Annotated in this window: 41 protein-coding genes and 1 pseudogene; 24 read left to right on the top strand and 18 right to left on the bottom strand. The window is 54.8% G+C overall.

Annotation, left to right across the window (positions count from 1 at the left end; genetic code table 11):
- Window positions 1-180 precede the first annotated feature (180 nt).
- The 3 genes from Q1A52_RS22745 to mddA are packed head-to-tail and all read right to left on the bottom strand — an operon-like array spanning window position 181 to window position 1,530.
- Entirely contained in the window at window positions 181-387 is a 207-nt protein-coding gene (locus Q1A52_RS22745) for a hypothetical protein (RefSeq protein ID WP_300020134.1), read from the bottom strand.
- The gene (locus tag Q1A52_RS22740; RefSeq protein ID WP_300020132.1) at window positions 374-790 is read right to left on the bottom strand and encodes an OsmC family protein; all 417 of its coding nucleotides are present in this window, start codon (window positions 788-790) and stop codon (window positions 374-376) included. Before Q1A52_RS22740 ends, Q1A52_RS22745 begins: the two co-directional genes overlap by 14 nt.
- The gene (gene mddA / locus Q1A52_RS22735) at window positions 787-1,530 is read right to left on the bottom strand and encodes a methanethiol S-methyltransferase (protein WP_300020130.1); all 744 of its coding nucleotides are present in this window, start codon (window positions 1,528-1,530) and stop codon (window positions 787-789) included. Before mddA ends, Q1A52_RS22740 begins: the two co-directional genes overlap by 4 nt.
- A gap of 151 nt (window positions 1,531-1,681) precedes the next feature.
- Here mddA and Q1A52_RS22730 point away from each other — a divergent pair, with 151 nt between their 5' ends.
- The gene (locus Q1A52_RS22730) at window positions 1,682-2,386 is read left to right on the top strand and encodes a helix-turn-helix domain-containing protein (protein ID WP_300020128.1); all 705 of its coding nucleotides are present in this window, start codon (window positions 1,682-1,684) and stop codon (window positions 2,384-2,386) included.
- A 427-nt stretch (window positions 2,387-2,813) separates the two neighbouring features.
- Here Q1A52_RS22730 and Q1A52_RS22725 read toward each other — a convergent pair whose 3' ends face one another.
- The 8 genes from Q1A52_RS22725 to Q1A52_RS22695 form a co-directional block, all read right to left on the bottom strand.
- On the bottom strand, window positions 2,814-3,302 hold the full coding sequence (locus tag Q1A52_RS22725) for a nuclear transport factor 2 family protein (RefSeq protein WP_300020126.1): 489 nt from the start codon (window positions 3,300-3,302) through the stop codon (window positions 2,814-2,816).
- A gap of 37 nt (window positions 3,303-3,339) precedes the next feature.
- Entirely contained in the window at window positions 3,340-3,651 is a 312-nt protein-coding gene (locus Q1A52_RS22720; RefSeq protein ID WP_300020124.1) for an NIPSNAP family protein, read from the bottom strand.
- Between the two features lie 109 nt (window positions 3,652-3,760).
- On the bottom strand, window positions 3,761-4,096 hold the full coding sequence (locus Q1A52_RS22910; RefSeq protein ID WP_367278088.1) for a GFA family protein: 336 nt from the start codon (window positions 4,094-4,096) through the stop codon (window positions 3,761-3,763).
- A gap of 114 nt (window positions 4,097-4,210) precedes the next feature.
- Window positions 4,211-5,056 carry an alpha/beta hydrolase gene (locus Q1A52_RS22715; RefSeq protein ID WP_300020122.1) on the bottom strand — a complete coding sequence of 282 codons (846 nt, stop codon included), beginning with the start codon at window positions 5,054-5,056 and terminating at the stop codon, window positions 4,211-4,213.
- A 4-nt stretch (window positions 5,057-5,060) separates the two neighbouring features.
- Complete coding sequence (locus Q1A52_RS22710) at window positions 5,061-6,038, bottom strand: nitronate monooxygenase (protein ID WP_300020121.1); 978 nt, start codon at window positions 6,036-6,038, stop codon at window positions 5,061-5,063.
- 5 nt (window positions 6,039-6,043) lie between these two features.
- On the bottom strand, window positions 6,044-6,250 hold the full coding sequence (locus tag Q1A52_RS22705; RefSeq protein ID WP_300020119.1) for a 4-oxalocrotonate tautomerase family protein: 207 nt from the start codon (window positions 6,248-6,250) through the stop codon (window positions 6,044-6,046).
- An 11-nt stretch (window positions 6,251-6,261) separates the two neighbouring features.
- Window positions 6,262-6,636: a nuclear transport factor 2 family protein gene (locus tag Q1A52_RS22700; RefSeq protein WP_300020117.1), complete on the bottom strand. Its 375-nt coding sequence runs from the start codon at window positions 6,634-6,636 to the stop codon at window positions 6,262-6,264.
- Window positions 6,633-7,256, bottom strand: coding sequence for a glutathione S-transferase C-terminal domain-containing protein (locus Q1A52_RS22695; protein WP_300020115.1), 624 nt, complete (start codon window positions 7,254-7,256; stop codon window positions 6,633-6,635). Before Q1A52_RS22695 ends, Q1A52_RS22700 begins: the two co-directional genes overlap by 4 nt.
- Before the next feature lie 190 nt (window positions 7,257-7,446).
- On the opposite strand from Q1A52_RS22695, the gene Q1A52_RS22690 reads away from it, so the two are divergent.
- Window positions 7,447-7,731 (top strand): helix-turn-helix domain-containing protein, encoded by a 285-nt coding sequence (locus Q1A52_RS22690; protein ID WP_300020113.1) that lies wholly within the window; start codon window positions 7,447-7,449, stop codon window positions 7,729-7,731.
- Between the two features lie 127 nt (window positions 7,732-7,858).
- On the opposite strand, the gene Q1A52_RS22685 is transcribed toward Q1A52_RS22690, so the two are convergent.
- The 4 genes from Q1A52_RS22685 to Q1A52_RS22670 form a co-directional block, all read right to left on the bottom strand.
- Complete coding sequence (locus tag Q1A52_RS22685) at window positions 7,859-8,659, bottom strand: MBL fold metallo-hydrolase (protein ID WP_300020111.1); 801 nt, start codon at window positions 8,657-8,659, stop codon at window positions 7,859-7,861.
- Between the two features lie 206 nt (window positions 8,660-8,865).
- The gene (gene gloA, locus Q1A52_RS22680; protein ID WP_300020135.1) at window positions 8,866-9,243 is read right to left on the bottom strand and encodes a lactoylglutathione lyase; all 378 of its coding nucleotides are present in this window, start codon (window positions 9,241-9,243) and stop codon (window positions 8,866-8,868) included.
- Window positions 9,244-9,357: 114 nt separating this feature from the next.
- The gene (locus Q1A52_RS22675) at window positions 9,358-9,828 is read right to left on the bottom strand and encodes a hypothetical protein (RefSeq protein ID WP_300020109.1); all 471 of its coding nucleotides are present in this window, start codon (window positions 9,826-9,828) and stop codon (window positions 9,358-9,360) included.
- 24 nt (window positions 9,829-9,852) lie between these two features.
- Window positions 9,853-10,485, bottom strand: a complete 633-nt coding sequence (locus Q1A52_RS22670; RefSeq protein ID WP_300020107.1) for a YdhR family protein — start codon at window positions 10,483-10,485, stop codon at window positions 9,853-9,855.
- A gap of 341 nt (window positions 10,486-10,826) precedes the next feature.
- On the opposite strand from Q1A52_RS22670, the gene Q1A52_RS22665 reads away from it, so the two are divergent.
- Window positions 10,827-11,381: a TetR/AcrR family transcriptional regulator gene (locus Q1A52_RS22665; RefSeq protein ID WP_300020105.1), complete on the top strand. Its 555-nt coding sequence runs from the start codon at window positions 10,827-10,829 to the stop codon at window positions 11,379-11,381.
- Between the two features lie 5 nt (window positions 11,382-11,386).
- On the opposite strand, the gene Q1A52_RS22905 is transcribed toward Q1A52_RS22665, so the two are convergent.
- Window positions 11,387-11,569: a hypothetical protein gene (locus tag Q1A52_RS22905; RefSeq protein WP_367278087.1), complete on the bottom strand. Its 183-nt coding sequence runs from the start codon at window positions 11,567-11,569 to the stop codon at window positions 11,387-11,389.
- A gap of 304 nt (window positions 11,570-11,873) precedes the next feature.
- Between Q1A52_RS22905 and Q1A52_RS22660 the strand changes: the two genes are divergently transcribed.
- Window positions 11,874-12,440, top strand: coding sequence for an MAPEG family protein (locus tag Q1A52_RS22660; protein ID WP_300020104.1), 567 nt, complete (start codon window positions 11,874-11,876; stop codon window positions 12,438-12,440).
- Between the two features lie 249 nt (window positions 12,441-12,689).
- Here Q1A52_RS22660 and Q1A52_RS22655 read toward each other — a convergent pair whose 3' ends face one another.
- On the bottom strand, window positions 12,690-13,481 hold the full coding sequence (locus Q1A52_RS22655; protein ID WP_300020102.1) for a prephenate dehydrogenase: 792 nt from the start codon (window positions 13,479-13,481) through the stop codon (window positions 12,690-12,692).
- 2,115 nt (window positions 13,482-15,596) lie between these two features.
- Here Q1A52_RS22655 and Q1A52_RS22650 point away from each other — a divergent pair.
- The 13 genes and pseudogenes from Q1A52_RS22650 to Q1A52_RS22590 all read left to right on the top strand — a co-directional run.
- Window positions 15,597-15,770 (top strand): annotated as a pseudogene (locus tag Q1A52_RS22650) (IS3 family transposase); the annotation flags it as partial.
- A gap of 341 nt (window positions 15,771-16,111) precedes the next feature.
- Window positions 16,112-17,365 carry an alginate export family protein gene (locus Q1A52_RS22645; protein ID WP_300020100.1) on the top strand — a complete coding sequence of 418 codons (1,254 nt, stop codon included), beginning with the start codon at window positions 16,112-16,114 and terminating at the stop codon, window positions 17,363-17,365.
- A gap of 22 nt (window positions 17,366-17,387) precedes the next feature.
- Complete coding sequence (locus Q1A52_RS22640) at window positions 17,388-17,981, top strand: alginate O-acetyltransferase AlgF (protein WP_300020099.1); 594 nt, start codon at window positions 17,388-17,390, stop codon at window positions 17,979-17,981.
- Window positions 17,982-18,003: 22 nt separating this feature from the next.
- Window positions 18,004-19,401: an MBOAT family protein gene (locus Q1A52_RS22635; protein WP_300020097.1), complete on the top strand. Its 1,398-nt coding sequence runs from the start codon at window positions 18,004-18,006 to the stop codon at window positions 19,399-19,401.
- 10 nt (window positions 19,402-19,411) lie between these two features.
- Entirely contained in the window at window positions 19,412-20,458 is a 1,047-nt protein-coding gene (locus tag Q1A52_RS22630; RefSeq protein WP_300020095.1) for a hypothetical protein, read from the top strand.
- Window positions 20,455-21,765, top strand: coding sequence for a hypothetical protein (locus Q1A52_RS22625; protein ID WP_300020093.1), 1,311 nt, complete (start codon window positions 20,455-20,457; stop codon window positions 21,763-21,765). The genes Q1A52_RS22630 and Q1A52_RS22625 overlap by 4 nt, the downstream gene beginning before the upstream one ends.
- A 122-nt stretch (window positions 21,766-21,887) precedes the next feature.
- On the top strand, window positions 21,888-22,400 hold the full coding sequence (locus Q1A52_RS22620; RefSeq protein WP_300020091.1) for a molybdopterin-dependent oxidoreductase: 513 nt from the start codon (window positions 21,888-21,890) through the stop codon (window positions 22,398-22,400).
- A 21-nt stretch (window positions 22,401-22,421) separates the two neighbouring features.
- On the top strand, window positions 22,422-24,992 hold the full coding sequence (locus Q1A52_RS22615; RefSeq protein ID WP_300020089.1) for a PAS domain-containing hybrid sensor histidine kinase/response regulator: 2,571 nt from the start codon (window positions 22,422-22,424) through the stop codon (window positions 24,990-24,992).
- Between the two features lie 159 nt (window positions 24,993-25,151).
- Entirely contained in the window at window positions 25,152-26,546 is a 1,395-nt protein-coding gene (locus Q1A52_RS22610; RefSeq protein WP_300020087.1) for an HlyD family efflux transporter periplasmic adaptor subunit, read from the top strand.
- On the top strand, window positions 26,533-28,116 hold the full coding sequence (locus Q1A52_RS22605) for a glycosyltransferase (protein ID WP_300020085.1): 1,584 nt from the start codon (window positions 26,533-26,535) through the stop codon (window positions 28,114-28,116). Before Q1A52_RS22610 ends, Q1A52_RS22605 begins: the two co-directional genes overlap by 14 nt.
- Window positions 28,117-28,254: 138 nt before the next feature.
- Window positions 28,255-29,679: a mannose-1-phosphate guanylyltransferase/mannose-6-phosphate isomerase gene (locus Q1A52_RS22600; RefSeq protein ID WP_300020083.1), complete on the top strand. Its 1,425-nt coding sequence runs from the start codon at window positions 28,255-28,257 to the stop codon at window positions 29,677-29,679.
- 192 nt (window positions 29,680-29,871) lie between these two features.
- Window positions 29,872-31,272 (top strand): nucleotide sugar dehydrogenase, encoded by a 1,401-nt coding sequence (locus Q1A52_RS22595; RefSeq protein WP_300020082.1) that lies wholly within the window; start codon window positions 29,872-29,874, stop codon window positions 31,270-31,272.
- Window positions 31,273-31,320: 48 nt separating this feature from the next.
- Window positions 31,321-34,026: a type I secretion protein gene (locus tag Q1A52_RS22590; protein ID WP_300020080.1), complete on the top strand. Its 2,706-nt coding sequence runs from the start codon at window positions 31,321-31,323 to the stop codon at window positions 34,024-34,026.
- 15 nt (window positions 34,027-34,041) lie between these two features.
- Here Q1A52_RS22590 and Q1A52_RS22585 read toward each other — a convergent pair whose 3' ends face one another.
- Window positions 34,042-34,656: a response regulator transcription factor gene (locus tag Q1A52_RS22585; protein WP_300020078.1), complete on the bottom strand. Its 615-nt coding sequence runs from the start codon at window positions 34,654-34,656 to the stop codon at window positions 34,042-34,044.
- Between the two features lie 302 nt (window positions 34,657-34,958).
- On the opposite strand from Q1A52_RS22585, the gene Q1A52_RS22580 reads away from it, so the two are divergent.
- The 7 genes from Q1A52_RS22580 to Q1A52_RS22550 all read left to right on the top strand — a co-directional run bounded on the left by Q1A52_RS22580 (window position 34,959) and on the right by Q1A52_RS22550 (window position 42,322).
- A complete protein-coding gene (locus Q1A52_RS22580) occupies window positions 34,959-35,276 on the top strand; it encodes a hypothetical protein (protein ID WP_300020076.1) in 318 nt (105 codons plus the stop codon).
- Window positions 35,277-35,972: 696 nt separating this feature from the next.
- On the top strand, window positions 35,973-36,314 hold the full coding sequence (locus Q1A52_RS22575; protein ID WP_300020074.1) for a hypothetical protein: 342 nt from the start codon (window positions 35,973-35,975) through the stop codon (window positions 36,312-36,314).
- Window positions 36,315-36,519: 205 nt separating this feature from the next.
- Window positions 36,520-38,712 carry a hypothetical protein gene (locus Q1A52_RS22570; protein WP_300020072.1) on the top strand — a complete coding sequence of 731 codons (2,193 nt, stop codon included), beginning with the start codon at window positions 36,520-36,522 and terminating at the stop codon, window positions 38,710-38,712.
- On the top strand, window positions 38,705-39,721 hold the full coding sequence (locus Q1A52_RS22565) for an ATP-binding protein (RefSeq protein WP_300020070.1): 1,017 nt from the start codon (window positions 38,705-38,707) through the stop codon (window positions 39,719-39,721). The genes Q1A52_RS22570 and Q1A52_RS22565 overlap by 8 nt, the downstream gene beginning before the upstream one ends.
- Window positions 39,718-39,948, top strand: coding sequence for a hypothetical protein (locus Q1A52_RS22560; protein ID WP_300020068.1), 231 nt, complete (start codon window positions 39,718-39,720; stop codon window positions 39,946-39,948). The genes Q1A52_RS22565 and Q1A52_RS22560 overlap by 4 nt, the downstream gene beginning before the upstream one ends.
- Before the next feature lie 24 nt (window positions 39,949-39,972).
- Window positions 39,973-41,307, top strand: coding sequence for a TniQ family protein (locus tag Q1A52_RS22555; protein WP_300020067.1), 1,335 nt, complete (start codon window positions 39,973-39,975; stop codon window positions 41,305-41,307).
- Window positions 41,308-41,569: 262 nt separating this feature from the next.
- Window positions 41,570-42,322: a metallophosphoesterase gene (locus Q1A52_RS22550; RefSeq protein ID WP_300020065.1), complete on the top strand. Its 753-nt coding sequence runs from the start codon at window positions 41,570-41,572 to the stop codon at window positions 42,320-42,322.
- Window position 42,323: the final 1 nt, after the last annotated feature.

Below are 42,323 nucleotides of genomic sequence, written 5' to 3'. Positions count from 1 at the left end.
ACTGCTTCTGACAAACGCGCAAATCAGATCAAAAAGGACTTGCTATGCAGGAGCCATCCACACACGACATTCGCTGCTCAGCAGAAAATCTGCGACCAGGTGAACTCACAGATCGCGGATTTTCCTGACGTTCAACTATCAAATCTAAAGGTCGGATGTTGAGGAATCCATATCCTGTTCTCAGAACGTCCCCAGTTTGCCAAAATCACCTAAGCTGCGTTCAATTTCCACAGTGGGAGGAGCGCTCAGTGTTTGCAGGATGACACAGCTTCGCTCCGCTGCATCGATCAGCGCATTTAGATGCGGCGTTGACATGTCACACTCTGTTTTCATATCAACCTTCATGTGCGCAGTTTGAAATCCGACGGGCACATTATCGCCCGTCATCAACGCTCCGCGAACGTCGGCTCCTTAAGCTGACCTGCACTTCAAGGTGGCTCAGTTCAATACCCTTGAGATTGGCAATCATGCGGATGGCAGTATCAAGGCAGCTGGCCAAGGCTGCTGCCAGAATTTCGCCTGGACATGGAAAGTCACTTTCGCCATCTAAAGCTTTGTGAACGGATATTGGGATGTCCACTGGGATGCCTTTGCCGCAGACCGCATGCCCGTGGAGCGGATGGTTTGCGGGAGCTTGGGCATCAACGGTTTTTGCGTGATCGTACACCCATGCTGCGTCAGGCTTGCCATGATAACACTTTCGCAAGGGGAGTTGCCGGTCGAGAATGCTGAGCGAATTTGTATCTGTAAAAGACTGAATGTGGCGCAGATGTTTGGGGTCCAGTGTCATTTTGCCGCCCCCCGCCCAATACCCGGAATAAACGCGGGAACCTCGTTTTGATAGGTGATGTAGTCATCACCGATCTGGGCAATCAGGTCCTTTTCTTCGAGACGCAGCACAGCGATGACGATGTATCCCGTGGTCGCCAACGTAAACAAAAGATGCCCAACGGTCATGGTCGGCGCGGCCCAAAAGGCGATCAGAAATCCGGTCATGATCGGATGGCGCACCAGTCGATAAAGACCGATTTTCATAAATCCCAGTTGGATGGTTTGGCGCTTTTTCAGATTTGCGTAGATTTGTTTCAGGCCAAAAAGATCAAAGTGATCAATCATGAAGGTTGAGGCTAAAACGACCAGCCAGCCGACCCAAAACAGAACGGTCAATGCTGTGCCGAAGACCGTATTTCTGACGTCCCATACGACCGCCGGAAGCGGCCGCCAGAACACGAAAATCAGGATCAGGGCAACGCATGTCATCAAAATATACGTGCTGCGTTCGGCAGCTTGGGGAATAACTTTGGTCCAGACACGTTTGAATGCTGGACGCGCCATGATGCTATGCTGAAGAGCAAAGACGGACAGCAAAACCAGATTGATCACTAGCGAAGCGACGATCGGTCCTTGCGCGCCGGAATCGATGGATTTGGGCACCAGCACATTCCCGACAAACCCGATGGAATAGAGGAATGTCACCAGAAAAATGACGTAGACGGCGATGCCGTAGATAAATGTAATTGAGCGGCCCATGCCAAACCCCTTTCAATAGGAAATCACCCGAAAGACCGGGCTTGGTCATATGGTGCGCGCGGCGTGTATCGGGGGATACTTCCCAATCCGTACTAAACCACTACGGAATCCGTAGTAGTCACACGGCCCTTGGTCGCTGTAGGCTTGACTGATGGACAGCAACACAAAAAACATATCGGGCAGCTTGTGTCCCGCGATGGCCTCTGCCGACATCTTGGGGGACAAATGGCCTCTGCTACTACTGCGCGAAATGTTTCTGGGCACGACGCGCTTTGGTGGTTTTCAAAAAGCGATCCCGCGCATGTCTCCTTCGATCCTGAGCAAACGGCTCAAAACATTGGAAGCGGCGGAGATCATCATCCGCAAATCCGCGCCGACCAGCCAAACTGCGGACTACAAGCTGACGCGCTCGGGACGAGAGCTTGGACCAATTGTCGAAAACATGGCCATCTCGGGAATGCGGTGGCGCAAACGCAGTATCGCGGCGCAGGATTGCGATGTTGGTGGGTTCATGTGGGATTTCCATCGCACACTGAATACCCAAGGCTTACCGGACGGGGAAACGGTGATCCTTGTGCAAATTTCCGACCGTACCGATCTTAATATTTGGTGGGTAATTGCGAATAGTGAATCCGTTGATCTGTGCTCCAAAGACCCTGGACATGACGTTGACGTGTACCTCACAGCTACGCTTGCAAATCTAGTAGCGCTTTGGTTGGGGGATGTGGGCGTGCGCGAGGCTGTTGAAGCCCAGACAATCTATTTGGATGGGCCAAGGCATCTGACAAATACGGCACAGGACTGGATGGCCCGGTCCCCTTTGGTTGGGGTGAAGCCTGCCTCCTTGGGTAGATGACCTTTGAAGGCAGAACCCTCGTTCATCTTGTCGTTTTTGTTGGCTGGCAGTCCGATTGAAACAACGAACGGTGAATTCGCTGCGGCTGCGCAAATGGCGGCTTTGCGATGCCTTATAACTGCCGGGAAATCAGAAAACGGTTTGGCAGCTACAAGTAAAGAGTCGGATTGTGCCGGACCCCCTCAGCCGAAATCGTAACGATGGGGGAGTGATCAACTCGCCTAGGGTGCGGCGTCGACTCTGCGCGAAGAGGCCATCGACTTCTGCCTCGGCTTCTGCGGGGATCTCGGGATGATAACGTCCGATGCGCTTCGCTTGCTCGGTGTTGGGGACGTCGATGCAGGCATGGCCCGTCAGATTTTCGTTTGCCGCAGGTTCAAGATACGACAGCACGCTTCGATGAACGTCCAGTATCGTGACAGCAAAATCAGAGATTCAACTCGGTCAGCCCCGGATGCTCGTCCGGGCGGCGACCCGAGGGCCAATGAAACAGACGCGACTGTTCCATGATTGGCATATCGTTGATGCTGGCAATACGGCGGCACATCCGCCCCTCTACCGCAAAATCCCAGTTCTCGTTGCCATAGGACCGGAACCAATGCGCGTCGTCATCACACCATTCGTAGGCAAAGCGCACGGCGATCCGGTTTTGTGTCCATGCCCAGAGTTCCTTGATTAGACGATAGTGATGTTCGCGCTGCCATTTGCGCGTCAGGAATGCTTCGATTTCAATATGTCCAGAGAGGAATTCAGACCGGTTTTGCCACTCGCTGTCGTCGGTATAGGCCTGCGTCACACGCTGGGGGTCTCGGCTGTTCCAACCATCCTCGGCGGCGCGCACTTTTTGCGCGGCAGTTGTTTCGGAAAATGGCGGAAGCTGCGGGCGGCTCAAAATGAAGCTCCAGACAGATTTCATGGACTTGCTTGTGCCAAAAATGGCGGATTGCGCCAACCTAGCTGGGCATTTCCAATGGACGCAAAAAGTGACGGTCATAGCGCTTGATACAGTCTGTATCTTCGGCAAATTTGTATGCTTTCTGGCATGCGCTGTCTGTCAGGCTCTTGATGCGATAGGCCTCATAATCCGCCAAAGAGGGGAACGAAAACAGGCAGACGGCCAAGTCATTCGGGCTTTCATGCGGCAAATAGTACCCATGATGCGTCCCCCCGAATTTTTCGACCAAGGGGATCCATACACGGGCATATTCTTCGAATTCGGGAGTTTTAGATGGATTCAGTTCATATTGAACGTAGCAGGTAATCAACGGCGTCTCCTTACATGTTATTTTCTGACCAAGGTTTCGTATTTGTGGGTGCCAAGGTGGTGTTGTTACGGCCGCTTCCCGGTCGATCGCAAAGCAAAAGAACACTACGCTATGGGGGAAGCCCCTCACATGCCTCAACCTGATCAAGACATGAGGACCACGATGGTTGTTCAGAGACGAAAGTCCTAAACTTTTCAGCCACCTTAGGTTCTGCGCATAGAGAACCCGCCGGAACGACCATTCTTGATCCATCGCCGCTTGCCCAGGGAACGCCAGAACCGCAAACGCGGCAGAACGATTTAGATATATTCCGACGAGGCATTTTGTAGGCGGCAATTTCGTTGCTACCAGACAGCCACTCGAACCTCTCGGCCGCTATGAACAGATTTGATGCGAAGGCTGATCCGGTGATCTGCCTGCATTGATCGCAACTGCACAAGAACATCTTGTCGAACGCGTTGACGACCTTGAACGAGACTGCGCCGCACAGGCAGTGTCCTTTGATTTTCTGCATTGTCCTGATCCTTTGTAATTGGCTTTGACTGGTGAACGGGCCGGCTTAGGTTGCGATGTCATCTCGCAGAAACTCCGCAAGGGCTTCGAAAATCTGGCGCGGCGCTTCGAGCTGCGGCATGTGCCCCACGCCGGGAAACGATTGAAACGATGACTGCGGAATGCGTTCATGAAGCGCCTTCCCCCGTTCGAGCGGAATCCACGGATCGTCCGCTCCCCATAGAATGGTCACAGGGCATCGGATTTGACCGAACATCGGTTCGACGTCCGCGGTGAAGCACTCGTCGGCTTGAGAGAATTGACGATAAAAACTTCGGCGATCGTCTTCATCGAGCCACGGTTCGACAAGTTTCGAGAAGTCTTCACTGTCGATCTCGTTGACGAGAGCGCCCCGGATATAGGCTTCAACAACTGCCTTGTGGATGTGCAGTGGCAGACCGGTGAAGGCCTCGACATGCCGCCCGACGTGATCGAAAAAATCCGAACCCCAAGGACGCATTGCGACAACGTTCATCAGGGCAAATTTCCCGAATTCGCAGCCGTGCAGAAGATGCGCGCGCAAAGTTGCCGCGCCGCCGAAATCATGTGCTACCACGCGGGGGCGATCCAGTTTCCAGTGTGCCAACATCTCCGAGAACACGCTGCCCTGTACGTCGAGTGCTGTAGCTTGCTCGGGTCGCTTATCGGATTGCCCGTAGCCCGGCATGTCATACCAGTGGACACGGTAGGTTTCAGCCAGTGCCGGGATGACACGATGCCACGAAAAAGAAGACCAGGGCCATCCATGCGCGAGAACGAGGTCCGGTCCATCACCTGTACTTCCGGCGGCAACCGAACCAGCGCTTGTCAGGACGGTTTCGCCCAACGACCAGCTCCTTTTAAGTTTTTGCATCGGTTCAATCCTTTATGATGGGGTCGACAAGTTGGCCGACGCGGCGCAACCGGTGCTCAGCCTGCGAGATCATTCTGTGAAGCGTCGCTTGCGCAGGTTCGCGGGACCGTATGAGATCAGCTGCCTCGCCGACAATTACGGCGGCAACGTCTGTGTCGTCAGCCGTTTGTGAGGCCTCGAAACGCTCTTTCTCTGCAGCGAGGTTTCGCCTGAGACCGTCGATATCCGCACTCCATTGCCGCGTGAAGGTATTGCGCATCGTCCGCAGGTTCCAATCCGAAGGCCAGTCAAGCCCACGTGCTATGTCAAATACGGAACTGCGTTCCGTATCGTCGCCCGAACCGCGCAGAGCAGCTTGTTTGGCATTATTATTGGCGAGGGATTCGTCGCTGGCAAAGAAGGCGGTTCCACACAAGACGCCGGAAGCGTCAAGCGCCAGAGCCGCAGCCAGACCACGTCCATCAGCGATGCCGCCTGCCGCAATGACTGGTATACCTTGCGCGATATCCACAACCGCCGGGACGAGCGGCAACGTAGCCCTGGTGGCGCCGTGCCCGCCTGCCTCTGTGCCCTGCGCCACGATGGCATCAACGCCAGCATCCACAGCTTCACGCGCCTGTTCGAGCGTCTGCACCTGAACGATCAGCTTTGTCTGCGCGTCCCTGATGTAATGGAGAAACGGCTTGAAATCACCAAACGACAGCATGAGCGCGGCAGGGTTGCGCGTGAGGGCAAGATCGAGCAATTGTGGCTGGCGGGCCAGCGACCAGGTGATAAAGCCCACACCGATCCGTGCATCCCCCGCTGCATTGAATTCGCGTATCAGCCAATCGGCGTCGCCATAGCCGCCGCCGATCAGACCCAAACCACCCACCTTGCTTACGGCCGCAGCGAGCGCCCCGCCGCTGACACCTGCCATGGGTGCCAACAGGACGGGATGTTTGATGTCGAACAGATCACAAAGGGATGTGCGGATGGCCATTCAGGTCACCCCGCCGCTTCGCGTCTGTATTGGTCGACCGGCAGACCTCCGATCCCCCAATCCTCAAGCGCAATTTCGTCGATGACGACAAAGGTTGTCGCCGGAGACTTGTCGAGTATCCGGACCAGCAAGTCGGTCACGCCGCGGATCAAATCAGCCTTTTGATCCGGGGTCACGCCTTCGCGCGTCACCTTGATGTTTACATAGGGCATATCGCCTCCTTTCAGGTCACACGTTCAGTGATTTGGAAAATTTTGGCCATGATCGACCATGCGCCATCGGTTCGCACAAGCGTCAGGAAATCGATGAAATCCTTTGTACCGATGGAACATCGCACACGGGCAAAGGCGGTGTTTTCACCCGCAAACTCTATGGAGTCGATCACATCACGCCGGGGTTCATTGCGCGAAGCTGGGGACACGCGCTTGGCCACCGCCGCGAAGTACTGATCCATCGTGCGATAAAGCAGTGGTGCTTCATCCGCCGTCGCATAGATCGCTTTTGGGTGAAACGTTTTAACCAGCCTGTCCGTATCGGCGTGATAGAGACCATCGAAATAGGTCTCTAACACGTCTGTTACTGCGGCAAATGCAGTCATGCTGCCTGCTCCATCAGGCCCTCGGCAATCATCGCTTTGATCGTGGCCGGACGTGCCGAGATCCGCGCGACGTAAGCTTGGGTTTTCGGATACGCGTCAAGGCTCACTCCGACAAAGCTGGCCCAGTTGAGCACCACATATGCATAGGCGTCGGCAACGGTGAACGTGTCACCCAAGAGAAAGTCACGCCCGTCCGCGAGGCTTCGCTCGACATGAGTGACCCGGCGTTGGACACCTGCATCGACTTTTTTGCGGCGCGCATCATCCAACTCGACGCCCGAGAAAAACGGGCCAAAGGAGGTGTGCAGTTCAGATGACAGGAAGTTGAGGGTCTCCTGAAGGCGGGTGCGCGCCAAAGTTCCGTTCGCGGGTGCAAGGCCAGCATCGGGTGACTGATCAGCCAGATACTGAAGCACGGCAGGATTTTCAGTGATGATATCGCCGTCATTTGTGACAAGGGCTGGAACATAGCCATTCGGGCTGATCCTGAGGAAATCGCCGCCCGCTTCAGTCGTGTTCGTGTCAGTGTCTGTCTTGTCGAGTTCGAATGAGACACCAAGCTCGTTCAGGATGATGTGAGATGCCATCGAGCATGCACCGGGTTTGTAGTAAAGTTTCATCTGTCATTGCTCCAGTCAGTTGGGTTGTTCGGCCAGAGATGGCGCATAGACTAACCGTTGACAACTAGGTTTCCTCTGGTTACTGAATTATCGAGTTACCTAAAGGAAACCTGGTTACCCAAACATGCCGCTCAAAGTCCGCAAAAACCAAAGCCCCGAACCGCCGCAGCCTTGTATGCTGACGCATTGCATGGCCGTTATCTCCGGCGCCTGGGCCGCCAATGTGATTTGGTCGCTGCGTGCTGGCCCGCGCCGCTTTAACGAGTTGCGTACCGACATTCCGCCAATTTCGGCCAAGGTGCTCTCGACACGGCTGACCGAGCTTGAGCAACGCGGAGTGCTGTCCCGAAACGTGCAACCAACCTCGCCGCCATCCGTCGAATATGCCCTTACCGAGCTGGGCGGTGAACTTGTGCCAGCGCTTGAGGCCATTGTGAAAGTTGGCCATCGGTTGAAGATGCGCGACGAAGGGTAAAAGTCAGTCATGCTCTATTCCCGCTGATTGATCATCTCGCGATCAAAATGAAGTATTCACTTAGATGTTCTTCAGTGGGACAATTCCCTATCCAGAGAGCGTTCAAGGCACCTCAAGCAACGCACTGCTAAAGCGCGTCGAACATCAGTCCAGTCCAAATATCCGTTGAGAAAAATCCCCCGGACCATTTGGCATCAAATTGGTCTAGCGGTCTAAGATCGATAACTTGCTGGCGCGTTTTTCCTTCGCCTTTCAGCTTGCTGAGTTCATCGCGGGCATACTGAAGCATTGCGAGGTAATCCAGGAGATCATTGCGGGATCCCAAGGAGCCATGGCCCGGCATGACTTTGGTGTGGTCATCGGTATGATCGCGTAGCATTTCAACGGCACTGATCGTGCCCTGCAAGGTACCGCCATTGTGTGTATCGATCACCGGATAGATGCCGTTGAAGAATACGTCCCCCGCGTGCACGACATTGGCCATCTCAAAGAACACCACCAGGTCTCCGTCCGTATGTGCCCGTGGTGTATGGACGGCGCGTATTCTGTCGTCATTTAGATGGAAGCTCATCGAGTCCTTAAAGGTGATAACGGGCAATCCATCGCTTGCCATCGGCGGAAACGATAAATCGAAAAGAGGAATATCGCTTCCATTAGCAAGACGCGTGCGGGCCATCTCGTGGCTGAAAATCGTTGTACCCGTTCCGCCCAGAAGTTCATTTCCACCAGTATGGTCAAAATGGAAATGGGTGTTGATCAGGAACCGGGGGGGCTCGCCCCCCAATTGGTTTATAAGCGCAAGCAATTCCGGCGAAGCAGGTGCCATCTGATCGTCGATGAGAAACGTGCCATCGTCCCCGATCATGACGCCGATGTTCCCACCATCGCCTGTCAGCATGTACAGGTTTTCGGCGACTTTCGTTGACATCAGGTGGGCCCCATCCGCCAACGCCGGTATTGGAACGGCGATCATCGCAGTTAAGAACGAGGTCAGAGCCAGAGACCTACTGAGTCTGTGAACCTGTTGTTTCTCAGAAGTGCGGTTGCTCGTCATGGTGTGTCTCGTTTCATAGATTGCCGTGCCCAAAGAGTTTGTGATCCACGTCAGCCGTGCCTCATCGCTTGTAGGCACGCCTAGGGTGCTTGGATGAGCTCAATATTGTAACCGTCTGGGTCTTTGATGAAGGCGATGGTTTCGTGTTCGCCGGTTTCATCCGGTGCCGCTTTCATCGGGCCCGGGTTTCGGGTGATTTCAACGCCCAGCCCGGTCAGATGAAGGCAGGTGTGGTGTATGTCGAGAACCTCCAATGCGATGTGTCCATATCCGGTGCCGTGCGAATAGCTATGCTCGCCCCAGTTATAGGTCAGCTCAATCAGTGCGCTGCTGTCGGGATAACCGACAAAGACCAGCGTAAATTCAGCAGCTGTAAAAGTCTCTCGACGCAATTCCTGCATCCCGAGTGCATCGCAATAAAAGCGCAAGGACCGATCGAGGTCTCGGACACGGACCATCGAATAAAGAATGGCGTGCGGGGTGTTTGGGGACGTTGACTGAGTGTTCATAATGATGCGCCTGAAGGATCCAAAGGACCGGGGACAAACACTGTCTGTCCCCGGTAGCTTATTTTAGCGGCAGATTTCACCCTGGTAGCGGACCAGCCCAACAAGGTTGTCATCGTCGCGCAAATCAACGAGGCCATAGCTGTTGAACTGGCCTGAGTAGCCCTTCATCGTGCCGCGTGTGACGTCTGGCTGAATGTCGTAGGTGATTTCGATCATAAAGCGGCCCGGTTTGCCCGGCACGGCGGTCAGAACGCCCAGATCCTTGGTTTGGAACGCACCGCCATCTGCGCGGCCAAAGTAGTGTTCCATGTCCATCTCAAGACCCGTTTCAGTCTCACGGGTGGCCGTGATCTTGCCCGCGGCGTTTTGAACAGCACCGGTCAAAACCGCCGAGATGATTATCGGCTGACCTTCGCCTTCGCCAAAGAAGTTAGGGATGGCGACGCCACCCATTTCAAAGCAATCGGCAGCCATTGCAGCAGTTGACGACATCGCAAGCGCCATGATGGCACCAGAAACAGTGTTCAGTTTCATGTCATTTCCGTTCAGTTGAAGAGGTTAAAGGTAGTAGGGAGAGTTGAGACCGCGGCTTGCGGCCTCGGTCACACGGGCATCGAAGACGCGCGTATAAAAGGCAGCGTTCATCGTGGCTGTCGTTATCGGGAATTCATTGATGGCAAAGTCCAACGCATTTTCGACAGTGTCGAAAGCGTCCAACCCACCCAGCGTGTTTGTGTTGTGACCACTTAGCCAGGTCTTGGACAACAGCCCCTTTTGCCTGCGCAAGACCGGATTTCGGTCCTGCCATGGTGCGTTTTCAAAGGGAACAGCGACCTGCACTTCGGTGTAAACAAATGCGCCCGGCTCGGCTGTGACCTGTCCGCCAAAATGGGGCGCATCCATCGCCGCGCTGGCCTCTGCGGTGGCCTTGTTGTCAAAAACCCGGGTTGTCTGCGCCACGCCAAAGTCACGGGCCAGAGCAGGGAAAAAATCCGTGCAATAAAGCAGAGCATCATCGACGCTCGCAAATCCGTAAAGCCCGCCGACAGAATTGTTGCCGAGCCCGGAAAACCACGTTTTGTCAACAAACCCGGGTTGGACCGCAATAGCATCATTCAGCTTGTCCCAAGGAACATCCGCAAAGGGCAGGGACGCTTGCAATTCTGTGTAAACGAAGGCGTTGGCAGACATAGTTTGGTGTTCCTTTTGATTGGATTGCGCAGTTGCAGCTGATCTGTGAGCAGTCAGCCCTATTGCTGCGAAGGGAATAGCAGCCAGCCCTGTGGTAACTTTGCGCCGTGACATTGGCGCATTTCCACCGGGCGCGTGCCGGGGCACACGTGAAGCCATGTCGTCTTCTCCTTAAGATTGGGGCCACCTACCTTGGTGGTTGTCTTGGGGTGGGTAACGAAATATAACGATCCCTATATATCGCTATTCCGATTGGCGCTCGCCGTCAATCAAATAATATAGTGATCGTTATTTTTTTAGGTAAAGGATGGCTTAGATTGAAAAAATCAGAATCAACCAAGATGAAACTGCTAGAGGCGTCGGGCCGGGCGTTTCGAAAAGAGGGCTATTCAGGGATCGGGGTCGACTCAATAGCGAAAGACGCTGGTGTAACGTCTGGCGCATTCTATGCCCATCTGAAATCCAAGAACGATGCGTTCCGGGCGGCACTTGTCGCCGGCCTGGAAGACGTCCTTGCAGCATTGCCCGAGTATCGCAAGACGCATGGCGCCCAGTGGCCAGAAGCCTTCGCAGACTATTATCTTGGAAAAGGTCACCGGATCGACCTAGAGGGCGGTTGCGCAATGACCAGTCTGACGCCGGACGTGATCAGGACAGATCCAGCTGTGCGAACCGAATACGCGGAACTGATGAGCCGCATCATCAAAGAGATTGCAGACCACCTGCCGAAGGCGGGGTCTGCGACCGAACGCGAAGCAATTGCATGGGCGTTCCTGTCGACACTGATTGGCGGGCTTACCCTCTCGCGGGCTGTGGGATCAGGTCCCGCCGCTGACCAGATCGCGCGCTCCAGCAAGGCGGCGGCACTCGACGCCATCGGCTATTCTGCAGGCTAGGAGCGTCAGGCGACAAAGCTGTCGCGGTGCGACTTGCAATACGGGATCAGGATGTCCCGAAAAGCACTCAATTTTCGCGATGGCCATATATCGGGGTACCCCACCACCCAGATATCTGCATAGGGTTGTGGCGGCAGTAGCGGCACTTGCACCAGACCAGCTGCTGCGCGTCCAAAAAACATGGGCATCCGAACGACACCCAACCCAGCCTGAGCCGCGCCAACCATGGCCAAAATATCATCAGCCGCAGATGGACCCGATAGCGGGGAAAGTCAGTTGCAATCCCCTTCGGCACGTCGGGATAAGGAAGATAGCCGACCTCCACTACGAGGTCTCGATGCTGCGATGCGGCCCGTCAGACCGGCCGTTCGCCGCAACCGCGAAATCAGGGGTTCGGCAATTTCACAGGTTGCGGACAAGGCTGTTATTGCTGTCTTGTGCTATTGCCTTCGCAGCACCACGTAATGCTGAACTCCCTTCAGAAAGTGTACGATGAACCAAGATAGCCCCAACAAGAGAACATTCTTCTGGATCATCTTGGCCTATCCATTCGTCTTGCTACTTCTAGGAGTCTTGGCGAACCTGTTTCTTTTTGGCGTCGAGCCAGTGGTCATCGCATTGCCCGCATTACCGGTGCTTGCGTCACTGGCGACGGCCGCGGTTCTGCTGTTGGTCAATCATGCCTGGTTGATGACCGGCACGGAACTCACACGATTGAAGTACGATATGCATGCAACACCCGAAGAGTGGGCGGCGAGTGGCCGAGCAAAAGAGAAAGTTTCAACGAAGGGGCTGGAAGAGCTTGATAGGCACCACAAAGCGCATAACAACGCGACGGAGAACATCGTATACTTTGTCTTGTTCGCGTTGCTGGTCGGAATAGTCACGCCTGTCGTCTTGGCGGCACAGGTCTGGATTGTCGGATTTGCAGTTGGACGGTTGGGCCACACTTTTTCCTACCTCTCCGGACGCGATGACCTTAGAAGTATTTTCATGAGCGTAAGCCTCGTTTCGTTGGGTGGTTTGGCCAGTTATACTGTGATCGCGTTGTTGATCTGAGGGCGATGACGCGTCCGCTTTGGGCTCTTCGCGACCGTCGGAGGCGGCGCAGCAAGAACGTGTCGCGGCACCCCACGGACGGCCCATTCCCGACCTTGGACATTCGGTCGGGATGCCGCAGTCGCAGCCCGCTTTGCGGTGATTCGCTGCAACTGCGAACTTCGAGCTTCGTCGAACTCACGCATCGCGGACGTTCCTGCCATCCGTCACCAAGCCTGCCAACGCGTGAACAACCTCCCCGTCGGACCATCAAAAACCACCATCCCTATCAGACGCAGTCGTCAGACCTGCCTCCAACTCGGCACTCAAACCAGCAGCCAAATCGAAAAACCTCCTCCGCACAGCTTCCGCGTAAGGGTTGGCCTTTTCAATCGCTTCAAATACTTCCTGCGCATCATGCTGAACCATTGAAACGGCCTCAGACAACAAATCAAAGCTCTTCGTCGTCAAACGCGTTGGCAACGGCTCCATCTTCAGAAGCACTTTGGCGATGAGATGCGTAAGCCCCTGCACAACAGCCGCTTCGCGGTCGTGGTCGTCTGGCGTCGTCATGATGACAGTCAGCCCCAATATCTTGCGCAAGAACGCGCCCAATCGCGCATGCCGTTTTCCCTGAATAGGACAGACCGCAATTTTCAGATCCTCAATTCCGTTCCCAGCGCTCTGCGGTCCAAACAAAGGATGGGTTGCTACGATGTCGACATGCTCCGGCAGCCGCCGCCGCATGATGTTCGAAGGACGTACTTTGACCGAGCCAACATCCACAATCAGTGCGCCCGGTCTACACGTCTTTGCGATTTCGCCGACGACCGCCTCGAACGAGGACACGGGCGCCGCAATGAGAACGACCTCGGCCTGCGAGACGGCGTGCATTGATGTCAGACACACGCCCAGTTGCTTTGCAAGGTTGGCAACCTCTGGGGATGGGTCATAGGCCGTGATGTCGAAATACGGGCCAAGATGACGGGCCGCCAGCTGTCCGAATGCGCCAAACCCCACGATGCCGAGGGATGGTTTTTGATTTATGCCTGTGTTGTCCATGTGTCGACCTTTGACTGTGCCGCCCAGCACAAGGTCGTCTGTCTGTTGACCGCTGTTTGGGGCAGCGGAAAACCAATGATGAAAGACCCGCAGCTATGAAAGCTGAGAGTAATAGCTCTGCGATGCGAAGAACGAATTCAACATGGAACCAGCGTTAAGGTACTCGCTAGAGGGAAGTCAACGATATAGCTAACAGACGGCCCTTGGCTGTGCGCAGAAACCAAGAGGTAAGGGCTCGCTGCCGACCTCGGGGCGGGCGCAGCATCGGTTCGAAACTATCCTTCACGACCCGATACCGACGGCCCATTGCGGACCTTCGTTGAGAATGTCGAATGCTTCGGTCGTGTTCCGCTTTGCTGACATTCAGTGCAGTTGCGACATGGGTGAGCTGAAGAAGGTCAGAATTCAAGTAGGCTACGTGTTTATTAATTGCCAACCTCGAGGGCTACTGATGTACTCGTATTACTAGAAGCGCGACAGGGAACTAAATATGTGGAGTGTTTCGTGAAAGCAGCAGTCAAATCGTCAAGAGGTTGGCGATGTGGTCGTGGAAAAGTTCAGTACGCCATTTCAGGCTTCGGAACTCCATGTCGGCGACGGTCATTCTGGATGAATTCAAGCAAGTGACCGATCCCCTCAGAACTCTTGAAGAATCTCCTATGCAATCGCCGCAAACGCAGCCCTAGCGGAAACAAGTGTCCAGGCAAACTGGAAAGGTTGTAATGTTGCATATCGGTCGAACGACAATTCGAGAAACTATAGCAGTTTGCCCCTTAGGCTTCGCAGTTGGCATCCTGGCTTCTAACGCCAGTTCAAACGAGAAAAGGACATGCGTAGAGGTTTTTGAGGGGCCTCTTCGTAATGCACTGACCAACAACGGCGGGACAAATTGGCCTAGTGTCATCGACACCGGCATTCTATTTGGCGTTGCGTGTGATGCAGAAGATTTGGATTCCTATTTCAAAGCAGGTGGTTGGACTGTTGGAAAGCACCGTGGAAGGCCACCAGGCGCATCAACCGGACCCTTCGGCCCTCCGAACCGTCGGTTCCATTATGACTTTATCTATGGCTACGTGCACTGCACATGGTCGTTTCGGTCCATCACCTTAGGGAAGTGATGCAATAACATCTCCATCCACACGTTCGAAGGCATTGTCACTCATGTCGGCGGTGGCGGCGTTAAGTAACTCAGTATTGGAGAATTAGGATGGCAATCTTTATTGAATCGCGCGGTATCCTATGGAATGGGAACTTCTTAGCCCGACACGAATACCTAGTATTCGTGTCCCCCGGAGAGGAGCTGAATTACAATAGCTGGTTAACGATAGGCGCTTCTCCTTCGAACTCAAAAGCGGGTCTTGGCGGGACAACAAGCCTGTTAAATGGAGAATTTATAAATCAACCGCTTGCTGATTCGAAAGATCAATGGATCGCAAATTGGGATGTTGATAGATGGCCCTGCGAGACGAAGCCGACTTTTGGTTTCCGCTGGCCTATGTCCGGCCTCCTCGCTAGGTCAAGGATACGCTTAGGATCAGAACTGCGGCATTCATATTGTTGTGGTGCAAGCGGCCTCAATCGTGAAATCTTCTCACCATTTTAGACGTTTTATTGAATTCCCTCCCCAGCAGAATTTCGCTCTAATGTCCGCGTCGGGGTGCGCAGATGGTGAGACGAATACGAAACAATTGAAAAGCGGCAGGTGGAACCGCCCAAAATCCGCCGCCTGTGTTTCATGTCGGAGGAGATTTATGCCCGCTGTCTCCGGCTGATGTGTCCGCCATTTTGACCAATGATTTTGAAATCCTCGCAACTATAGGCATGGCAGGGTTGCCGGAGAAGGCGACACGGGCGCAATGAAGCCGTCTACACAAGATGCGTCAATGGTTAATATGGGTTCAGAGCAGATGCAACATCTTGCCCACGGACCGACCTGCTTCAGGCGTGAGCGCCTCAACCCGACATCCGACACAGCCACTTGCGCTGCAGCGCAGCTTTCCGAAAGCTGCCATTCAATCTACGTCGCCCACCGGCTCCGGAAACCATCGTCCCGATGAAACCCAGGCCGATCATGCACTAACATTCAAATTGGAAGACTTAGGTGGGCTGATCACTGTTGCAAAAAGCTTTTTCAACTTGCTCAAATGTGAACGCATTCGCCGCCGCACCTACAAGACCCGCGAACAAGCCAGAAAGGACATCTTCGACTACATCGAAATATTCTATAACCCGAAACGCAAACACTTAAGAAACGATATGCTGTCGCCCGTCGACTGCGAAAACGGGTAGCGCAATGTGAACCAAGAAAGCGTCCACAACACTACGGGTTATTCAGATTAAGAACAAAATTTGTGCTCGCAGTAATCCAACCAAATTCTGTTTCTTTTGACAGAACAAGAGCTGATCTTCGTCGACCTTTTGAATTCCTGCACAATATCGTTGGGCTCTCTACAAGACGGATAACCCGTTAGCCACCTTCTGAAGCCGCACTTAGTTCACACCATCAGACCATATACTTAAGAATACCGTACCTGCCCAAATTCCGTCTTCAATGTCCCTTTGTGGCCCTGCCTGCCGACACCATTCTGCCTTAACTCCAGTCCTGCACAGCCAGTGCGAGGATGGTTCTTATGTTAACGAGTAAGCGAATAGCTCAAAGTTGCGCGGTCGCGATTACCTGCAGCCTGTTTACAATTGCAGTACCGACAGCGGCCTTGGCAGGTAGCAAGGATATGCCAAATCCGCCGGTCATCTTCGATATCGCAAAACGAAAGAAAACGAAGCGACCCATCACGGACTGGCTGCGCTTCTCTGTTTATAGCCATCTGCGCTTTCTGGGAGAAAGCCAGATTGAGCGCGATGACGAAACCCGTGACCGCAAGGATGAATTCGCCGCCTATCTCGGATTTGCGGGGCGTGCGGATCTGGGGCGTGGTATTACTGGCTTTGTAAACGCCGAGCTTGATGTGCGAGAAAAGCAGACGCACCAGCGTTCATACGATCGCATCATGCGACCCAGTGTGAAAGAAGCCCTTCTGTCTTTTCCGACCAGTGCCATTGGACAACTTAGCATCGGACGTCTGCGGCTTTCTGATCCACATAAATGGGTTGCTGATGCGTCAGTTGACGGGCTGCACTATGTCTCCAAATCCGGAGATAAAGCGTTTGAGTTTGCAGCTGTGCAAGGTACCCGAAATATCACAGCAACCTATGTCTTGCTGCATAAGTCCCAGGCTTTTTCGGCGCTGCGTCAAGGCGCCTTTGCAGTTGTTGAACACGACGCGGAAGAACGCCGACTGCACCTGTCAGCCTACCTCGGTGATCAGACATCTTCGCGGTTTTCATATCAGCTTAATGCGGCCACCGTAATCGGGGACGCGGCAGACGGGCGGTCTTTCGGAGTCGGTATCGACGCGCGTTTCATCCAGAAAATCACGGCGGATCGTTGGAACCCGCAGATCACTTATGGTTTTGCCATCGGCACGCCGGGATTTCAGCAAAGCGGAATACACAGCAACAAGACAAAAGATGGCGGCCAAACGCAGTTTCACCGCTACGGCTATGTCTTTCAGCCGGAGTTGACCAACCTTGCCGTCGCTACTCTGGCCTACGGGTTACGCCCTTCACGGAAACTGTCGGTCGATCTGAGTGCTCATGTCTACCTGCAACCAAGTCTCACCACATCCGGCCCTGATGCCAGGCTCAAAGGAGCCACGACCGGCGCGGCGCACTTCGTTGGATCTGAGATCAGTGTGGCAGGTGCCTGGCGACCAAGCAAGAAAACCAAACTCGAGATCGGTGCCGGCCGCTTCTTACCTGGCCCGGCCTATGCCGACCCCAGCAGTGCCAGCCGCGTTTACATGCGCCTGTCTGTCTATTTCTGATCCACAAAAAAGGACTTCCATCATGATACGCCATCTTTCGCTCGCCTTTTGTCTCAGCGCAGCATTTTTACCTGGTGGGGTGGCCGCGAGTGACACCAGCCTCTACGCAGAACCCGCACCTGAAGATGCCAGTTTTATTCGGTTTGCAGGATTCAACGATGTGCAAACGGCGCACTTCGCCGGCAAATCATTCGACCTTTCTGACACGGATGACATGGCGTATGTTCCGGTGTCCTCCGCCGCTCTGAATGGAATTGCACCTGGGTCTTTCTTGACGGTGGTTCAGCAACCGGATGGTCGCCATGCCGTCATTCCCGAGGACAGCCGGGATGCGGCTGCCCGGGTCTATCTCTTTCTCCTAAACGCAACGGATGATGTTTTGGAATTGCGCACAGCGGATGGGGCTGCACCGGTTATCGAAGGTGTGACCCCGCTGACATCAGGCGCCCGCGCCGTCAATCCAGTTGCCATTGCCTTGGGCGTCTTTGCCAAGGGAGACGCCACAGCGCTCGCCACTTTCGATGTGACCCTAAAACGCGGCCAAAACCTCAGCTTCATCGCCGAGGCGTCCGGCATCCGGCTTGTCGAAAACCACTTCGGCCCCGTGGCCGACTAAGCAGCCCTCACGGAGAGTTCCGATGATCTTTTCCAGCGCTATCTTCGTCTTCGGGTTTTTGCCCTTGTTCCTGACGGTCTATTACATGGTCCCGGCGCGCGCGCGATCATTGGTGATCCTGCTGGGCAGTTACGCATTTTATGGCTGGTGGAGACTGGACTATCTGGCTCTCGTCTTTGGCATGTCGCTGGTCAGCTACGGTGCAGCACGGGTTGCTCATTCTGCAAGAAACGAGGCGGCCAAGATTTGGGCCGTCCGCCTCGGCGTAGCCTTTGATCTCGCCGTTCTAGGATACTTCAAATACACGATGTTCGTGATGTCTGGGCTCAACGATCTCTCGGTCGCGCTTGGCGGCGGTGACATCATGGTACCGTCGATCATCCTGCCGATCGGCATCAGTTTTCATACTTTCCAATCGATCAGCTACATCATCGACGTGGCGCGCAAGGATGCACCACCCGCCCGAAATCTGATTGATTTTCTGGCCTTCGGCGCGCTCTTTCCGCAGCTGATTGCCGGACCTGTTCTACGGTATAAGGACCTCGCTGACCAATTCATGCAGCGATCTCATTCGGTCGCCCAGTTCCTGCAAGGGGTGGGCCGGTTTGCGCAGGGTCTTGCGATGAAGTTGCTCATCGCTGACACTGTCGCCCCACTTGCGGACAGAGTTTTTGCGTTGCCAGACCCCACTGCGGCGGAAGCCTGGCTGGGTGCTGTGGCCTACGCCATTCAACTTCTTTTCGATTTCGCGGGCTATTCGGCCATGGCCATCGGTTTGGGCCTCATGATCGGCTTTCGGTTCATGGAGAATTTTAATGCGCCCTACACCAGTCGATCGATTACTGAATTCTGGCGGCGTTGGCACATAAGCCTGTCGCATTGGCTGCGCGACTATCTCTACGTGCCATTGGGCGGCAACCGTCGCGGCGGACGCCGGACCTACGTCAACCTCATGTTGACGATGGTGTTGGGCGGGCTGTGGCACGGGGCAAACTGGACCTTCCTGCTTTGGGGGGCATGGCACGGACTTTGGCTGGCGATCGAACGCACCCTAGGCGCAAGATCTGGCGAAACGATATGGCCGCGCGGGCTGGGCTGGCCGGTGACAATGCTGCTGGTGCTGATCGGTTGGGTGATGTTCCGGGCAGAAACCGTCGCACAGGCCTTGGATATCTATGTCGGAATGGCAGGTCTGAACGGTTGGTCCATCACTCCGGACATCGCCTGGCAAATCCAGCCCACTGAGCTGACAGCGCTCGCCGTAGGCGCAACACTCAGCGTGCGCGGGGTATGGTTTGCGCAAGTTTTGACCCGCGCTCCTGACCCTCTGCGCACGGCCGGCACTTGCGGCTTGATGGGCATCGCTTGTCTCGCGCTTGTGGCGCAAAGCCACTCACCGTTCCTTTATTTTCAGTTCTAAGGAAGCCCTCATGATTTCCCGTTTTTCAATTCAACACCTCGCGCCCCACGGATTTGTGCTTTCTCTCGCCACAGTCGGCCTGTTCAGTCACCAGAATGCGGACCTTGATGCATTGCCTTCAGACATCATCAAAGGCTCCCTCCAGACGCAATATGAAGACGCATTTGTTGCTGCTAACCCACTCGAGCGCTTCGCTGTGACAGCCCTAGGAGCTCTTCGGTACGGATTGTTTGGGCAAGCTTCCCAAGGCGCCTTGGCAGGACGGAACGGATGGCTGTTTACGGCAGAGGAACTGGAGCAAAATACAAACTTCAGCGCGAATATTGACGCAGCTGCTACGCGGGTCGCTGAGGTCAGTGCGGAGATGGCGACACGCGGCATCTACCTACTTCCCGTCATCCTCCCGGACAAAGCCGAGGTTTACGCGGAACAGCTGGATCGCGCTAGACCGGCTGATGTTACAGAGCGCAGGGGACATTTTCTCGCGGCTCTAAGCGATCAGCGTATCGCTACGCTTGATGCAACAACAGCCTTGCAAACCGCAAGCCAAAATGGTGACGCTTTCATGCGCACCGACACGCATTGGTCACCGCACGGCAGCCGAGCGGTTGCCGAAGCGATTGCCGATCAGGTGACGGAACGTGGCATCTCACTCTCGACGGCAGCGGTTTCGACTGAAAGCACAGACCGCGCATACTTCGAAGGTGATCTGCTGCGGTTTGTGCCGACGGGTGCACTGCGATCCTGGATTGGCCCGGCAACAGAGCACATCGATCGCTTTACAACCACGGTAGAAACGCAGGGTGGCCTGTTCGATAGCCCCAGTATTGATGTCGTGTTGGTTGGGACCAGTTTCAGTGCGCGTCCAGACTGGCACTTCGCGGATTTCCTGAAACAGGCGCTGCAAGCCGATGTTCTCAGCTTCGCGGAAGAAGGGCGCGGTCCCTTCGCGCCGATGCAGGAGTTTCTGGCGTCGGATTTCTATCAAAACTCACCTCCAAAACTCGTCATCTGGGAAATCCCGGTGCGCTATACCTCCAAGGAAATGATCCAATGAAAAACCTCCTGAAATCCGCTGCCCTAATCGCTGGGCTCACCTTGCCTGTCGTGGCCTCTGCTGCACCGTATTGTGCCGCACTGGCGAACCTGGACGACTTGCCAACGAAGTATCAGAAACGCGGGCCGTTTTATTCCGACGCGGACGCTGGCTGGATTGTCAGTGCTGACCAGTTGAAGGCTGCCTTTAACGTGTCGCAGGAGGCGGTCCTTCTGTGGCAAATGATTGCGGCTGAGTTTGAAAAGCGCGGTACGACCCTTGTCGTGTTGGCAGCGCCGCCCCGACCACTCTTTGTGCCTGAAGAAACGTCAGACAGTTTGGACTTAAAAAGAGCCTTCGACCGCAGCGGGATGGCACGCGATTTCTCTGCCTACATTGCGGCACTGAACGCGGCGGGGATTCTCGCACCTGATCTTTCGGTCCTGACGGGCGGCGAAGCAGCCGGAGACTACTATTTTAAGCGCGACACCCATTGGACGCCCGTGGGCGCGGCGTTGTCAGCTGCCCATCTGCGCCAAACCATCGATGGGACGCTGGTGGGACACACTCTTCAGGTCGTACCTTTCTCTGAAAGCTATCAGGAGAAGGGCTCCCTGAGCCACGTGGCAGAGCAAGCTTGTGGCACGCGTCCGGCGCCTGAAACCGTTGCGGCACCTGTTTTCGCCAAAGCCGGTTCGGCGGACAGCCTGTTATCCGACCCTGTCACAGCCCCGCGCATCGCTCTTGTCGGCACAAGTTTCTCAAACCGGTATCAGCGCGATGCGTATCAGGTGGCTGACGCACTCGCGCATGCACTGGATGCGGAGGTTGAAAACCACGCCATTACCGGTGGCGGCCTCGTTGGATCCATGTCGGGCTTCATCCAAAGTAATGCGCTTGAGACTGAACAATATGAGATGGTGGTTTGGGAAACGCCCTACACTGCACCGTTGACGCAAGTCGATGGATTGCGCCAAATTCTTGGCGAATTGCATGCACAATCGGCAACCGACGTTGACCCCTTGCAAACTGGTCAGGTCAGCGATGATTGGCTCTCGATCCGGCACGGGTTTTCACCGGCGGATCACACCGGATTACAGATTATTGTTCCCGGTCAGTCCACCGGGACGCTTATCGTCGAACTGATCGATGAAGATGGGGAGAAGACCCGCATCAAACTGACCAAATCGGACCGCGCGGACCCCGCACTTCGAACCGACAACTGGGACCTCGCGTTTGGCGGACTTGCACCAAAACGCATCGAGAGGATCAAGCTTCGCCTTTTGGGAGAAGCTGCCAAAGACGCGCAGGTTCGTCTTTTCAACTGACAAAAGCTGTTTTCTGGCAGGCGCTATACCAAAGTATAGTACCCTATACGGCTGCCCTGTCGCCTAACGCCTGGGATCAGCATATCCAAGCAACTAAACCCCACAGAGCTGATGGAGCCATCATGACCCTTTGCAAGACAGCCCTTTTTGCCGGCACAGTTATTGTCGGGCTAGCGACCAACGCAATTGCCGACCAACTACCCGTTCCGGCAGGACCGGTTCTGCTGACCCTTTCGGGTGAGCTCGCACATGAAACCACCGACGGTACTGTGACGCTCGACTTGGAGATGCTGAAGGAAATGGCCGCCACCGTTATCACCACCTCGACCATCTGGATGGAAGAGGAGGTCGAGTTCACCGGGGTACCCCTGCGCGATTTGTTGGAATATGCGGGTGCGCAGGGCAGTACTGTCGGGGCCGTCGCGCTCAATGATTACAAGGTCGATATTCCCGCTGATGAAATCAGCGCAACCACCCCGATCGTTGCCTATCTGATGGACGGGGAAGAGATGTCGCCGCGTGGGAAAGGTCCACTCTGGATCGTATACCCTTACGACGACAGCCCTGATTATCGCACTGAAGTCATCTATTCACGTTCTATTTGGCAGCTTGATCGTATAGTGTCGAGCGATTGACGCGAACCGCCCGTTCCCAGCATGAGGATGGCCTCTGACGTGGTAAACAAGGAAGTTCTCCTCCGACGTGTCATTCCGCTGGGGGTCATCTTTACCGGAATGGCGCTGCTGATCGGTCTGTTTTTGTCAATCACACAGCGCATGAACGATCTCCGCGAAGCGCCGGGCGACAATCTGACCTGGACACTATCGCAGGTCGAAGTCGATGTATTGCTGCTGACCGACGAGGCTTTGCTTGCGCAACAAACAGACGATCCTGATCTTGAGACCCTGCGCCGTCGGTTTGACAATGCCTATAGCCGCACCGCCAGCATTGCCGAAAGCCGGGTCTTTGCAGAGATGCGACGGGACGACACCTTTGCCACGCAGCTGGACGCGCTGCTCGACTATCTGGACCAGCTGGCAATCATCATCGACGGACCTGACCCGGAACTTGCAACGCGTTTGCAAGAGGTCTGGGCGCTGTCCAACACCATTCGCGAAGACGCCCACGACATCGCTTTGACAGGTATCTCACTGCGGTCCGAAGCCTCTGATGCGGAGCGCGCGGACTTCGGGCGGTTGTTGTTTGCGGCAGCTGCCATCAGTATTGCGTTGATCCTCTTTCTGGGTTTCATGCTGTTCGTTTTGTTGCGCCAGTTTCGAATTCATCGCGAAATATCTGAGACGGCGGAACGCGCCAACTCTCGCTTGAAATCCAGCTTTGACGTATCGCTCGATGCAATCATTGTCGCGGATGACCGCGGCGTCATTCTGGACTACAGCGGCGCTGCGGAATCCGTGTTTGGCTTTACCAGAGATGAGGCCATTGGTGCTCCGATGTCCGACCTAATCGTGCCACATCAACACCGCGCAGCCCATCAGGCGGGAATGGAGCGTTTCAACAAAACCGGCGAGGCGCGGCTTGTTGGGCAAGGAAGGATAGAGATCACCGCCCTGCGCAAGTCGGGCGAGGAATTTCCAGTCGAAATCTCCATCGGCATGGCGAAAGACCATCGCGGTACAATCTTTATCTCCTATCTGCGCGACATTACGGAACGACTTGCCGCCGAGGAGAACCTCAAGCGCGCCCGCGACGAGGCGTTGCAAGCTGAACAGGCAAAGTCGAATTTCCTGGCCGTTATGAGCCATGAGATGCGCACGCCGCTGAACGGTATTTTCGGCACAATCGAGCTGTTGCAGAATACCAGGTTGGGCAAGACGCAATCGGGATATCTGGGGATTGCAAAGCAGTCGGCCGATATTCTGCTGTACCATGTCAACAACGTGTTAGATGTCGCGCGTATGGATGTAGGCAAGCTGGAGCTGGTCGACGACACGTTCGAACTAACGCAGTTTTTCAAAGACATCGTGACAACCAACGAAACCACGGCATACGCCCATAGCAACAGTTTGCGACTGGATCTTGGCTCCATGGAACGCTGTCATGTGGTGGCCGACGAACAACGCCTGCGGCAGGTGGCGTATAACTTGGTCAGTAATGCGCTGAAGTTTACGGACCACGGCGAGGTCACCCTTTGTGCCCGGATCATTGAGGTCGCAGAAGGGGAACACACGTTAGAGTTTTCCGTGACTGACACGGGTGTGGGCATTCATCCTGAGGATCAGACCCGCGTCTTTGACCGCTTTTTCACGCAGGAAAAATCCTACGATCGCCTTGCCTCGGGTGCAGGACTTGGACTGACGATCTGTCGTCAGCTTGTGGATATGATGGAAGGTGAGATTGATCTCAGGAGCGTCGTTGACAAAGGTAGCACATTTACGGTGCGTGTGCCCTTGCGCATGGCAACCGACCTTTCCCCATCAGAACCTGCTTTGGTGGCGCCGGTAGATGCATCGGATCTGAACGGGAAAGAGGTGCTGCTGGTGGAGGACAATGCGATTAACCGCATTATCGTACGCCAGATGCTCACCTCAAAAGGCATCCGCGTTATCGAAGCGCACAATGGACAAGAGGCTGTAGACCGGGCCCACGAGCACGCCTATGCGGCAATTCTGATGGACGTCAGTATGCCGGTGATGAATGGCGTCGACGCGACAGAAGTCATCAGGGATGCCGATACGCCCAATAGACAGGTGCCGATTATCGGTCTCACCGCTCATGCGCTTAAGGACGAACAAGCACGATTTCTGGCGGCAGGCATGGATATGTGCCTCAATAAGCCGGTATCACAGGCAGAGCTGATGCGCGCGCTTGTCGCAACCATCACCAAAGCGGACCCCGCGTCAAACGATATGAAGGACAGCAAAACGTCAGAGTTGCTTGACGCAGAAATCTTCGGTGACCTGAAAGACGTGTTTGACCAGAGCCGGTTAAACAAATTGGTAAACGACTTCGAAGTGGAGATTTCAGGCCTGCTCAGTGTTGTTCCAGAGCTCTTGACCAAACCGGAACTGTCCGAATTGGCGGCGCGTACCCACAAGTCCATCGGATCGGCGGGCATGATCGGCGCGGTCTCTTTCCAAAGTAAGTTGCGCCGTTTGGAACAGGCCGCGAAGGCCAATGATATGGCGGCGGCTGAAGACGCGGCGATGAAGGCAAAAGACGCATGGGACGCTACGGCCAAGGCGCTTCGCTTGGCCTCGGGATAGCCTATCCCGAAGGATAGTGCCCCCTAGGCCTTTGCGTGCGGCACTGTCCGGCTGCACGCCCGTAACCTTACCATATTCCTGCTACCCAGTTGGCGTGAGAGTCGCCGAGTTTTCGGCTAAAACCTGGAGTATGCAATGAACATTCGCCACGAATGTCCTATGCCGGATCTGTCCCTTTCTGTGACAGCGCCGCTGCATCTGCACAAGGCCAACGGGTGCCGTATCGAGGTGCAGCGCTGGTCGCTGGCCGGCATCTGGGTCACCAACGCGGAGACTGATTTAGCCGGCGACGTTATCCTGTCAGTTCCGTTTCAAGGGGTTGAGATCTCGTTTCCGATCTGGCTCGCTGCGGGCGAGAGTGACGGTCACTACAGGTTCGAAAACCTCACTGTTCGTCAACGCGAGACGCTCGCGACATTCCACCAGGGTGTATTGTCCGGACAGATGGTCTCTACACCTGAAATGATCACCAGCCTCGATACGCCCGTCGATTTGGTCCCTATGGGCGAAACCGATGCAGAGCAATCTGCCGGGCGTGCGGCGGCCAAACCCCGTTGCCTGCGCATGGCTTGGAACATTCTATTCTACACGGGACTCGCTGCGGCATTGGCGGGTTTTCTGGGCGCGCAAATCTGGCAGCGCCTAAGTCGAATTGAACTGGAACATGCGCGTTTCACAGCCCCTGTCATCGAATACATGGCTCCCGATACGGGCTTTGTCGCGCAACTGAACGCGACAGTCGGCGAAGACGTTGCCGCCGGTGACATTCTGGTCAGGATCGAAGACCCGGACCGCGAAAGCGATGTTGAGGAAGTACGTGCCGAAGTCTTGCTGGCCGAACGCCGACTGCGGGCTGCAGAGGAACGCCGCACAAGGCATTTGATACTGCGAGAAACCCGCCGTGCGTCTCTATGGGACGCGTTCAAGCAGGTTTGGGAGCCCTGGCGGTTCCAAGATCCACACGCCTCGAACTATCCTCCAGAATTGGAAAAGGCTTGGTTCGCGCTTTACGAATTTGACCATGGCCGCGACACAGAGGCAGGCGGGTACTTCGATATGCTCGCGACGCTGGAGGCCGCTGTGGAAGATCGGCGGCTCGATCTGCGGCGCTGGAAACGTGAGTTGCGCCACCGCAAAGCGGCCGCCGATAAACTGGTTATTCGGGCGCATGCTGATGGCACGGTCTTTGCCGTACACACAGCCAGGGGTAGTTTTACGCGACGCGGCGCAGTCGTGGTGGAAGTTGAAGAACGAACCCCGCGAACGGCTGCGGCCTGGCTGGACGACAGTATGGCGACCCGCGTGTATCTGGGGATGCCAGCGTTGATCACCTATACCTATCGTGGTCAGGTCTCGGAGGCCAAAGGCACTGTAACCGATATTCAGGCGGGTACCGATGTGGCGCGGCCTGACCGGTTCGGCATGGTTCTGACGATCAAGGCGGACAATGCAGGTGTGCTGAACACCCGCAAATGGTTCCGCCATAACGCGCCCGCGCAAATCTCGCTGCAACGTCGCCCGTTTTGGCACAGAGGTTCAGATGAAGGCGCCTGAAACAAACTATGCCTTCGAAAAACACCTGGACAATTGGCTCAGGCAGTTGTCCGGGGCCGCACCTATCGGGTTAGCCAAATGGTCGGTGCGTCGGCTGTTGCAGCTCGCCCTGCTTCTCAGCGCGCTCGTCGCTGCAATGGTCTTTTGGCCAAATAATTTCTTTCATCCCGACCTGATACAGATCACCTTTGTGCTGGGCACGCTTGGCATCTGGCGGTTCGGCTGGTGGTTCACCCATGCCGTACGCGCCGAGGTGTTCGCCAGAAGCCGGTGGCCCGGCAAACGGCGGCGCGCCGAGGCCGTCTGGCGCGCGGGCTGGCGGCCCCGACGTCTGCATATCCAGATGACAACATACTATGAAGAGCCCGCCATCACGCGGCGCGTCATCGGCTCGATCCTGGGGCAGATCAGACGCGAGGGCATTCCAACGACTCTCTGGATCGGAACAGGGTCTTCCTATGATGAAGAAATCATTACCCATTTTGTGCGAACCCACGGGGCTGACCTCGATGCGGAGTTGGTGTTCTTGCGGCAAAATCAGCCGGGCAAACGCATGGCCATTGGCATGATCCTGCGGGCCATGAACCGGGCGGGCATCAAACCCGACGATCTGGTGATCTTTATGGATGGCGACGCGGTTTACGGCAGGGACGTGTTGGAAAAAACCTGTTCGATGTTCGGGGCCGATCCTGAGCTGCAAGCGCTCACGACCAATGAAGAAGTGCTGTGCTATGGGCCGGATTGGATCCAGAGCTGGTTGTCGATGCGCTTTGCTCAAAGACGTCTTGCCATGCAAAGCCACGCGATGTCGGATCGTGTTTTAACACTCACCGGGCGTATGAGCGTCTTTCGGGCGCGTCACATCATCGACGAAAGATTTATTCGTACCATTGAAGCCGATCACCTGGATCACTGGCTCTGGGGCCGGTTCCGGTTTCTGTCTGGAGATGACAAGAGCACCTGGTACCATCTGTTGAGCAAGCGCGCCAAGATGACGTATGTGCCTGATGCATGCGTCTACACGATCGAGCAGATTGACGGTTCAGGAACCGGTCGAATGGTCCAGAACTTCCGGCGCTGGTCGGGTAACATGCTGCGCAACGGCGCACGCGCCATTGCCTTGGGCCCGCGTGTCGCCAAACCGTTCATCTGGTGGTGCCTCGTCGATCAACGCATCGCCATGTGGACGATGCTGGTCAGTCCGACACTCGCTTTTCTGACGCTCTTTATTGAACGGGCCTATCTGCTGCACTGCCTGATCTGGATCGTGCTGAGCCGGACCATCCTGTGCCTGTTTCTGTTTCGCTATGCGCGCAGTACTGATCTGACCTGGCCGTTCATTCTCTACTTCAACCAGATCATCAATGCCGGGGTCAAAGTCTACATGATCTTTCATCTCAGCAAACAGAAATGGTCCAACCGCGGCAATCAAACTGCAGGCAATGGCACAGGGCTGCGCGACAAGCTGCAGAATGCCATGGCTAAATTTCAGCTGATTACCGCCGTGACCGCCTTCATCACCGGCTTGGCGCTGTACATAGGATTGCTTGATCTGCCGGGTGGCTTTTAGCGACTATACCTCTGCATAGCACGACGATGCTTCGGCGCGTTCATTTCTTCTTTTGGGCCCGCATTGACTGGGAAAAAGTTGGGTAAAACAATCGCATCCGCCCAACCGGGCAATGTGTGAGTGAAAAGGAATGTTCCCATGATCTATCCCGTTATCCTCTGCGGCGGCAGCGGTAGCCGCCTGTGGCCCCTGTCACGCCAAAGCTACCCCAAGCAGTTCGCAAAGCTCCAGGGGGACACGAGCCTGTTTCAACAAACACTCGCCCGCGTACAGCATGATGTCTTTGCGAGCCCAATCGTCATGACGGGCGCCGACTATCGCTTTATCGTGGCGGAACAGCTGCAGGCTGCCGGAGTTGCCGATCCCACTATCATGATCGAACCCGAAGCACGCAACACGGCACCGGCGATCCTGGCCGCCGCGTTAAGTTTGCAAGATCAGCCCGACGCATTGATGCTTGTGATGCCATCCGATCACGCGATTGCCGATGAGGCGGCGTTCCTGGCTGCGATCGCGACGGGGTGTGGCGCCGCCGAGGCGGGCGAACTTGTGACCTTCGGGGTCAGACCTGACCGAGCGGAAACGGGATATGGGTATCTCGAACTGTCGGACATCAGCGGCCATGAAAACGCGGTTCAACCTCTGCATGCTTTTGTTGAGAAGCCGGACAAAGCACAGGCAGAAGCCTTCCTGGCCTCAGGTAAGCACCTGTGGAATGCGGGTATATTCATGTTTCGTGTCGCGGAAATTCTACAAGTTTTCGAGGTGCTGTGCCCAAGCTTGCTGATACCCTGTCGTCGCGCCGTTGAGGGCGGGTCCCGCGATTTGGACTTCTTCCGGCTCGATGCTGCGCCCTATAAGATGGCCGAAGATATCTCCATTGATTATGCGGTGATGGAGGCCTGTGAAACTCTTTCCGTCGTTCCGATGGAGTGTGGGTGGTCAGATTTGGGCAGCTGGTCGTCGGTCTGGCGGGCCGGTGACGCAGATCAAAATGGCGTGGTTCAAAGCGGCAATACCATGGCCATCGGTTGCGAAGAAACACTGCTACGCTCCGAAAGTGACGGCGTAGAACTGGTGGGTATCGGCCTCAAAAACATCACGGCCATTGCCATGGGCGATGCAGTGCTGGTGGCAGACATGCGTCAGTCTCAAGCCGTGAAAACCGCCGTTGCCACTCTCAAGGCGAAACAGGTCAAGCAGGCTGAAACGTTCCCAAGGGATCACCGCCCCTGGGGGTATTTTGAGACCTTGTCTCTTGGCGAGCGGTTCCAGGTCAAACAGATCGTCGTGCATCCCGGTGCCGCTCTTTCACTGCAAAGTCATATGCATCGATCTGAGCATTGGATCGTGGTGCACGGGTCGGCCAATGTCACCGTTGATGAGCAGGTCAAACTGATATCGGAGAACGAGTCCGTCTACATCCCGCTCGGTGCTGTGCATCGACTGGAAAACCCCGGCAAAGTACCGCTTCACCTGATCGAAGTGCAGACCGGTGCCTATCTCGGAGAGGATGACATCGTGCGGTATGAAGATATCTACGCACGGGACAAAGCCGCATAAGACCAAGAAGAACAAGCACTCTCACACCACCTCCAGCGGCGCTCTCGGGCGCCGTTTTTTTATCGGGTAAGCCCTCCTATTCGTAAGGATAGGCCCGCCATACAGAGTTTCGCACGGCTATACGACAGCGGAAAAGACTGTTCAGAAACAGCTGGTTAAAACGGTGTCAGTAACGAGTAAAGGATTGGTACCATGTTCGACAGCCCCCACGTATTCGCCCAAAGCAACGCCGTATCCCCTCTGCGGTTGGTTGATGAAAAACCCGCCATCAGTGTCATTGGTCTTGGCTATGTGGGGGCTGTCTCCACGGCCTGCCTGTCCAGCCTTGGGCACCGCGTCATCGGCGTGGATATCGACCCGGTGAAGGTCGGCGCGATCGCCGCTGGGCAATCTCCAATTCATGAACGCGACCTCGACAGACTGCTGGATGACGGCGTTCGGGCCGGGCTCGTGTCTGCCACAGATGACTTGGAACAGGCGGTAGTCGAAACGGATGTGACCTTTGTGTCCGTGGGTACGCCAACAGCCGCCGACGGCGGATGTGATCACAGCTACATTGATGCGGCCGCCCGCGCGATCGGAGCAGGCCTGAAGCGCAAACAGGAATTTCACGTCGTGGTGATGCGCTGCTCCATCCCGCCGGGGGTGACCATGGGCTTCATGGCACCGATCATCGAGGAGGTTTCCGGCCTGCGGGTCGGTGTGGATTTCGGTGTCTGTTTCAACCCGGAATTCCTGCGCGAGGGCGTTGCCGTCGATGATTTCTACGCGCCTCCGAAGACCGTCATCGGCGCAAATGATGATCGTAGTGCGCGCATCCTTGCCCGCATCTACGAAGCGGTTGACGAGACGCCCGTTGTGACATCCGTCGAGACCGCAGAGATGGTCAAATACGTCGACAATGTCTGGCACGCCACCAAGGTCTGTTTCGCGAATGAGGTGGGTCGGCTGTGCAAACCCTTAGGCGTCGACAGTCATGATGTAATGAACATTTTTGTTCAGGATACGAAGCTGAACCTCTCGCCTTACTACCTCAAACCCGGCTTTGCCTACGGTGGATCCTGCCTGCCGAAGGAAGTGCGCGCGGTGGCTCATATCGCGCAAACTCAGGGCGTCGATCTGCCGATGATTCGCAGTCTCGATCAATCCAACAAAAGCCACATCGACAGCGCGTTGGAGATGGTGCGCGATACAGGTGCAAAGACAGTCGGTGTGCTTGGTCTTGCCTTCAAACCCGGAACGGATGATCTGCGCGAAAGTCCGATCCTCGAGGTCATCGCAGCGTTAAATGCGGAAGGGGTAGAAGTGGTCGTGCATGACCCGGCCATCACTCCCGACACGCCGCTCGCAGGGCAGCTCGCCTATGTACGCCACGGCAGCCCCGGCCTGCAGGCTCTCGCGAAAGACTTGCCCGGCATGATGCGCGCGGATTTGGCAGATGTCACGAACGCCGCCGACGCGTTGATCGTCACCCATGCCAATCCGGCCTATCGCGCGGCGGTACTCGCTGCTGGCGACACGCCGGTCATCGACGTCGTTCGGGTGGCGCAAACCACACCTGCCTCACCCGCCTATCGTGGAATTGGCTGGTAATATGACCGGCTCAAAGAAAACCGTGTAAATCGTAAAGGAAGTATCCTCATGTCTCCTCCCCAGAACCAGACCCTGCAGTTCGGCACCCATTTGTCCGAAGAATTGCAGGGCACCAACGATACCGATTATGTTATCGGCCTGTCCGGCGACGACCACATCCAAACGACCAAAGGTGACGATGTCGTCTTTGGTGATTTCATGGACACCAACCTGCTGGCAGGCACCGAGGATGCGACCAGTTTCGCCCAGTACGGAGAGACTGGCGCATGGGCGGTCAGCACCGGCCCGGATGGCCATTCCAGCATGACCCAATCGGTTGAAACACGCGCAGGCGAACTCTACGCCATCAGCTTCGATATGGCCGCGAACTATGGTGCAGGCTCTGTCAGCGGAGCGGTTGAAGTTCTGTGGAATGGCACAATCATTGATACGTTCGATACCAACAGCGCCAGCTTCTCCGCTCATGACATTACATTCGAAGGCATCGATGGGATTGGTGATTTAACATTTCGCTCGGTTGACAGCGCAAGTGACAGCGGGCCGGCCATCCACACGGACGCGCCCGTGTTCTACTATGAAAAGGAGATGCAAATCGACGGGCAACCCGTCGAGGTGAAGGCTTTTGCCGAAGGGCAGGCCAGTATCTATCAAGTGATAAACGGCACGCTGCAGGTCTTTGATCCGCAGGCAGGTACTTACACATTGGCAGGTGAAATGGCGACCGTCACGGTCAACGCCATTGGCTTCAACGCGCAGGATGACATGATCTATGGTCTGGCCGTGTCAAATGGCACGGATAGCCTTGGCAATGATGTAAACAGCTCTGATCTGGTCATGCTGGATGCTGCCGGTGCCAGTTACCGGATTGGGTCGACGCCCTATCGGTCCTGGACCGGCGATTTCGATGCAGATGGCAATCTCTGGGCGTTCCAGTCCAGTATGGATCGCCTGACCATGATCGACGTTGACAATGTTGGCGCAGATGGAGCGATGGTCACGCAGACCTTCCCGTTCCCAAAATCCATGATCACCGATCAGCTTTGGGATGTGGCCTTCGATGCGACCACCAGCTCCTTCTACGGGGCGACGCGGCCAAAATCCGAGGGCGGCGTCAGCACGCTCTATCAAATCGATATCTCACCCGTTGCCGATGGTGGTGTGCCAACCATCACGACCACGCCCATCACTGGCACGCTGATCAACGGTAATCTTGAGGATGGTGTCCCTCAGATTACCTTTGGCGCGGCAATCCATGACGCGGATGGCAACCTCTACATCGGCGGCAACGGCGGTGACCACGACATGAACGATGCCACTGCCACGGCGGGCGGTATCTACCGCGTGGTGCGCACATCTGATGGGACGGCCGCGCATTTAGAACTGATGGCCACGAGTCCGAAATCCTATTCCAACGACGGCACCGCCGATCCCCGCGCAATGGATCCATTTACTCAAGTGGATCGTGCCGCCTCTGTTCTGATCCGCGATCTGAGCGTTGCCGTCACCACGGGCGGCGACACCACCTACGACGACATGGTCGAAGCCGGAGCTGGCGCAGACATTGCCAACGGCGGGATCGGTAACGATGAGATCGCAGGACAAAGCGGCAATGACATTCTGACCGGCGGCGAAGGCGATGACCGGCTCTTTGGCGGAAATGCCGATCAGGCGGGGTCGACGGGGACCTACACCTATGATCAGTTTGGGAACCGCTATGATGCCAATGGCACCCTGATGCCGGAAGAGAATGACATCCTCTTTGGCGGGTCAGGCGCGGATTTCATCCACGGGGGTGCTGGCAATGATCAGCTGGATGGCGGCATTGATAGCGATGAACTGGTTGGTGGGTCTGGCTTTGACACCCTCAAGGGTGGCTCTGGCAATGATCACCTGTCAGGCGGATCGGAGAATGATCTGCTGCAAGGTGGCGACGGCGACGATGTCCTGATCGGCGGTACGGGTCAGGACGACCTGCAAGGGGGGGCTGGAACAGATACCTTGAGGGGTGGCGAGGGTGACGACCTGATGGACGGAGGAGCGGGCAATGACCTGCTGAACGGCGGGCTTGGAAATGATCACCTGGACGGCGGTCAAGGTAACGACACCCTGGAAGGCAGTACCGGCGATGATGTCCTGATCGACGGATATGGCACCAATACGCTGGATGGCGGTTCGGGCGATGATCAACTCACGGGCGGCATCGGTGTCGATATGCTGATTGGCGGCTCCGGGGATGATGTCTTATCGGGTGGAGGTGCGCGCGACGTGCTGAAAGGCGGGACAGGTAATGACATCCTTGATGGCGGTTCTGATAAGGACAAGCTCTACGGCGGCAGCGGCAACGATGTCATCAACGGCGGCTCGGGCAGCGACTACATCAACGCATCCAAAGGTGATGACATTGTGGATGCAGGCGCAGGTCGCGACAAAATCCTACTGGGCGCTGGAAACGATGTTGCCACGGGTGGCAGCGATACCGACTGGTTTGTTTTTCGCGATGAAGACACCGATGGTGGGACGGATACGATCCTCGATTTCACCTGCGACGGTATTGAAAACGACCGGCTTGATTTTCGCATGCTTAATCTTCTTGCCACTGACCAATCACAACAGGACTGGATCGATCAACATGTGGTGCAGAATGCGGACTACAGCGTAAGCGTCGACACTGGTGGTCTCACGGTCAATCTGTTGGACCACAATGATCTGAGGGAGGATTTCTTCTTTCAGGTATGTGACGGGTTTGAACTCTGAGTTCGGAACGGCGGGTCAGAACAGGCCCGCCTCTTTCGCGATCATTGCTGCATGGGTTCGATTCTTGGCGTTCAACTTACGGCACAACGTTTTGACATGCAGCTTGATGGTGACTTCCTGCAAATCAATTTCGCGCGCAATTTCCTTGTTTGCGAGACCGCGAGTGAGGCAAGACAATACTTGCAACTCCCGTGCTGTGAGCACGTCTTTTAGAGGATGCGCAACCTCTTCTGCGGCCTGCGTCATGAAGTCAATCGGAGCGTATTTTTCTCCCATTGCCATGAAACGGATTGCATTCACCAAGGATTTTGCGGCCATGGTCTTTGGCAGGAATCCAGCCGCACCAAGCTCCAACGCCTCTTCCGCGACCGCTTTGTTTGCGGAACCCGAGATCAAAGCAACCGGTCGGGGACGCACAGCGTCCATGATTTTTTGCAAGCCTGCCAGACCATCCATCCCCGGCATTTCATAGTCCAGCAAAACAAGATCAAACGGGTCATGCGCGATCAGCAGCTTCTCGACCCCGGCGAGGTCGCTTGACTGAACCACCTTGTATCCGTCTTCTTTCTCAATGAACGCCGCAATCGTTTCGCGAACCAATTCATGATCATCTGCTAGTAGGATCCGCAACTCAGTTCCTCGTTTTCATCTGAGTGACTCCGCAGGACAAAGGCTCGCCTGTGGACTTCCTTATCTTGTCTAACCTAACAAACTGTCAAGCTGGCCATCTACAATCTGCACCTTGGCCGACGTGCACAATTTACTCTTCTCGGCTTCAAAAAATGCCTCGCAACCGCTGAAAAAGAGACTTTTCCGTTTCGCACAAATCCGTGATGCGAGGTCTGTTTTTAAGACCGTCCTTGCGACAAACCCTCAGCCCGAATGGGAGAAAATGCAAGGCAAAACAAGTACTCACGTTAGTCGTACTGAAGATGATCAGCTTTGCGGATTTCATTTTCGCAACGTCAAAGGAACGGGCGAACACAGGATTGCTTTGCACGCTGGCTATACGTCTTAAACAATTGGTTTCTCAGCCTGCCAAAAGGCTACTTTTGAATATCTGTCAGATAGAAATTTTAGAAAATCTCGCAACTGCTGCGAATGACTGCATTCCGCCGTCCGTTCTTAATACACTTGGTCTGAGGCGCGTAGTGGTCATTCAGATTACGCTGACGCAAAATTCTTATCTGGAGCGCCAAATCGGTAATTGTTGCATTTCGGGCTGTTCGAAACCGTTCGTCAGCGGTTAGGACAGCCCGGACCAAGCCCGCTAAGTTAACAATTAGATCTGGAATTTACTTAACTAATTGAGAAACGTGAGTAATTTGACCCCCGATGAGTATTCTGGTAAATCGAGCTTAGCCTAAACACTTAGCTGATTTGGATCGAATGCTGACGCCCAATCTTGAACGCCACGAAGACATCAAGTGCGCTCTGCGCAAGTAGGGCAGCTCTCTCTCGTCGGCAGCGAGCTTTCTCAAGATCTCTCCGGCTTCGGTGACACTGGTTTCGCAGGGGTTTAGGTGTAGTCACAGGGTTCAATCCCACCTCGCGATGGTCCTGGGCACTACTCCAGAGGCACTTTTCCCTGAACGATATGGGAGGGACAAGACGACGTAGAGCCCAAAAACGAAGAAAACCTAGCGCTGGAACGCTAGATCTTCCACATTTGTAAAGGACCAAGGCCCTTCGTATCTGATCTCTTGCTCCTTCTTTTGGCAGAAAAAGTCAAGTGCTTCGCGGCCCGCGTTGGGTCGCGGTGTGCCTAACTACAGCAAAAAAGTAGCAGCAAAATGCAATCATCTATCTAGCAATACACGAACCAGCAACCCATCTACCATCCGCCTCTGGAATGCCTGGCGACGAGAATGCCTCCACGGCGCTCCAAGAAAAGCGCGAGGGTCTATTTTACGGCATACATGCCTCACGATGACCATCTTCGAAGATTGATCTCGGAAAGTGGCCTGGAGTTTTTCACGTCTCAGGTTGCATTGACGCGACCGGATGTCGTTTCAGTCATACCGCAGCCGGAACGAATGCCATTTTACGACAAGTCCAGTAAGTTGTGTCACCACACCTTTGACCAGTTGCTCGTTCATGTTGGCGGTTCGCGAACGGCAGTTGCCGTAAAACCCTATGACGGGGTGATCCAGACGGGCTTCCGCGAGACATTGTCAATCATTGCTGGTCAGTTGTCAAAGTCCTTTGCTGACAGGGTGTGTTTGGTTACGGACCGATCCTTTACGCGCGTGCAGATTTTCAACGCCGCCATGTTTGTTGATTTTTAAAGGACCCAGATCCTGTGGCGGATCAGCATCTCTTGTCCGTTTCAAACCAGTTGTTAGGTGCAATGAGCATTGAAAGCGTCATCGCACTTACAGGATACGGTGGTGCCACGTTTCGGGCGATCGTTCGCCAACTGTTTGGCGGCATTCTCGAGCTTGTTTCCCCCGAACGCATCGGTCCTCGCAGCCTGGTTAGGTTGGTGCGGTCATGACGACCCGCAAGATATTTCTGAGGATGCTCGATCTCTATGTTTTCGCCGGGATCGAGTATCAGCTTCATAGGAAAAACGACCGAGGCGCAGAATTTATCCGGCTTGATCTGGCCAAAGTGAAAGTGTTTTTGACATACGTCGAAATCGCGGACCTGATGCAATCAGCGGATTGGAACCTTATCCCCGACTACTTCGCACCTGAACACGAGGAGTTGCGCGCCAATGGTCGTGATGTTCAACTACTGCTGGCGAGCGAGTATTCGCGAGAAACTGGTTTGTGGTATCAGTCGCTTTGTCGGCTGTTCATGGATGAATACAATGTCGGTCGCGCAAAAACAACTGACCCATCGATCAAGGAGACGCTCCAAAAGGTCGAAAAAGTCGCACTACTGGAAATGCGCGATAAGATCCCTGATGCGCGGAAGAAGCGTAGCGGTGCACGTAAGCCCGAAAAACGGAAGGATAGTAGCACATCGGCGTCAAATCCTTGGGAATTTGAACTGCCTGGGCCAAGAAGGTTTCGCGACCTCTTAGCAGAATATCAAGAAGGCAATGGCTCTGCGAAGTCCGTTCGGCCACGTACAGAAAAATATAGCAATCGGACGCTTCGGTTTCCGTCTGAAACCTATCAATTCATGAATCAAATGATCATGAAGCATCTGACCCAGAAGAGACCGGTACCGTTCAAAGTCGCTGATTTGGTACTTGACGAATTTGCCTTTGAAAACGACCGGCGAGCGGAGGTAGGCAAAAGGCCACTGGCCGTGCCAAGCCGCTGGACCATTCTCAAGTATGTCAGAAAAATATCGCCCTATCACAAATCTGTCCGCACCTTCGGACGCGAAGCAGCGAACCAGAAGCACAGGCTGCAAGAAGACGGTTTTGATGCGCTTTATCCTCTGCAGCAAGTAGAAATCGACGATTGGGACTTCGATGTATTTACCGTTGCGGGCAAGACAAACCTGGCAAACGTTTTCACCAAAGATCAACTAACTCGACTTCCAAGACATCGCCTGACACTGACGTTGGCGATTGATTGCGCGACACGCGTGGTTCTTGGGATCAAAGTGTCTTCAAAATCTGGGGCTGCCAACTCTTTGGCGGTCTTAGACCAAATCTTGAGGGATAAGACAGAATTCGCACAATCCTATGGCGCAAACCGCACTTGGACGTTTCATGGCCGGCCAGGGCTTATTGTTTGTGACAACGGTGCGCCGTTTGTCGCTGCAAGCTTTCGCAGGGCGGTTGAGGATCTTGGGAGTAACTTGCGTATTGAAGTTGGCGGCTTGGCGCACTTCAAGACACACGTTGAACGAATATTCAGAAGCCAGGGAACGGGCTTCATGCCCCTGCTTTCGGCGCGCACTCATTCGAACGTTATCGAAAAAGGAAACTCAGACCCTCAAAGCGAGGCGGTTCTTACAGACGACGAACTGACCGCAGCTGTAGCGATTTTCATTGCGGACGTTTATCACAACTCTCCGCACGAAGGTCTAAACGAGGCTACTCCAGCAAACACCTGGCAGCAGTTGTGTGCGCAATATGGCGATCCGGCAGAGGTTCCGCCACTGGTTCGTGCAGCCGTCGTGGGTATTGCCGTCAAGCGTCAAGTCTCTCATGGCCTGATTAAGGTGGCAGCACTCGACTATCGTTGCAACAAACTTCAAGAGATTTCTCTGCATGACGAAAGTGCTGAAGTAGATGTCCGTATTGACCCGGCCAACTTGGGTGTTGTGACGATTTGGTATGATAGCAAGCCCCACCTCGCAACATGCACGACACCAGGTTTCGACAATGTGTCCTATAAGGACTGGAAGCGAGAATTCAGGGAAATCGTTCAGAACAATCGAGCGGAATCTGAGCTTAGTTTGCCTGTGGTTCGTCGCGGCATAAAGAGAATACGCGATATGGACGGCTTTGGGCGCAAACGCGGTGGATTGGGCGTTCACGAGAGCACGGCTACGGACTTTGAATACGATCAAAAGTCGTTGTTTTATGGGTTCAGTATACAGCGTGGCGACCAGGATACGCCTTCCGTGCCATCAGATGCAGGCTTCCTGTCTGATGTGATTAAGCCCGCTCCACTTTCCGGCCCAGAGTCCAATCTGACAGACAGTTTTGATGCGAATTCAGACAGGCCTGCTGCACCTGAAAATCCCACCAAGCCGTGGGAGATTTCTGATGACTGAGCCGGGAGCGAAAAAGTTTCAAGATACTGCGGCCACAATCGCTAAGCTAAAGAAGGTTTTCGTAAAAACTCCCACCTTCTTGCGGCTTCGCGATCAGTTCCTTGAGCTGCACTATCAGCGTCTTGCTGACCTCAGCGAGGGGAACAGTTCTGATTGTACGGCGCTACTCCTGACTGGACCGCCGGGTAGTGGCAAAACCCTAATGACGAAGCAACTGGCTATGAACTTGCCAGAAGTTAGATCTGACAAGAGTTGCCGCCACATAGACGTTGTGCGGGTGCGTGCGCCGGCAAAGACGACTGTGCTGAACCTCGGGAAACAAATATTAGGGGAGATGGGATATCCACACTCCAAAGCGAGCAACCAGTTTGAAATCTGGGATCAGATCGAAAAACAGTTTCAACAACGACAAGTGAAGTTCCTGATCATTGATGAGACCCATGATCTGATATTCAACCATCAGGGACGCGAGATTTTAACTGCTCTAAGCACGCTCAAATCTGTTCTCAATGGCATGAACTGGCCGGTAAACCTGCTGCTGGCTGGCACCCCTGAACTGGCCGAGCTCGTCACATTGAATGGTGAAGTGAACCGTCGAAAAGAAATCATCGAAATACCAAAGCTCAGCTGGGTACAAGACGGTGACAACTTTCAGCCAATTCTTCAGCACATAGCCTCAAAGGCTGGACTTGGAATCTCCCCCGATTTGGAGGGTGAAGACTTCGTTTTTCGCCTTTTTCATGCTGCACAGCATAAACCCGGCCTAGCCTTTAAGTTCATCGTCGAGGCAGTCCGTCCTTGTCTCAATGATGGGAGGCAGATCCTGACGCGTGAGCATTTCGCCCAGTACGCCCGAAAGAAGTTCAATTGTTTGGATGGTCTGAACCCCTTTCTGTCTCCTGATTTCCGGGACATCAGCGTCAGCGAGCAAACCAAGGAAGAAGAGAACAGCCTGACGCGCATCGCGCTGCAGCGCGCACTGGCTCGTTGGAAGGCGAACGGATCATGAGGCCTCAAATCGAAACAGGTAAAAGTTCGCTGCATGAGGGGGCGTTACCGATCCGATCAGAGCTTCGCAAGCTAGAAACTCCAGCCTCCTATGCTTCGCGTCTTGCGCGTCAAAATGGTCTGCCAAGCGTTCAAGAGTTTTGCCGTAATCTGGGTCTTGAGATGCAGGGCATTGCTGATGGAAACCTGTTATTGCTTAAACGGCTCGCTGATCTGGATGGGCTTTAGACAAATGAGATATCTCGTTGGTCCGTGACGAAGTTACAGAAAGCCCAATACCGCATAGCAGGCCAACTCATCGAAAAACGATGGATTATTAGAACCTCGCTGCGTCTGTGTCCGTGTTGCATTGCCGAGACCGCCAAGCCGGATGATGATGGATTTGTAGGCCAAGCGACCTGGCATATCCCGTTCATGCGGCAGTGTCCTAAACACAACGTGCTTTTGAAGAGCTTTGGGCGGGTCGGCTATACTGGTTCGGTACATGATTTTACCAAGAGATGCTTTGAGCACCGATGGGATATCTTGTGCGCTGCAGATGATGCGACGGTTTGCGATCCGTCTGCATTGTCCCGATACATTGAAGCGCGTTCGATGGGCGCTCCGGTCAAACATTGGATCGATACGCTTGAACTGAATGCGGCGGCATATTTTTGCGAACTGCTGGGTCTCTTGGTGGAGTGCGGAGCAGACGTAGGTGTCAGTGCCCTCACAGACATTGAGAGAGCTCATGTGGGCGACACAGGCTATAGCATTGCGGTTGGTGGGCCAGCAGATGTGAAAGTGGCCCTGTGGGCGCTCCCAAGGCCACTTGTGAAATCAAAGGCTCAAGCTCATCTAGGAAGTCTCTATCAGTGGCTCAGCCGCTCGGCAAAGGGGCCGCAATATGATCTGATCAAGGATCTGGTCAGGGAGTACATTGTTGAGAGTTTCCCAATCGGTCCTGGGGAAACCGTCCTAGGGCAGGTGGTGCAGCAGCGACGCGTCTACAGCTTGACCACCTTCACGCAGTACAGTCGGGCGTCTATGAAACGTTCGCGCAAGGCGCTTATCGCTGCGAGTCTCATCAATCCAAACGCTGGAAGGCCAAAGGTGCAAACCAGCGAAGTCTTTTGCGCGGAAGCGGCGCGGCCAGTTCTCGACAAACTCAATGGCGGCGTTACGCGCCGGTTGGCGCTGAAGTTACTCAACATTCCTCGGGCCCAATTCGATGCGCTCGCTAGCGGTGAGGTCTTGAGGCCTATGCCGGGTCTCGGAGAAATAACGCCCTACTACGCGCGATCTGAAGTGTTTCGACTGCGCGACCAACTTGGCCAAGTGAAAGGTGGTGGGTGCTATCCTGACGATATGGTCGATATTCAGACGGCTTGTCGGAAACTCGTTTGTGGGGCAGCAGAAATTGTCCAGCTCATTGTCGATGGACGCCTGGAGTGGATTGGCGCTGCGCCTGATAAAGAAGGCTATGCAGCGGTGCGCGTGAGTGTCGCTGAGCTCGGTGGCAAGCTGGAAGGGGTTGGTGTGGAAGGATATACCAAAGCAAAGGTCAAACAGATCCTGAGTGTCAACGATCCGGCCGTGAAGTTTTAATTGATGCCGGCTTCCTCGAAGCCGTGGCCTCAAGGAACCCGGTGACCAGAAAAGCCGCCAAGGTCGTGCTTCCCAGTGATATGGGCAGGTTTCTTGAGCGCTACGTTCCTGCCAAGTTCGTGGCGCGCGATCTGGGAACCACCCCGCGGTCGGTTATTGCCAGGATGCGCCGTTGTGGGATTAAGAAGTTGGCAATGGCACCAGGTTGCGTTGGCACAATTTATGATCGCAAATTAGTTGCTTCCGAACTGGACACTGAACTGTGAAACTCTTGGTCCTTTCTGACCTCCATGATGATTTCTGGGCTGATGCCGAGCGAGACCCGTTTGCGGGCATCGAACATCTGGTTGGCGATCTCGATCATTTTTTGATCGCTGGTGATTTGACCAACAGGCCAAAAGTACGTTGGAAGTATGCGTTCGAGAGATTGTCACAGCTTTTGCCGCTTAGCAAAGTCGCGATCTTTCCGGGCAATCATGATTTCTATGACTTCCGGCTCGATGGGGAAGATCGCCTCGCGCAGATCGCATCAGAATTCAATGTTCGCTATGCGCAAAAGAAGCAGTTGGTCTTTGGTCGCACGCGTTTTTTCTGCGCGACACTTTGGACCGATCTTGAACTAGGAGCAGGGAGTGCCAACAATCAAGTGTACCTTTCAGCGCGCGTGAATGACTACAAGCATATCCGCGTTGCTGCGAAAGGATATCGCAGGCTCCGGACGTCCGACGTCATCTCAAGACATCGCGATCATCTCATGTGGTTGGAACGGGCGCTGCGTGAACCTTTCGATGGTGAGACCTTCGTTGCAACACATCATGCGCCACATTCCGGCGTACTTGAGTGTTTCTCTGATGCCCTTGCCGCTGCCTATGCCAGTGATCTGAGTGAACTCACCTTGAAGTATCGACCGTCACGTTGGTTTTTCGGGCATTGTCACGGTGAACCGCGCCGGTTTTTTCTGAGGCTGATTTGTCTTAGTTACGCGGCCATGTCTGATCTTTCCATAGCGGCGTAGA

Source organism: uncultured Roseobacter sp. (genome assembly GCF_947488185.1).
Classification (GTDB): domain Bacteria; phylum Pseudomonadota; class Alphaproteobacteria; order Rhodobacterales; family Rhodobacteraceae; genus Roseobacter.
Note: the sequence above shows the minus strand (reverse complement) of the source record. Positions and strands in the feature narration are given on the sequence as shown.

Excerpts from the sequence above, each read along its gene's own strand:
- mddA (WP_300020130.1), bottom strand. The coding sequence starts at position 1,530 with ATGGGCCGCTCAATTACATTTATCTACGGCATCGCCGTCTACGTCATT.
- Q1A52_RS22620 (WP_300020091.1), top strand. The coding sequence starts at position 21,888 with ATGACCCTTTGCAAGACAGCCCTTTTTGCCGGCACAGTTATTGTCGGG.
- Q1A52_RS22640 (WP_300020099.1), top strand. The coding sequence starts at position 17,388 with ATGATACGCCATCTTTCGCTCGCCTTTTGTCTCAGCGCAGCATTTTTA.
- Q1A52_RS22660 (WP_300020104.1), top strand. The coding sequence starts at position 11,874 with ATGAACCAAGATAGCCCCAACAAGAGAACATTCTTCTGGATCATCTTG.
- Q1A52_RS22655 (WP_300020102.1), bottom strand. The coding sequence starts at position 13,481 with ATGGACAACACAGGCATAAATCAAAAACCATCCCTCGGCATCGTGGGG.
- Q1A52_RS22685 (WP_300020111.1), bottom strand. The coding sequence starts at position 8,659 with ATGTCAACGAAAGTCGCCGAAAACCTGTACATGCTGACAGGCGATGGT.
- Q1A52_RS22710 (WP_300020121.1), bottom strand. The coding sequence starts at position 6,038 with ATGGCCATCCGCACATCCCTTTGTGATCTGTTCGACATCAAACATCCC.
- Q1A52_RS22665 (WP_300020105.1), top strand. The coding sequence starts at position 10,827 with ATGAAACTGCTAGAGGCGTCGGGCCGGGCGTTTCGAAAAGAGGGCTAT.
- Q1A52_RS22610 (WP_300020087.1), top strand. The coding sequence starts at position 25,152 with ATGCCGGATCTGTCCCTTTCTGTGACAGCGCCGCTGCATCTGCACAAG.
- Q1A52_RS22690 (WP_300020113.1), top strand. The coding sequence starts at position 7,447 with ATGGCCGTTATCTCCGGCGCCTGGGCCGCCAATGTGATTTGGTCGCTG.
- Q1A52_RS22730 (WP_300020128.1), top strand. The coding sequence starts at position 1,682 with ATGGACAGCAACACAAAAAACATATCGGGCAGCTTGTGTCCCGCGATG.
- Q1A52_RS22615 (WP_300020089.1), top strand. The coding sequence starts at position 22,422 with ATGAGGATGGCCTCTGACGTGGTAAACAAGGAAGTTCTCCTCCGACGT.
- Q1A52_RS22715 (WP_300020122.1), bottom strand. The coding sequence starts at position 5,056 with ATGCAAAAACTTAAAAGGAGCTGGTCGTTGGGCGAAACCGTCCTGACA.
- Q1A52_RS22605 (WP_300020085.1), top strand. The coding sequence starts at position 26,533 with ATGAAGGCGCCTGAAACAAACTATGCCTTCGAAAAACACCTGGACAAT.
- Q1A52_RS22565 (WP_300020070.1), top strand. The coding sequence starts at position 38,705 with ATGACTGAGCCGGGAGCGAAAAAGTTTCAAGATACTGCGGCCACAATC.
- Q1A52_RS22600 (WP_300020083.1), top strand. The coding sequence starts at position 28,255 with ATGATCTATCCCGTTATCCTCTGCGGCGGCAGCGGTAGCCGCCTGTGG.
- Q1A52_RS22675 (WP_300020109.1), bottom strand. The coding sequence starts at position 9,828 with ATGAAACTGAACACTGTTTCTGGTGCCATCATGGCGCTTGCGATGTCG.
- Q1A52_RS22670 (WP_300020107.1), bottom strand. The coding sequence starts at position 10,485 with ATGTCTGCCAACGCCTTCGTTTACACAGAATTGCAAGCGTCCCTGCCC.
- Q1A52_RS22560 (WP_300020068.1), top strand. The coding sequence starts at position 39,718 with ATGAGGCCTCAAATCGAAACAGGTAAAAGTTCGCTGCATGAGGGGGCG.
- Q1A52_RS22630 (WP_300020095.1), top strand. The coding sequence starts at position 19,412 with ATGATTTCCCGTTTTTCAATTCAACACCTCGCGCCCCACGGATTTGTG.
- gloA (WP_300020135.1), bottom strand. The coding sequence starts at position 9,243 with ATGGTCCGTGTCCGAGACCTCGATCGGTCCTTGCGCTTTTATTGCGAT.
- Q1A52_RS22745 (WP_300020134.1), bottom strand. The coding sequence starts at position 387 with ATGACGGGCGATAATGTGCCCGTCGGATTTCAAACTGCGCACATGAAG.
- Q1A52_RS22590 (WP_300020080.1), top strand. The coding sequence starts at position 31,321 with ATGTCTCCTCCCCAGAACCAGACCCTGCAGTTCGGCACCCATTTGTCC.
- Q1A52_RS22905 (WP_367278087.1), bottom strand. The coding sequence starts at position 11,569 with ATGCCCATGTTTTTTGGACGCGCAGCAGCTGGTCTGGTGCAAGTGCCG.
- Q1A52_RS22570 (WP_300020072.1), top strand. The coding sequence starts at position 36,520 with ATGACGACCCGCAAGATATTTCTGAGGATGCTCGATCTCTATGTTTTC.
- Q1A52_RS22705 (WP_300020119.1), bottom strand. The coding sequence starts at position 6,250 with ATGCCCTATGTAAACATCAAGGTGACGCGCGAAGGCGTGACCCCGGAT.
- Q1A52_RS22695 (WP_300020115.1), bottom strand. The coding sequence starts at position 7,256 with ATGAAACTTTACTACAAACCCGGTGCATGCTCGATGGCATCTCACATC.
- Q1A52_RS22740 (WP_300020132.1), bottom strand. The coding sequence starts at position 790 with ATGACACTGGACCCCAAACATCTGCGCCACATTCAGTCTTTTACAGAT.
- Q1A52_RS22595 (WP_300020082.1), top strand. The coding sequence starts at position 29,872 with ATGTTCGACAGCCCCCACGTATTCGCCCAAAGCAACGCCGTATCCCCT.
- Q1A52_RS22725 (WP_300020126.1), bottom strand. The coding sequence starts at position 3,302 with ATGAAATCTGTCTGGAGCTTCATTTTGAGCCGCCCGCAGCTTCCGCCA.
- Q1A52_RS22645 (WP_300020100.1), top strand. The coding sequence starts at position 16,112 with ATGTTAACGAGTAAGCGAATAGCTCAAAGTTGCGCGGTCGCGATTACC.
- Q1A52_RS22910 (WP_367278088.1), bottom strand. The coding sequence starts at position 4,096 with ATGTTCTTGTGCAGTTGCGATCAATGCAGGCAGATCACCGGATCAGCC.
- Q1A52_RS22580 (WP_300020076.1), top strand. The coding sequence starts at position 34,959 with ATGATCAGCTTTGCGGATTTCATTTTCGCAACGTCAAAGGAACGGGCG.
- Q1A52_RS22625 (WP_300020093.1), top strand. The coding sequence starts at position 20,455 with ATGAAAAACCTCCTGAAATCCGCTGCCCTAATCGCTGGGCTCACCTTG.
- Q1A52_RS22635 (WP_300020097.1), top strand. The coding sequence starts at position 18,004 with ATGATCTTTTCCAGCGCTATCTTCGTCTTCGGGTTTTTGCCCTTGTTC.
- Q1A52_RS22700 (WP_300020117.1), bottom strand. The coding sequence starts at position 6,636 with ATGACTGCATTTGCCGCAGTAACAGACGTGTTAGAGACCTATTTCGAT.